The organism is Candidatus Nitrospira salsa, assembly GCF_965152625.1.
The window spans coordinates 202672-258632 of the sequence record NZ_CBCUCO010000004.1 but is presented as its reverse complement, the minus strand read 5'-3'; the positions used below and the strand labels follow the sequence as shown (position 1 = coordinate 258632).

The window sequence follows — 55961 nt, the reverse complement described above, 5'->3', positions numbered from 1 at the left end:
CGACTCAGTCGATAGGCAGCTTGAGGAAGGCATCGATACACAGCAAGTTATTGAGCAGTTGTTTGCAAGTCAATTTTTCGCTTAGCCAATGATTCGTGGCAACTGTTGGGATTCGGGTTCTGCTCGCTCTGCAATTGTCGTCGTCAGCAAAAGATCATCTTCTTGAAAGAGTTCATGGTGTTTGTGCCCCATTGCTGAAGAGATACCTGCATAGACGGTATGTGCTGCTTTAGACCATTTCGGATCACATGGTAATCCCTGGAAGGCTGCTTCTGCCGCTTTTTTTTCATCATAGGTTAAGGGTCGGTTGTGTTGTTGCATCACATGCCTCCTTTTGTTCTTAACCATTGAATGGCGATGACTTCATAAAAAGCTCTCAAATTTCTGAAGCCATCTTTGTTTGTCCTTGCTTTATTAGATAGAGCAACCTTAATGCCATTTACACACGCGTCCTGGTTTTTTCAACTCACAATTCCGAACTAATTGATTTATTGAAAGAAACAGGATGATCGTGAGTGAAAAACAATCGAATGCTCATCGGGACTGATGTCGCAAGGTGTATCAAAATGTCTAAAGAGTGTCTAAAAAATGACGAGCATCGTTTGAATGACGATACAGAATATCAACAAGGATCGACGAGTGATTGGGAAGGGGCCATTGCGATTTAATGGCCCCCAAAGTTCCTCGTGCTTCCCTAATAAGAAGTCAGCACGTTTCTGGAACTTGTGGGCTTCGTCTAGGTGAAGCCCACAATCTCATTCCAGGAATGTCTCTCAGTTCTTTTTCCCCTTCTTTTTCTGTTCTTGTTTGCTGGCTTTCTGTTTTTCGCTTTTTGCTTTATCCTTTTTTCCGCCTTTGTCTCCCATGCTCTACCTCCTTTCTGTGTGACGTTTACTAAAATTTCGCAAAAGGACGGGTGCCCTCGATTATTTCTGTGACTTTCTGCCTCCTATTCTAGGACAGTGGGTAAGCTTACCATGTCATTGAGTGTTGAGGATGAAATATTTTTTGTTCATGACCGAGGATCGTCTTATGGTAATGTATAACTTCATCAGCATGCTTCGCATGCATTGTTCTTGAATGAATAATTCAGCTACGACCCATTCTTTAGGGATTTATATGAAAACCCTTTATCTCGTTCGTCATGCCGAAGCTTCTGCTCAGAGCTTGAGCCGTGCGGATCTTAGTCGTCAATTAAGTCAACATGGTGAAGAAGAGGCGTCTCTCATGGGTCAGCGTCTGAGCCAACGTCTCAAACCTGAAATGATGATTTCGAGCCATGCTCAACGGGCAAAGACGACGGCGAAAATTCTCGCGTCGCTACTTACTTATCGAGAGGCAGATATTCTCTTTGAAGAACGTATCTACGAAGCTGAGCCGGATGATTTGCTGTCAGTGATTAATGCGGTGGACAATAAGATCGCTTGCCTGATGCTTGTTGGCCACAATCCTGCCCTGACTCGACTCGTGAAGACTTTCGCGCAAGGCGACATTCCGAATATGCCACCCTGTAGTATTGCGGTTCTGCAATCCACAACAGGTGCATGGCATGACTTGACTTGTGGTAACACAGAACTGCTGGATTTTGATTATCCGAAAAAGAACGAATGAAAACGGAAGGCCGTCTTTTGGGAGTTAACGAATGCTTAAAAGCTTTCGGTTTTTGTCGTAGTAGGGCGGTTACTTGAAGCACTCAACGGTCTGCTCATTCTTCTAGTGAGACTTCTCAAGGCAATCGTCAATAAAGGTAATCAGTTCGGCGATGTTGCCTTCATCGGCTTCTTTCATTGCAGTGATGTAACGTTTTCGAACCTCGTTTCCATCTGTCACCAATTGTATCTGCGGCCATTGCGGCAAACGATGCTGACGAGCATAGAAGAAAATGTCGGTGATGAGCCTAGCATGTCGGCCGTTGCCATTTATGAACGGATGTATGTGAGTCAGCCGGTGTTGGAGGCGCGCTGCAACCTCTACGATGGGCATGGTTGAAGTGCTGTCATCCCAGGAAAGAAAATCTCCAGTTAGGAGTCTAATCTGCTCTCGAATGGCTTGTGGTTCGACGCCGATATTCAATCTCGTCTTGCGGTATGTGCCTCCACACTCCCAGATTGCTCCGAACATGCCGAAATGCACTTTGCGGATAAAGTCGTCTGTGAGCCACTCTGCTCCGCGCTTCTTTCGTCGTGCGCGAAAAATATATTTATCATAGGCTCGACTGATCGCTTCGGCTTCTGCCGCGTTACGCGCGGCTGAGGTTGTGAGATGTATGAGGATGAGACCCGAAGTATCCCCGCCTGGCGTTGCGCTAATCGGTTGTGAGTCATTCATCGTCACTCTTGCGCCAGAGACGTTCTCGTGGATCCCCGAGTATGTCGTCCGTTCTTTTTTCGAGGAGCGTCTTAAAGGTTTCTTTATCTGGGGCTTGTTCCTCAAGTGCCATCGTTCCCATTGTTTTTTTCAGTCTTTGAAGTGCGATCGTACGGGCTCGTCCGCGGAGAAGTTCCTTTAGCGGTTTTTTCGGATGTGGGTCGATATGAAGATGACAGGATAACCCTTCATAAATACGACGAAGTGTACTCACTCGTGGATCGGCTTTTCCTGACTCAATGGCAATGAGGTTGGCTTGGGTAATGTTGGCTCGTTTTGCGAGTTCAGCTTGAGTCATTCGAAGATGCGTACGAACGAGTCGTATCCAATCGCTGTGGGTAAAGCCTGGACCGTCGGTCGACGAATCGACCTGAAGTTTTGATAAGGCCATATCGTCGACAATCGTGATAATTTTTTTCCCCATCTATCGAGCATATATTGTAAACAATAGTAAGTAAATATAAATAATTATTGTTAACAATATAATTTATACATATATTACTATTGTATACAATTAAATTTAAAATGTAACTCATTAGATTATAAATGATTTTCTGTATATTTTTGATAATTATCCACTCAATAGAGTGAACAGTGAAGATGTGAAAACCAGAACAAGTTATCGAGAATGAGGGATGAAACTTAAACCTATAGCCGTTTCAATTATAGCGTACCCGTATAACTCTAAGCCGAATAGGTATCACGTACATAGCGCAACCACACATGTCGTACAAGCAAAAGGTAAAAGGAACGGCTATAACTTCCGCGTGTTTGAAGTGAATAATCTCGCGGGGTTAGTTGATAAGCCTCAGCTGGACTTGGACACTTCTAAAGCAAACCTCAGCAGGGTTATTTAAACGCTCTCGTTTGAGACATGTCAAAAAACTCGTGGTTTTCCGGGCATACCTGCTTCTCATGATTTGGATTCGCTATAGTGACTTTTAAAGAAGGTTATGTCGGGGCAAAAGTGTTAGAGAGTAGTTCGGTGGGATGACGTTGTTCAGTTGATCGCAGACGAATTTTAAAGACCACGCGGCGGCTCTTCTGACTGTTCACTTTGTTCTGGCGATCGTAGATGAGATCTTGTCTGCCGCGACCGGCGGCAACAGTCATTTCTTGGAAGCATTGGTAAGCTAATGGCTCTTGACGCTGGATCACCTCCAACCCCTTCACCATCACGGCGAGTGACCGTTCTTGACTCAACTGCAAATTATAGACATCGTCGCCTCGATCATCGGTGTGTCCTTGAATGGCGAGCGAGTCGATTTTATCGCGCAATGTTCCGCACACGGCTGCAGCATAATATGGGATCGCCTCTTCCAAAAATCTATCCGCGTCGGGTGTGAGGGTGCTCTCTCCAAATTCAAATGTGAGTAAATTTTCTGGAACGACGATCATGAGCGTGAGCGGATCACGAGGGTCAGCCTCCAGTGACAGTCCCAAGCGTTTAAGGTGATCACGCAAGGCAATGCCCACGTTTTCTTTGTTTTCTTGTAATTCCGATTGGGCCTCTGATGTTGTTTGGGTGATCAGGGCTGCAAAGAGGAGAATGAAAATCATAGCGAGCGAAGTCATGAGATCGGTGATGCCGACGGTCGTATTGGAATTGGTTGTGCCGTGTCCCATCCTGTGTTTCATCCGGTAGGCTTTAATTTTGAGAAATCTGGCCATTTTAGCCAGAACCGTGTTTTCTTCGGAGGAACGGTCTGAGGATGAGAAGACGAGAGATCAGATGGGACTTTCCATAAGAGAGGACGGCGGTCAAACATGAGTTCTGGTGGTAAGAGGGATTTTTTCCGTATGTGAGGTTGCTGTTCAAGCTCAGGTTCAGGTTCTACAGGCGTGAGGGATCTGGGGGTACGGTGGGTACGCATAGCTTCTATTGGTGTGGGAGGGGTGTTTGTGTGCTTCAGCGTCTTGTTAAGATCATGGATGGTATCCGTGAGTTCGCGAAGCGGGTCCTGAAGCTCTTGTCGTATCATGCGGGGAACGTCTGATAGGAGGCGTTGTGTTTCCCGATGCTCATCTTCTTGTAGTTTTTTCAAAGATTGAATGCTCGAGGTGAGGTTGGCCGTGGGCCCAGCCAGCCCGTTGGCTCGCAATCCACTGTGTGTTTCTTGATGTTCAGGATTTGCCGTCGAGCGTGTTCCCTGTCGTTCGCCATGAATTGACGTAAGCTGTTCGAGCATCTGTTCCATGGTTTTGCGGGGAAAGAGTTGGTCCATGAGTCCAAGAAACGTGTGATGGGCGTAGATGAGCTGCGACACCATGGGCTTTTCAAAGAACGTAAACAGGTTGGCCACGATGAGTCCGACGATGGAAGTCAAGAATTTTCCGGCCAATCCATTAATGAGTCCCTGAATCCCGAGAATCTGACTCCCGTCCGCGTGGAGTTTTCCTAGTCCAATAAATAATGCGATAAAGGTTAAGAGAAGACCCATGCCCGTGACCAGTGAAGGAAATTGGCTATAAAAAGGCAGATTGATTCGGTTTGCCATAAGACTGTCTTGCGTAAATACCTGTTCAGCGCGTGTTGTGCTAAATATGCGGGGTTCCATAAACCACGGCACCTGTTCCAGAATCAGGGTCATGCGGTATTGTGACCAGAGCCCACGAAACATTGGAACTTTTTCCATTTCGGCATCAAGTGTATCCAGATCGTGACAATCGATACGCTGATGCGAATGTTGATTCGGGTTACGCGAAGACGAGCCAGTTTGAACCTGAGTAAATCGTTCTCGATCGACATCTCCGCGCTCTTTGATTAGGGCTCTCAGCACAGGGTGTATGCGTTCAAACCCCTGTCGAACGGAGGTGACCTCTCTTTTAAATTGACGGACGTGCCACAGAAAAAATAGCAAGATCCCCAAGGAGCCCAGCCAACTAAGCAGGGGACTGTACGGTCCTCCAAAGAAGGCCACATCACGGCTTAAGAATTCCCATATTCCGGAAGCGTTGGTCATCGCATCATCATTTATCTAGAGCCAATTCAATATGTGTCTCATGTTTGAAGTCAGTCATGACGCTGGGTGAACGTGGGTACCTGTCAGCGAGCGATCGAGAGGTCTTTACGATCTTCCTTATAAGGAACTCTTTTATGGATCTCCTTCCTAAAAAATGATCGTGCTCAAGGCTGCTGGTACGACAGGAATTCATTGAGCTTCGCTATCCTTTCTCAAACTTTTCTCAAGTATTGTGCCGTAACTTCAGTATCTATAGAATCAATAAAAATAGTCTAAATACGGCGATAATCGTGCGATGAGCTGCGTCTCGCTGGGCAAAGAATACCACGTGTGGTGGGCACAATAGTCCTTGGAGTCCGTTGTCGAGCGATAGGTAAAAAAGCCTTTTTTCTGACGAGACCTTTTCTACTTACTTCGAGTGCGATCATGGGATTTGATCATGTCTGATAGAGGTGCTGAATTTTAACCACACATCATCTATTCTACCGTCCTATTATCCAAGGAGGCTGCCATGCTTGTTCGTGATGTGATGTCCACTGGGGTTGTCACTGCGCGTACCACTGATTCGGTTCGGTCTGCTATTATTAAAATGCTGAGCCGTCATTGTGGGGCCATTCCGGTCATTGACGATGAGCAGAACTTAATCGGACTGGTTGCGCTTCGAGATGTCATGATTCCCCTGTTTCCCAACTTTGGCGATTACATTCATGACAGTGTGCACAGCCGAGATTTTTTGGAAATGGAAGAAGGCTATCCAGAGGTGTTACGTCGAAATATTGAATCGGTGATGAGTCGCAACCCGCTGACCGTCACACCGAGCACGACGATTTTAGAGGCGGCTTCCTATATGGGATTAAAGAATTTTCGGCGTATTCCAGTGACGGAGAATGGAAAGCTTGAGGGAATGGTCAGCCTCGGGGATATCAATCGTGGGTTATTTTTCGACAAAGGGTTCATCAACGTTTAACCGGAACAAAAGAATGCTTCGTGTTTGAGTCATGGTTTAATGGATAGATTTAGATGGTTGCTTCACGCGTGAAGCGTTCTCATAGAACATGACTCTCTATTCACCGCTCATGCCAATGATTGTGTCTCAGACTGCAAAAACCCAGATGACGTCTCTGAAATGGACAGTTTTCTGGCCGAAACGTTGGGAAAGAATTGGAGCTTCGGTCTCCGCTATCCTCTGTCTCGCTATACCCATGAATGACTTCGTTTTGGCAGAAGATCAGTCAGCAATGCCAGTAGAAGTCATCACCCGACAGGCGAAAGATGCGTGGGTAGGCGGGAGTAGCACGGTTGCCCTGGAAATTCTGACTCAGGGAATTCGAGAACATCCGAACACCATGAATTTGCAAAAACTCCTTGGAGATATTCTTGTCACCACACGACAGGATCAGGAGGCGGTTGAGGCGTATGATGCAGTTCTCCAGAGAACACCTGAAGCCCTGGATGTTCGCTGGGCTAAATGGGTCGTTCTCTATCGCTCCGGAAGGGATGAGGAGGCGATCAACGAGTTTCAACGTATTGCTGAGCTGGATTCAGATAACCCGCTCGTGCCTTTGCGGATGGCCCATGATCTTCGAACACTCGATCGTCTCGAAGAATCGCTTGAGTGGTATCAAAAGGCCGTGGCGTTAGCTCCGAATTTTCCTGGATGGTGGTTGGCGATGGCGCGAGCACGCTTTGATGTTCTCGATGGTCGCGGGGCGCGTGACGATGTCAAACATGTCCTCACTATGGTCGCTCCCGATTCCCCGGAGGAGGCTGCTGCCCGTAGTTTGTTATCTGTCGTCTATGGTGCAACAAAAGAACGGGGCCGGCGTTTTCAACCCATCTTCAGTCCTGGGAAGACGGCTGCAGATCAAAAGGAATGGGCCTCTATTCGTGCAGAAGGCTGGAGGCTCTATAGTGCTGGTCGTTACCAGGAAGCGGAACCCATCTTACAGAGAATTCTTGTTCTCAATCCCGGCGACTATACCGCGACTCATCATCTTGGAATCACGCTGATGGAACTGGAGCGGTATGAAGAGGCTATTCCCGTTTTAGAAAAAGTGCTGACGCTCACGCTCAAAGAAGAAGTGCTGGCTGATACATTTTTTCGGTTAGGACAATCCAAGGCGGCCTTGGAACGCTGGGCTGAGGCGTTAGATCATTTTCAAATATTGTACGAGACGGCCGTTGAGTTTGAGGAAAGCAACAAAGACGTCGCGATCAAGCCGGGCACACGAGTGCTGAGTAAGGAAAAATTGGCGAGTTGGATAGAAAAAGTCCGCCCATATGTTCCCGAGGCCGAACGTCCACAGGCTCAAGAACCCACCCAAGCCATTTCTCCTTCGGAGCCATCGGTTCTGAATGAGGAAGAGGTGTATGAGAAAGTGGCGACTGAGAAACTCAAGCCCCAAGATCCTTTGCATCGGAGGGCACTGCTGATGGGCAGGGATGCAGATTTCGGTACATTCCGTTATGTAATTCCTGCCAAGGAAGTCTTGCGGGATAATCTGCCCATTGGCAATCATGAATTTATCCCCATTGATCCAGGAGACACGTTCCCTTCGACCCAGCCAGAGATTTTCTTGGTATTTGAACTCCTCTCAGCTTCTTTTGATGAAATGCCGCTCATTGCAGAGTGCTTTCTGGAAACGGCTCATATGACAAATTCACAACATGCTGTTGCCCAGGATCAGGTGATGATATCGATGAATGAGCAGTCTGGGTATTTTGTCTTAACCAAGCCAGAAGCTGATTGGACTCCCGGTTTGTACCGTTGTGGTCTGTATGTGGGAGAGGAGATATCCGCCTACACCCAGACCGATGAAGTGAGGTTTCGCATTACTGCGCCAACCCTGTCGTCGTAACCTGCTAGCAATCTATTTCGTCAGACGTATGCTCTTTCGGCATTTCGTCGAGGGTCAAGGATTTCTATGAGGAAATCAGTGTGTAGGGATTGGTGATGATTGTTTTTAACTATCTATGAAATCTAAGAACGCACCGAAAAAACCGCTCGATACGCTCGTTAAGCTTGGCCTCGGTGTGTTTATTGGTGGGTTTCTGATGATCGGCATTGGGATGTTCATCTCCCGCCCCGATCGGACGATTCCACCCTATAGCGTTGGTGCCCAGGAAGGATCAATCGTGTCCATTCATACACCACCGTGGACCAGTGATCCTGAAATTCGAACATTGCTTGAGCGGTTTCGATCTGTGGGGCAAGCCACCAGGAATTTCAGCTCGCTAAAAATTCGACCTACCACACCGGATGACCCACAGGGTCGCTATCAACTGATAACGATCTATGTATTTTCTGACCATGAGTGGGCTGAGCCAGAGAAACTTCATCGGTATCTCACAGAGTCAGACGACAGCGAAGAGCGTGTATTTAAAGAAACATTTGAGTCCATGGTGCGAGGCGGGATGGTGTTTGATCTCAAGCAGGTCACCGGCTGGCTGGGACCAGTAGGTGGGCAACGGATTGGGCAATCGAATAGTGAAGTCGACTGGCTGTTTCAGGAAAAAGCACAGCTGACGCACGAGTTGCTTTCAGACTAAGGTTGGGCCCATGGGGGGGGTGGAGTTGTCTGGGTCTCTAACGTGAGGCATTTGGCGATCACGGTTGAGAGAATGGCTCGCAGGTCTGGTTCTTTAATGTCGGCGGTCCATGAATTCGCTAATTCTATCGCTGGTCCCGTTGGATTGACTAAATGGTTTGAGGGTGGCGATCCCTCTCCCTGTGGGAGTGTAGAAGAGTGAACGTCGCCAATGCGCAAGACAATATCTGTGACCTGAGCCTCTTTGGCAAAGGTGTTGAGTTTTTCTAAGATCATGGGTTTTAAAAAAACTAATTGTTGAAGCCAGGCAGAATTTTCAGCCAAGAGAAATAGCTTTCGAAACTTGATTGAATCTGGTCGAGTATGTGAGGCTAGGCTTTCGCCCACGATCTGAGCCCAGTTTGTTTGTAGGCGAGCCTCTAAAACTTTAATATCGAATCCATAGGATTTCGCAAAATGAGGAATCAGGGATTTTGTCGAAGTAAATGAACTCATGGTTCTACTATAGCGAAATCTCTCCTGACCAGTCGAATCGGCATATCATTCCAGGAGATACGGGGAGAGGGAATTCCAGCAAACGATGACAAAAGCAACACCAGATCATGTGATCGGAACAAATCGTAAAGCATTGTATGACTATGCGATTGAACAAAAACTTGAAGCCGGCATCGTGTTGGTTGGCACAGAAGTCAAATCGCTCCGTGAAGGGAAAGTGAATTTACGAGAGAGTTATGCGTCTGTTGACTCCGGACAAGTTATTCTTCATCAGTGTCACATCGGGGGTTATAGCCATGGAAACCAAATGAATCATGAACCCATACGGCCGCGGAAGCTCTTACTCCATCAAAAAGAGATTCAGAAAATCCATGGCAAAGTGCAGCAAGCCGGTCTTACGCTCATTCCGCTTCGTATGTATTTTAATTCACGTGGGCTTGCCAAAGTCGAGTTGGCGTTGGCTCGAGGTAAAAAACACTATGATCGACGCGAGACCGTAAAAAAACGTGAGGCCAATCGTGAAATCCAACGAGCCATGAAGTCATCGAAGAGTTGAGGTCTAGTATTTCGTTGCTCGTGCCAGCGCGCTGTGCCGACTCCGCCATAGTAGTCTCGTGGCTACGACGGCCGGGAGCGCTTCGGCGCGCAAGCGTGAAGCGTATCTCGTACGAGAAAGAATGCTGTTTTCGCAACATCAACGAATAGCAGGTTTTTCACGTCTGCGTTTTGATCGGCATCTGCTTATGAAAATTCGATCGGCTGAGTTTGTCACAAGTTGCCTGACGGCAGAACAATATCCCAAGGAACGATTACGTGAAGTGGCGTTGTTAGGGCGTTCAAATGTCGGGAAGTCATCAGCGTTGAATTCCTTACTGAATCGGAAAGGTTTGGCGAAGGTTGGAAAAATTCCCGGGAAAACCCAAATGATTAACTTTTTTCGCGTCACGTTGTCGGACTCCAAGGTCGAGCAATTTCACATGGTCGATCTTCCAGGGTATGGCTATGCCAAGGTTCCGGAATCGGTTCGTAGACACTGGGGTCCGATGGTGGACACGTATTTGACGTCACGAGATACGTTGTGCGGAGTCGTCATTTTTATTGATATCAGACGGGTTGAGCGTTCAGATGTCGAACTCATTCAATGGTTGAAGACCTTGAAGCATCCCATGATTGTGGTGGCCACCAAAGTTGATAAAGTGACATCTGGAAAGCGTCATGCTCATCTCAGGCAACTTCGAGAAGGCTTATCACTCCCAGAGAGTACAGATCTTCTTCCTTACTCCTCGTATACGCATGAGGGGAGACCGGAGGTTATTCGAGCGGTGCAGAATCTGTTAGTGGGGAATATTTGATCTCAATAAACGCTTTTTGCTTGAGATCAGCGAGCCAGTCTTGGAAGACTTGTTCTGACCGTTCTTTAAAGAGACGAGCTTTGATTTGCGCTTCCACCTCCTCGAAGGGCTTAGGGGATTGCGGTGTGGTTTCATCTAACGCAATGATATGAAATCCGAGTGTCGTTTCAATTGGAGTACTGATCTCTCCGGGTTTCATCGAGAGTAGTGCTTCTGCAATAGGAGCGAGAAGTTCGCTATGGTGCACCAGCCCGAGTTCCCCGCCATCTCCCGCTTCGGGTCCTGCTGAATACTGTAAGGCCAGTTCCCGAAAACTTTCACCTGTTTGAAGACGCCGAGAGACTGAGCGAGATTGCGATTGTTTGTGTATACGCTCTTCCTCGGAATCGGCGACGAACAGTATTTGGCGTAAACGGTAGATTCGGGAAACCATGAACTGCTGTTGATGCTCTTTGTAATATTGAGAGATTTCGGCATCGGAGATGGTCACAATCCGTTGGACTTCGAATCCGCGTATTTTCTCCAGAAGCATTCGTTTTTCTATCTGTTTCGTGAGACTGGCTTCAGCCGATAGATCACCTTGAGCTTGGGGATTGGTCTGTTGAATCGCTTTGTGTATTTCCTCCTCGGTGACCGTAAAGCCTTTGGCTCGAGCTTCTTGGAGTTGCAGGCGGTCTTCAATCATCGAATTTAAGACAGCAAATTCTTTATTGGCCATTCGTTGTCTGAGTTGTTCTCCCGTGTATCGAGCCTTCATTCGGATGTGCTCGTCACGAACCTCATTCTTTAACTCAGACAAGGTGATGACTTCCTTGTTGACAATAGCCGCAATTCGATCGTGATAGGACATGAGCCGGGAAGGACCGGTCACGATGAGTACGCTAGAGAGTAGTATGACCGTCAAAAGCACGCGGAAAGGCATGATGCGAAAGTCCTCTGAATAACGCTTATACTAGAATTACAGGATTACTCTGAATATTTTCAAGCTATCTGTTCTTCTACCTGAGTCTGACTGTAGCGATTGAGACCTTGTAAGATTGTATTGAGTTCTGGGTACAGAATCTCCCAATCGTCAGACGGCATGTCTCGTTGAAAGGCGAGCGGTGAAAGAAATTGAATGGCGCCCTGACACCGTTGCAATAGCCATTGAATGCCTTCCTCTGGAAGTTTGGCCACCTCATGAAAGGCAACAATGATGCTGTTTCCTTGAATGTCGACCGATTCGAGCTTTAACGCCTTGGCCAGGAGTTTAATTTGCATGACTTCATAGAGCCGTTCAACGGGGGCAGGGAGCGGACCATAGCGATCCTGGGTTTCTCCATGCAGCAAAGCCAGATCTCCAATCTGCTCGCTGCCAGACAGCCGTTTGTATAAACTTAATCGTTGGTGCGTATCTTCAACGTAGTCTTCCGGAATAAACGCAGATACATGGAGGTGAAGTGTGGGGTCCGGGACCTCCTCGACGACTTGTCCTCTAAGTTGCTGAACGGCCTGTTCGACCATGTGTAAATACAGGTCAAGTCCGATGACGGCGATATTGCCTGACTGTTGTTTTCCTAGCAGATTGCCAGCGCCCCGAATTTCCATGTCAGCCGCCGCAATGCGAAATCCCGACCCCAGTTCCGTAAATTCTTGAATCGCATTCAACCGTTTTTGAGCATCTGTGCTCAGGGTTTCTTCATTGGGGACAAAGAAATAGGCATGCGCCTGCTGTCCCCCGCGTCCGACTCGACCGCGAAGTTGATACAGCTGCGCTAAGCCAAACAAGTCAGCACGATCAATGAGGATCGTATTGGCATTGGGAATATCGAGGCCGGACTGAATGATGGCCGTGGCGATCAAGACATCGGCTTCATGGTGAAAGAATTTGAGCATCACGCTTTCAAGTAGCCGTTCGTCCATTTGCCCATGCGCAATCACAATTCGTGCCTCAGGAATCAGTTGCTGTAGCCATGTGCCTGTGCGTTCCATGGTTTCAATACGATTATGAAGATAAAAGACCTGCCCCCCTCGTCCAAGTTCGCGGTGTATTGCCTCTCGAATGACCGTCCCGTCAAACCGGAGGACTTGTGTTTGAATGGCTAAACGGCCGGAGGGCGGACTTTCAATGACCGAAAGATCTCGAACACCCGAAAGGGCCATTTGTAGTGTTCGGGGAATGGGGGTAGCTGAGAGCGTCAAGACATCGACTTGAGTGCGAAGTTGCTTCAGTCGTTCTTTGTGCCGGACGCCAAACCACTGCTCTTCATCAGTGATGACGATTCCCAGATGTTTAAAGTTCACATCTTTTGTCAACAAACGATGGGTTCCAATAATGATATCCAAGGTGCCCGCAGCAATATCTCGGAGAACCACTTTGCATTCAGCGGGACTTTGAAACCGGGTCAGCATACCCACTCGAACGGGAAATGGGGCAAACCGTAACGAGAATGTCTCAAAATGTTGTTGGGCGAGCAGCGTTGTGGGCACTAAGACCGCGACCTGCCGATTATTCTGAACGGCTTTGAACGCGGCCCGCATGGCCACTTCGGTCTTCCCGTATCCCACATCTCCACAGACGAGCCGGTCCATGGGTTTCGGCGATTCCATATCTCGATAAATATCTTCGATCGCTTTGAGTTGACCTGGAGTTTCCTCGTAGTCGAACGCCGCTTCGAATTCGTGAGTTAACATGGTATCCGGGGTATAGGCCGTTCTTCGGGCTATTTCGCGGTTGGCATACAGCGCGACGAGTTCTTCAGCCATATCTTCTATGCTCTTTTTGACCTTGGCTTTCGTTCTGGCCCAACTGGTTCCTCCCAGCTTGTCGAGCTTCGGAGTTCGCTGATCGACTCCATGGTAGGGCTGAATTTCCGAGAGTCGCTCAAGCGGAACATAGAGTGTGTCGGTTCCAGCAAAGTGCAGTAAAAGGTAATCACTTTCAGAATCTTGGACTGTGAGACGGCGAAGCCCCTCATAGCGACTAATGCCATGATGGACATGAACGACCAGGTCGCCTTCTTGCAGGTCATCTAATGAAGAAAGAAATTTAGCCGTGTGCGTTTTTGGTTGTGGACGATGGCGAATTCCTTTACCGAAGAGTTCCTCTTCCGTGATAAAGGCTAAGCGTCCTTCATGAGTGATGAGGCCAGAGGAGAGTTCTCCTTGGACGCAATAAAATGGGAATCGCTCTTCTGCCTTCCGGGAGGTGTTCAGAGAAGGGTCCCAAGATGAGGCCGGATAACCTTGTTCGGAAAGTAATCCTAAAAGACGTTCGACTTGACCGGTGCTGCGAGCGATTAAAAAAACAGGTCCTTGGCTGCGCAGTTGTTCCAGTTTAGCCAAGTTGTCTTTGAGCGGAACCCCTCGGAGCCCAAGGCCAAAACTCGAAGCAGAAAGCGCAGGAAACGGGACAACATGTTGCCAATCTTCTGATTGGGCTGGCGCAATGGTATCCAGGCCTATGGTTGGCCAAGATTGAATTTGGGCCAAAATGTCGTCATAGAGATGGTATAAACGGTCGGGCTCGGGATAGGGGGGCTTTTCCGTGGTTGAATCGGATGAATCATGTTGATCCCAAACATCTAATATTTCATTCCAGCATGTTGAGGCAACATGGTGTAGATCCATCGGGTGATGAAGCACAACATTTGGGGGAGATTGAAAGTAATCGGCGATCGATTCCATGGTGCCATAGAGGTTGGGAGCATACCATTCTGCATCGGATGACAGAGGCTGTTCGGCGTGTTCATGATAATCTTCAGAGATAAGATACTCCCGAACCGGGAGAACCCATGCCTCAGAAAGTTTTTGAATCGATTCCTGAGTTGACGGATCAAAGACACGAAGTGATTCAATTGTATCCCCTAAAAATTCGACTCGAAGTGGATGATGAAATGCGGTAGAAAAAACATCCATAATTCCTCCCCGCACACTGAATTCTCCGGGAATTTCCACGATTGATACTCGCCGATACCCCAGTCGTAAGAGCTTTTTGATGAGTGGCTCATGTTCACAGACGTTGCCGAGTTCAAGAGAAAAACATGCATCAAAGAAGGCGTCTTGAGGCAGAATTTTTTGCAAGATGGCTAAGATGGACGTGACAAGGATGGTCGGTTTTCCGGTTGTGAGCCGATGTAGCGCACCGGCTCGTTCTGCGATGACGTCAGCAGGGGGAAGCGAGGATTGATAGGGTAAGCTGGCCCATTGCGGAAAGTGGACCAAGTGTTCCTGAGGCAGCCCAAACACTGAAGAGTAAAATTGCAGATCTTGAAAGAGTTGGGTTGCATTCAGTTCTGACTCGGTGATGATGAGCCAGGACTGGTCGACCTGCTGGTCTTGTTTCGATGTTGCTGAAGATTTCGCTCGCCAGACGCCTTGACTTTGACATAACCCTAAGAGTGCAAGAGCATGCGAAGAGGGAACAGAACTCGTGATGCAGGTTTTTGTATGAAACTGATTGGATGAGTCAGAAATAGAGGAGAATATTTCCCCAAGTGACGTAAGAAAAGACGATGCGTGCTTCATATCGTTTGAGATTTTCCCTGCGAGTCTGCTGAACGAAGGCATGAAAGATCTATGTCGCGTTCGGTGATCTCTACGGTTGTGCTGATAGCCTCTACGTGAAATGGTTCTTTCGCTATAACTCGCTGTTTTGTCGAGTATAGATGGATATTCTACTATTTCTCGGAAGACGTATGATAAAGACGAATCACGAGAGACCGTGTTGGTCAGACTGAGTAAGTTTGCTGAGCGATTGCGGCGGATACTTGGTTGTTGTCAGCGTGAGACGAAGACCGAAGGTCCCTGACGGTCACCACTATTCAAGAACATTCTCCTGGGATGATTGTGGCTCAGGGGTCTCACCACTCGAGCTGTTTGTTGTTGCTGTCGAATGAATCGTGCGGATTCGTTCGACGATGTGTGTTGTCGAAATATTGGGAACCAAAGGAATCGAGACGACTGTCCCGCCGTGATTCTCCACAATCTCGCGACCAATGATCTGCTCAGGCAACCAGTCTCCTCCCTTGACTAAGACCTGCGGAACAAGCGATTGAATGATCGTGAGTGGGGTTGCCTCATCGAATATGGTGACAAAGTCCACACAGGCTAGGGCCGCAAGGACTTCGGCCCGTTCCTGTTCATTCATAATCGGGCGGCCCGCGCCTTTCCCCAAACTTTTTACGGAGTGATCACTGTTTAATCCGATCACAAGGAAGTCACCTAACTGTCTCGCTTGGTCCAAGTAACGAACATGTCCAACATGCAAGAGGTCAAAGCATCCATTGGTAAAAACCAATTGCTTTCCTGTGTATCTCTGAGATTGGATAATGTCGACTAGCTTATCCAATGATTGAATTTTTGGATGCATCATTCTCCAAATTATGCGATAACCCTATGATACCTGCTAATTTTGTGAAATCCTAGGAGGAAAGATGGAGTACTCTCGAAAGGCTCAAATTGGCCTTCTGGTCGGCCCAGTTGTGGCTATACTCTTCTATTTTTTCCTCCCGCCTTCATTGAGTCCCTCAGCCCGTACCTTAGCCGCGATTTTGAGTTGGGTGGTGGCCTATTGGATTACTGAACCCATTCCTCTGCCCGTCACCGCCTTACTTGGAACGAGTCTGTGTGTAGTAATGGGGCTCGGATCCATGAAGGCCATATTTTCAGCGTATGCTCACCCGATTATCTTTCTCTTTATCGGAAGCTTTTTTCTCGCAGAAGCTCTTGTCGTCCACGGACTTGATAAACGGTTTGGCCTCTGGTTCCTCTCGCAGAAATGGGTCGGCGCTCATCCTATTCGCGTCTTTGTGGTGATGGGTATCACCGTTGCGATCCTTTCCATGTGGATTAGCAATACGGCTGCAACGGCATTGATGTTGCCGATTGCATTAGGCGTCCTGACCACTATGCATGGAACGGAAAAGAAACCGGGTGGCTATGAAACGGGATTTCTACTTTTTGTGGCCTATGGAGCAGGAGTGGGCGGAGTCGCGACGATTATCGGGACACCTCCAAATTTAATAGGTGTCGGTCTGCTTGCCGAACAAGCTCATCTTTCCATTTCTTTTCTGACATGGTTTGCCATTGGGCTTCCATTAACCATCGTAATGTTAGCCGTGACCAGTGTGGTGTTACTCAAGCTGCATCCGCCCCCTCCCGTCCTCCCGAATTTTCTTGACTCCTTAACCGCGCAGCGTGCCAGTCTTGGACGGTGGTCAATTGGTGAACGTCACGCCTGTATGGCGTTTGGGATTGCTGTGTGTTTGTGGATTGTCCCTGGACTACTTTCCGCCTGGTTGGGAGAAGAGCATAGCATTGTGACCTGGTTTGCTCGTCATTTGCCCAAAGAACTTGTTCCGATTGTTGTAGCCGGTCTCCTGTTTTTTCTTCCCATCAATTTTTCTCAAGGAATGTTCACTCTATCATGGAAACAAGCGGTCAATATTAACTGGGGAACTATTTTGTTATTTGGCGGAGGCATTGCGTTTGGTCATTTGATGGTCGAGACACAACTGGCGCATGTTATCGGTGAAGGGCTTGTTGGGATCTTTGGTGTTCAATCCGTATGGGGTTTAACGGCGATGTCGATTATGACGGCGATTGTGTTGACTGAACTGGCCTCGAATACGGCGGCGGCCAGCATGCTGGTCCCGGTGGTGATTGCTATTGCTCAGGCGGCTGACATGTCTCCAATTCCTCCAACCTTGGGCGCATGTATGGGAGCAAGTCTGGCCTTTGTCTTGCCTGTGTCGACGCCGCCGAATGCGATTGTGTATGGGACTGGTCTTGTCCCGGTCACAAGTATGGTAAGAGCTGGACTGGTCCTCGATATCTTAGGTGGAGTCTTGATCTTCATCATGTTGAAAGTGTTTTGTCCAATACTTGGATTACTCTAGGTATTCCGCATACGGGATACTCTAATTTTTATATGAAACCGTGAATTGACATTTAAAAATCGCATACGAGATAATCGTTCTCTTTTTCATTTTCTGTTTCATTCACCTTCTTTCATTCTTTTTCATGGCCAGTCGCCCATCACAGGTTCGAGTTGTCGTCTTGACCGACGATTCCAAAATCGCTACCCAGGTCAAGTCGGGGGGGCACGAGGATACGATTACGCTTGTGAAAGACTACCCAGCGCTTCATAAAGCCATGTCCTCAGATGAATATAAGGGGGTCTATCTTGAATGTAACGGATCTAAACAAGAAAAACTTCAAGATCTGAGTGAGTCCATTGATTTCTCGAAGACATTTATTTTAGCTGGACCGCTGCCTTCCATTGAATTTCTGAATCAGTTTGTCCAATGGGTGGGATCCGGACAAGGCAAATCGTCAAAGCCGGCTAAAGCCAAGTTGAGCTTTGTTGATTATGTCGAGGCTCAATTTGGTGAGTTTGTTCGTGCGATGAAGCTTGGATCTGCCCAAGATCTCTATCCCACGTTTATCCGAGCTGTCGAACGGCCATTAATTGAACTGGCGCTCCAAGAAACCAACGGCAATCAAATGCAGGCTGCTCGTTTATTAGGAGTGAACCGGAATACGTTACGCAAGAAAATTGGAGAGTTCAATATTTCGGTTGAAGTCTGTAAGAGCCAGCGTGCGAAAAACCCCCAACTCATCTAAAACGGCCCAACGACAGTGTGGCATGCGGGTTATCGTCAATGTGGCGTACGTGAACGTGGCTTCTTGACAACCTCTGAGTGGTCGACTAGCATGAGTCGAAGGTTCATAGGCGCGTAGCTCAGGGGGAGAGCGCTACCTTGACACGGTAGAGGTCGGCGGTTCAATACCGCCCGCGCCTACCACTTCTTCTTTGTAAGACACCGTAAGCCCGAGCTGTGGTGTCTTTTTTATTTATTCCTATGGATTTCTGTTCCTACACCTCAGCCAATACGGCGATTCATTGACATGTCCGCTACCCAATCCTCAATTCAATTGTCATTGCCAGATGGGACGAGTCAAGAGTTTCCCGCCGGTGTGACGGCAGGAGAAGTTCTTGAACAATCGAATGGGAAATGGCTTGAAGGAACCATTGCTGTAAAAATCGATGGTGTCCCAAAAGATTTGAAAACCGTTCTCCAACAGAATAGTACCCTGGAGCCGCTGACGTTCTCTTCCGATGAAGGCAAAGAAGTGTATCGCCACAGTAGCACCCATATCATGGCGCAGGCCGTGAAAGAATGTTTTCCTGCTGCTCAAGTGACGATTGGGCCGGCGATTGAGGAAGGCTTTTTCTACGACTTTGCCTTTGAACGGCCATTTACACCAGAAGATTTGGAACTCATTGAAGCACGGGCTCATGAAATTATTAAGCGTGACCTGATAATTACGAGGCAAGAGTTTACCAAGCAAGATGCCATCGATTTCTTTAAAGCGCGCGGTGAAGCCTACAAAGTTGAAATTATCGAAGGATTCCAGGATGATGAACCGGTTTCTGCCTATACCCAAGGCGAGTTTATCGATCTATGCCGTGGTCCGCATATCCCTTCTACGGGACATATTAAAGCCTTTAAGCTGTTGACGAGTGCGGGTGCCTATTGGCGTGGGGACGAGCGTAATCCCATGCTTCAACGGATTTATGGGACATCTTTTCCTACCCAGGAAGCCCTGGAAAAGCATATCGCGAATTTAGAAGAGATTAAAAAGCGAGATCATCGAAAGTTGGGGAAAGAACTCGATCTCTTTAGTATTCAGGATGAAACCGGACCCGGGTTAATTTTGTGGCATCCTAAAGGAGCACTGATTCGGTTGCTCATTGAAAACTTCTGGCGAGAGCAACATATCAAACATGGCTATGATCTTGTGTACTCTCCCCATGTGGCGCGCTTAGATCTATGGAAAACCAGTGGGCATGTCGATTATTACCGGGAAAATATGTACGCCTCCATGCCGGTTGAGTCCAGCGAGTACCAACTCAAGCCGATGAATTGCCCGTTCCACATTATGGTGTATAAATCGCACCTCCGGAGTTACCGAGAATTACCGCTTCGATATGGGGAATTGGGAACAGTGTATCGCTATGAACGATCTGGTGTTCTCCATGGTTTGATGCGGGTTCGAGGTTTTACGCAAGATGATGCCCATTTGTTTTGTCGACCGGATCAATTGGCGGCAGAAGTCAGCAAAGTGTTGGAGTTTACAATTTTTGTCCTCCAAACATTTGGCTTTACAGAATGCGAAATGTACCTTTCGACACGTCCGGAAAAATCGGTTGGTTCCACAGAACAGTGGGACCAAGCCACACAGGCATTGGAAAAAGCTTTGAACGATGGACAATTCGATTACAAGCTCGATCCAGGCGAAGGGGTCTTTTATGGCCCAAAGATCGATGTCAAAATCAAAGATGCTTTAGGACGGTCATGGCAATGTTCGACGGTTCAGGTGGACTTTAATAATCCCAACCGATTTGGGCTCACCTATATTGCTGAAGATGGAAAATCTCATCAGCCGATTATGATTCATCGAGCGTTGATGGGTTCGATTGAACGGTTTTTTGGAATATTATTGGAACATTATGGGGGGGCTTTTCCCACGTGGCTGGCTCCCGTACAGGCCCAAGTCCTCCCAATTTCAGATAAACAGCAAGAATATGGGACTTCTGTGCTGAATAATTTGCGTAAAGAGGGCTGTCGGGCCGAATTAGACTTGCGCAATGAGAAAATAGGTCTTAAAATCCGTGAAGCTGAAAAAGCGAAGATTCCGTACATGCTGGTCGTTGGTGATCGCGAAAGCCAAAGCGGAACTGTTTCAGTGAGAAAACGAAATGGGAAGAGTTTAGGAACAATGTCGGTAGAGGAGGTTCTTACGATTATTCGAAACGAAATCCCGTCTGTACTGTCCTGTGATTCCTCTCGTCCAGTATGAGCCGACCTCAAGTCGTCAAACAGCGTATTAATCATCTTATCCGTGTCCCTGAAGTTCGTGTGATCGGAGCGGAAGGGGAACAACTTGGGGTGATGAAAACACCGGATGCCGTTCGGCAAGCGAAGGAGTCTGGCTACGACTTGGTGGAAGTGGCACCAACAGCCGAGCCACCGGTTTGCCGGATTATGGATTTTGGGAAATTTAAATACGAACAAAGTAAAAAACAGCACCGAACCAAGCAACATCAAAAGTCAACGCAGGTCAAAGAAATCAAGTTGCGACCTCGTACAGATAAACATGACCTTGAAACAAAAGTTCGGCAAATACGAGGGTTTCTTGAAGAAGGAAATAAGACCAAGGTGACGGTGATGTTTCGAGGACGTGAAATGGCCAACAAAGAATTTGGCTTTACGGCGATCCATAAGGTCATTGAACAGCTTGGTGAAGTGGGGATAATTGAAAGTTCGCCTCGGCTAGAGGGGCGTAATTTATTTATGATTGTGTCGCCAAAGTAATACGCCGATCGTATAGCCTGTGAAATCGATAAACGGGGCCTAGGAGGAGAATATGGCAGGGCAAAAGTTAAAAAATCATTCTGGTGCCAGTAAACGGTTCAAACGAACTGGAAGCGGGAAGTGGATGCGACGACGAGCCAAGATGCGGCATATTCTCACATCAAAAGCTCCACGACAAAAACGTCGTTTGACTGGAGCGGCTGTGGTGCGAGATGTTGATTCACGGGCAATTGATCGTTTACTTCCCTACTGTTAGTTTAAACGGCTAGTTTGATATGAAGAAGGAGAATAAGTCATGCCACGGGTAAAAGGTGGGCCACAGACACGACGCAGAAGAAAAAAGAGACTGAAGCTTGCCAAGGGTCAGTATGGCGGGAAGAGTCGGCTCTTTCGAACAGCGACAGAATCAGTTGATAAAGGCGAAGTCTATGCATACATCGGTCGTCGACAACGAAAACGGGACTTCAGGCGGCTTTGGATTACACGAATCAATGCCGCGATACGGGCCCATGAATATACCTACAGTCAATTTATGAATGCGCTCAAAAAAGCTGATATTCTAATCGATCGCAAGATGCTTTCGGAGATGGCGATTCATGATCCTGAAGGGTTTACCAACTTGGTCAACAGTCTTAAGATGCAAACATCAAAAGCAGCTGCGTAGGCAAGTCTTTTCAGGTTTTATACTGTAATCTGAAATTCGAATGCCGCAATCGGCATATTAATTTGCCAAGCTTCAAGTACTTCAGGGTGAAGCTCTCCGATAAATCCTATCTCCTGTTTCCCACAAATAATCTTCCCGACGCGCCCATCTAAAAATGATTGGTGGGTGCTCGGTTCTAGTCGGTAATCCCGAACCAGATAGTACATCAGAAGGTCAAGATAAGAGTGAATTTCTGAGAAACTCGCCCCTGACTGCGCGATGATGGCCGAGACGGTCACGATCGTTCTTGACCCCAAATCGACGCCCATATCAGGAATCGCGACTTCTCCAATTTCAAACAAGAGATGGGGATAAAATGACCGAGGTGAGGCGGCTTCGACCCTTAAGAGAAAAGGAAGAATTGAGGAACGAAGACACGCGTAACTTTCTGACATGGCATTATCTACTTCGACGACATGACCATGTGGCGTGCCTGCCAATCGCATTCGATCCACTAGTTCCATGCGTGACGCTAAAATATTTGAAAACATTTCTTGAAAGCCAAATCCAATCATTAAGTCTCGAATTTGATCAGAGAGATACTCAAGGGAAGAAAGCGTCCCAACGGTAAAATGTCCTGGCATGATGGGCGTAAAGGAGTCATACCCTCGACTAATTGCGACATCTTCAGCCACATCCATGACGTGCATGAGATCATGCCGGTACGCAGGCATTGTGACGGAGATACTGTGTTGTGTGGATTTAACTTGGTATCCATAGTCTGAAAGAGCTTGCTGAATGACTTCAGATCCAAGCGGAGTGCCAAGGGCATGTTCAATGGCCTTGAGTGAAATCCGTTGAGACTTCGACATATCAATGGGTGTTTTCACCGTTTTACCAAAAGCTGTGGTATGCGGATATACGATATCAATAGGATCAATGGCGGCACCCCGATCTGCAAGGTTGACGGAAAAAATGTTTAACGTCAGGAGCACCATTGGCAAGTCGGTTCCAGTGACCTCAATGAGCAGAGCTTTATCCCCAATCTGAACTTCACCAACTTCTCGGCTATTAATAATGGGTGGAAAAGAAAGGACTTGCCCATCTTTGTCCCATAAGAGTGGAACCTGATCGGCATTGGCCAGTTGCGCTCCGTATTCCAAGCCTTTCGGATGCACAGTCAAAATTTCTTGAGGGGTCATCTTTTCGGTGAAGCCAAGCGGGGTGAAGCGCGTTTTTTCAGATTTCACAAGGCCGTAGGTGATCGGAAAAGAAATCGTAGCCAAACGATAGACGCCAATTGATACCGTTTGACGTTTTCTCCCAAAAATATCAGCCAACTTTTCCTGTGTTTGTATGATCTGATTTAATCCTTCTTCTGTGACTTCATAGCCGGTGGCGGCGCATGCTGCGATAAACGGCCTCACCGTCTCAATGCCTGGAAGTACCATTAACCGACGTTTGGATTGGTTTTTACTTGCGAGAAAGGGATACTCAATCGGTTTCGCGTCAAGAACCAGACGAATTTGGCGAGCAATCCCTTCCACGCACCAGAGATCGGGCCGATTGCTGTCTTGGAGCTCAATGCGCAGTTCACCATTTGCTGGGTTATGATCCTTGAGTTCCCCTTTCACCAGCTGAAGCCAGGCTTCGACTTGGCTGATTTCGGCATTTCGGCCTACGAGTTGTTCAAAGTCGTGATGGAAAATAGAAATAGTTGGCATGATGGGTCAAAATTTTCGTCGCATATTGCGAACAGCCTCAAGATCAGAAGTAAATAAGTCGCGAATATCATGAATGCCAAGGGCGACCATCGCCATACGGTCAAGCCCCAACCCCCAAGCAATCACGGGAACGTTGACGCCTAATGGAATCGTGACTTCGGGGCGAAACAGTCCTGCTCCTCCAAGTTCCATCCAACCAAGATGCGGATGGCGAACATGCAACTCGACAGATGGTTCGGTAAACGGAAAATAGGCTGGCAAAAATCGAATCTCTTTCGCTTGAGCCATTTCCGACGCAAATAGGTTGAGGAGTCCGAGCAATGTCCGAAAGTTAATATCGTGACCTAACACGATACCTTCAACTTGAAAAAAGTCCGTAGCATGGGTGGCGTCAACCTGGTCATATCGAAAGCACCGGGCGATCGAAAAGTATTTCCCCGGTACATCTGGCTTATTCGCTAAGGTTTTAGCTGAAACGGCTGTGCCTTGGCTTCGAAGAATGAGTCGTCTCGCTCGGTCACGGTCATACGGATATTGCCAACCTTTCGAGCCTGTGGTCCCGCCATTTTCGTGGGCATCGGCTACTTCCGAGAGGTATGGTTCAGCAATAGATTTGGCCTGGGTGGGATTTTTGACGAAGTAGACATCGTGAATGGCACGAGCGGGATGGAACTGCGGCATATAGAGGGCGTCCATATCCCAAAATTCAGTTTCGACCAATTCACCGCGCATTTCCTGAAAGCCCATACTCACCAGTTTGTGTTTGACAGAGTCTAAAAATTCTCTATAGGGATGTCGACGTCCAATGGCTAGTCGAGGCGGACGAAGGCTGATGGAGTATTTTCGAAATGAGTAATTTCGCCAGGATCCATCTTTGAGCATGTCCGGGGTCAATTGTGAAATTTCTTTGGAAGACTCTGATGAGGTCAGTTGACTGATGGTCTGTCCTTCCGGCGTTAAGGCGTAGGTTCGCAGGATATCGTCTTCAATACGAAAAGGTTCCTGGGCACTTCCGCGTTTAATCGCATATTGTCGAATCAGGGCCTGATCGGGACTTGAAAATGTTGTGAGCGGATGAGAATCTGCTGACAATGTCGTCAGCAAGTTTCGTAGAGTCTCTGTCGTTGGACTTGTCGTGTCTGTTATTTCAAGTGCACCTCCGGAAACTAATCGAATGGCTTGATCTTTTTTGAGAAGGCCGATCGCACGACTAAGCTCGGTCGGCTGAAATTGCCCTTGAGCTTGGAGGTCTTTCACCGTTATCTGTTCACCGCGAGCCTGATGCGCTTGAATAGATTCAAGAATCCATTCCGAAGGAGAACTGGTCTGACTGTAGGCTTTTCCCGTCTCACTTAACGAAACGACAGGGGTAATGTTTTCTGTGGCCAAGACGATCAATTTTTTCGTCAGCAACCATCCAACTGCCATGCTGACCTGCGAGGGGTCGAGTTCGGTCGCGTGCGCGAGCTCCGCATCAGACAGCGCACCTTCTGCGTTCTTTAAAATTGTGAGAACTTTGGTCTCGAGTGGATGAAGACTATCGAGTAGAGCGGTGGTATCCATGAAAGACGTTAGACGTTGATGGTCTGTCCTGCTGCTCGCATTTGTTGGATGGTCGTGGAAAAATTTTCACTTCCAAATATCGCTGATCCAGAAACTAAAACATCGGCACCCGCCTTGATAATGGATCCGGCATTCTGAAGGTTGACTCCTCCATCGACTTCCAAAAGACCTGGGCTTGTTCCTGCATTGAGTGAATGTCGAATTCGAGATATTTTCTCAAGGCAGGAAGTGATAAAGGTTTGTCCGCCGAATCCTGGACTGACTGACATGACAAGGATGAGGTCTACCTCATGGATCACTTCCTCGAGTGTGCTGACGGACGTTGCCGGATTCAAGGTCACGCCGGCTTTAACGCTGCGTTCTTTAATCGATTGAAGAGTCCGGTGTAGATGAGGACAGGCTTCGACATGAACGGTCAAATAATCAGCGCCAGCATCTGCAAATTCTCCGATAAATGTATCAGGGTTGGTCATCATCAGATGGACATCCAAAGGCAGCCTCGTGACCTTGCGAACCGCTTCTACAATAGGTGGGCCGACCGTCAGGTTAGGGACAAAATGGCCATCCATGACATCAATATGAATCCAGTCAGCTCCAGCAGCCTCTACTTGACTGACGGCTTCTGCAAGACGACCGAAGTCAGCCGAAAGGATAGAAGGCGCAATGAGCGGAGTTGAAGACATGATCATCTGTTCCCTTTTATTAAGCGAGCCGCGAAGAATCCATCCATCGACACCGTATTGAAGGAAGTCATTAAATTTCCTGACTCATCGATTAGCGTCTGGGCGGTCTGAGGGAGCCACGGCTTGATGGAATCCTGATAAAACTCCTGATGTCGATCGAGAAAAGTCTCGACAACGTGACTCGTTTCCTCTTTTTCAGTCGAGCAGGCACTATAGACTAACACTCCATCGGGTCTCAAGAGTGCACTGACATGCTCAAGAATTTTCCCTTGTAGGATTCGGATTTGATCAATCAGGTCTGCTCCCTTAACCCACTTCCCTTCCGGATGACGACGTAGCACTCCCAGTCCTGAGCAGGGCACATCAAGCAGTATGCGGTCAAAGCCTTGCCTGAATGTTGCGGCCAAGGAACGCTGTTGAGTGTTGGTTGTAGTGGCAAAAGATGTTGTTGAAATATCTTTTCCCATGTCAGCGCAGAGAGTCGTAATGTTCGTCAATCCAAGTCGCTGGTAGTTGGACGTCAGAAGGTTTAACCGTTGTGGATCTCGATCAACAGCAATAATTTGGCCTTGGTTGCCCATGAGCTGGCTCACATGGGTCGTTTTTCCGCCTGGAGCCGCACAGACATCTAAGACTTGATGGTCAGGCTTGATATCCAATAATAGCGGAATGAGTTGCGCCGCTTCATCCTCAATATAGCACCACCCGTCTTTCAATGGACCAAGATCACTGAGTTTTCCACATTTTTCCAATATTAATCCGAGTGAACTGACTGTGGTCTTTTGTGCCTCATATCCATCTGATTGCAGTCGGCTGAGTAGTCGATCTCGCGAACAGTGAATGGTATTGGTGCGTAAGGTGAGAGGAGGAATCTGGAGTGTCGCCTCGCACAGTGTTTGTGTCCTGTGAGTTCCCCAGGCCGACAACCATCGTTTGACGAGCCAAGAAGGGCAGGAGTACCGAATAGAGAACGCTAAAACTGGATCTTCAGATGGATCAGGCCATGGCGGCGCAGGATGACGCATGATATTACGAAGAATGGCGTTCATCATGCCGCTCCAATTGCGGCCTCCAACGGTCTTGGCTAACTTTACGGATTCATTTACGGCCGCAGAAGGTGGAATTTTATCAAGGTACAGCAGTTGATAGGCTCCCAGCCGAAAAATCATGGCAACGGTCAGGGGCAGCCGTGACATCGGACGATCAGCGAATTGATTCAATCGCCAATCCAACGTCTCGCGATGTCGTAAGACGCCATACACGAGTTCAAAGGTCAGACCTCGATCCAGTTCACGAATTTTTGCTGTTTCCAATATCGCGTCGACCACGTCGTCCGCGAACGGTTGTTGGCGGTGAACTTTTAACAGAATGGTCAATGCCGCGGAGCGGGCTCCTGAATATTTTGCCGATTGTTTATGCTTAGAGGGTAAATGCATGGTCTCAGGGTTTAGTTGTGACGACGAACCGTCAGATGATCAGAAACATGAGGGAATCAAAAAAGAGTGTGTTAAATCAGCGCTTGTCAGTTGAGAGTTGAGCGGCCAAGGCCATGGCTTCTATGAGACTCGTTGGATCAGCCTTCCCTTTTCCAACAATGTCATAGGCGGTTCCATGATCCACGGATGTACGAATGAATGGGAGGCCAACCGTGATATTGACACAATGTCCAAATGCCACAGTTTTTAAGGCCACCAGTCCTTGATCATGGTACATGGCCACGACTCCATCAAATTCTCCAGAAACCGCCTTTCCGAAAAGGGTATCGGCGGGGAAAGGCCCCGTACAGCGAATACCTGTAACACGTGCCCGTTTTACAGCAGGTGCAATGGCCTGCTCTTCCTCATCGCCAAAGAGACCGCCTTCCCCAGCATGGGGATTCAGTCCAGCGACCCCGATACGGGGTCGTGTGATGTGAAACGATCGACGGAGTCCGGACTCTGCCAATCGAATCGCGCGAAGGACATTGCTAGTCGTAATCGATTGTGAAAGGTCTCGAATCGCGACATGTGTGGTAACAAACATAATTTTTAGCGGCCCACCGAGAATCATCATGCCGGACTCTTTTGTTTGAGTCAGGGCTGCTAGCATTTCTGTATGACCGGGATAGTGATGGCCGGCAAGATGGATCGCTTTCTTGTTGATAGGTGCGGTCACGATGCCGTGAACAGTCCCAGCCTGTGCTAAATGGACGGCTTTTTGAATATAGCGTACCGATGCGTCTCCAGATACGGCGCTGGCCTGGCCTTTACGAAAGCGTCCCAATGGCCTTTCAAGGGGGTCGAGTACTGGAAGTTGACCCCGGCGAAAGATGTTCTGTCCATTCTGTGGAGGATATTCTGGTACCGAGACAATCTTCATAGGAATTTGAAGGGCCTGAGCCGTTCGTTCCAGAATTGGGGGAGAGCCGATCACAAGCGGAGCGCACCATTTCCATATCTTTGCGTGAACGAATGTCTTGACGATAATTTCCGGACCGATACCGGCAGGGTCTCCCATAGTAATAACCAATGTCGGGCGATGGTTCTTGTTTGAAGTAGTCTTCATATCGAGACGTCGCTGGTAGAAATTGGGCTGTACTTTGGTGAATGGCGAGAAGGTCTATGAAACGCAGGCCAATTACGTGGAGCGTGAAGTCCTTCGCACCGTCTTTTTCGTCTTGTAAAACGTTTGAAAGGCCTGTTCAATAATTTCTCGGACAGGTTTCCCTGTTTTCGTAGCCAGGCGCTGACAATCTCGATACTCAGGCATCACTTTTTGCTGACCATTTCCTAGGTCTGCGATTTTGATTTGGACCGTCCCTTCGCGTAATAGAATTGTTTCCATTCTCCGAGGAAGGACAAATCGGCTGACGTGGTTAACTCGTATACCAAGAGTTGTCGTTTCCTGAAAGAGTGTTCGGATCACATCTTCTCGAATATTTTTGGGGGCTAGAATAGTGATAATGATTCCTGGGCGACTGCGTTTCATAATGACCGGTGTTAACGTCACATCTAAGGCCCCGACCTTGAATAGCTTGTCCATTACAAACTCATAGGTTTGAGGGTTGAGATCATCGATGGTTGTCTGGATTTCGAGGATAGGTTCTGTGTTTTGAATATCCTGAGACGCATCAGAACACAAAAATACGCGAAGAACATTTGCCCAGTCAGGAGGCTCTGCTGTACCAGCGCCATACCCGATACCGGCAGGATTCATGGGGGGAAGGGCGCGAAAGTCTTGAGTGAGCGTTGTCAAAAGCGCCATCCCGGTCGGAGTGGTTAGTTCAAGAGCTGGTCCTGATGCAAAGATCGGAACATCTAACGCCAGCTGAGCCACAGCAGGTCCGGGAACGGGCAAGACCCCATGAGCTGTGTGAATCGTGCCGGATCCAACATTGATGGAAGAAGCTGAAATTGATGTGATATCGAGATAGTGAAGGCCAAGCAAGGTTCCAACAATATCAACTAATGAATCAACGACGCCGACTTCGTGGAAATGGACTTTAGCTTGTGGAACTCCATGGACTGTTCCTTCAGCCTCCGCCAAACGTTGAAAGACTTCCTTCGAACGGGATTTGACGTTTGAGGGGAGTGGACTTTGGCTTAGGATGCGTCGAATCTTAGGGAGCGACAGCGGTTTGTTGAATCCTTCGCGAATATTGACGTCAACTTTGGTCGCATGGACTGTGCCTCGATGGACTTTCTTGGCTTTGAGCTGATAGCCACCGGCCGTCAGTTGTTGTAAGCCTTTTTTAAGAGTAGTGAACGGGACCCCGGCATCGACCAATGCTCCGAGACACATATCGCCGCTGATACCTGAGAAACAGTCAAAATGAAGATGCGACACGATGTTCCTTCATACCAAGTAGGGAATGTAGCCCATCATAACAGATCCTGATGGCTCACACATTCTCAACATCGAGAGCCGCGACTTATAGCCGATTCAGTTATACCGAAACGATAAAGCGCCAAACTTGGACAATGTTGAGATCCAATACGTGAGATAAAACGTCAATCATTGTCAGTTATAGCCGATTCAATGATTTTTCGTACTCTTGACACATGGGATATCGCGTTGAAAGTCCTCATGGTTGAGCTGGAACGTATTTGTATTCGCTATAACCCAAGCGGGTATAACCTTCCAAATTTTGAAGTAAGTAATCGCGCGGAGTTAGTTGATATGCCTCAGCTGGACCTGGACACATGTCATTAATACATCAGGTCGATGGCTGAGTCACGCAGTTGAATGCCATACAAGACTGCACCTTCTTGCATGGTATCGTGTCCAGGCATTCCAACTGTTGGATTCGCTATAATTTGACTGATGGGAGAGGCTATGGTATTCGACCAATAGACAAGGAATATTGACATTATCCCCATGTGACGAAGGGGCTCCGTATTGAAAATGATCAGAAATCATAGGCAGCGGATTGTTCAAATTAGTCTGTATGTTTTCGGAATAGTCTATGTCGCCGGTTTGTTGTTTGGAACAGATGCCGATGCGAAAAAAAGGCGAAGAGTTTCTGCTGGAGCCTTTCAAATTTCTCAAGTCACGACCTCGCCGACACCCTTTGAAGTGGGAAATGGAGAGCTTACGTTTTCCACGATCGTGAAAGTTCCAACAAACTTGAATGGGCTGGCTGTTCTGGAAGTATCAGCCCTCATCACCTCTCCGACTCAACGATCAATGCGGTTTCTTACGCAACGAGTGCCGTTAGGTTCGAAAGCCCCGGCTCAAAGAGGTCCGCATATCTCAGCAGCCCTTGTGTGGGATGGGACAGATCAATCGCACACCTTGGTTGACCCGGGAACCTATCAGTATGAAGTTCGGGCGAAACTCATGGCCGAAAAAGGGGCTGGCATAGAAGTGCGAATGGTCTCCCGAACTTCCCGTGGAGCCGTCAAAGTCATCAAGTATCATGCTCCTCCCCCGCCTGTCGAAAACCTTCAGTCAAATTCAGAGATTGGGCCTGACGATTCATCAGCAGAAGACGAAAATTCTGAGGAAGAATCGGCTGAGACGGTCGTTGATGAAGTTGAAATGCTCACCGATGAATCAACTAGCCATCCATTACCAGAACCGGGAGATTCGGAAGTGGAGATTATCGAAGAGGAAGAGATGTTGGTCATTCCCCAAGAAGGTTAATCCGATGAGCCAGACATCCGGCACCAAACCCGTTGTCAATGTTCATAACTCCAATCCCGCCTGAACAGGCATTCAACATTGTGAGCAGAGCCGCGAGTCCACCAAAGCTTGCTCCATATCCCTGACTGGTTGGAACGGCAACAATCGGTCGGTCGACGAGCCCACCTATGACACTCGGTAAGACGCCATCCATGCCTGCCACCACAATGATTACACGAGCTTGATGTAAAATTTTCTGCCGATCCAAAAGACGGTGGAGTCCAGCTACTCCAACATCAAACAGTGTTTGGACACGGCTCCCCATGATCTCTGCAGTGATGCGGGCTTCTTCGGCAACCGGAATATCCGAGGTACCAGCAGTCACAATCACGATATTTCCACGTTTTACGTGTTTAGAAGATTGCACGGAAACAATTCTCGCATCCTTGTGGTAGGTGGCTTTGGGAATCGCCCGTGTTAAAGCGCGTGCCATGTCTGGTTGAGCCCGTGTCGCCAGTAACGCATTGCCTTTTTTTAGTAGTTTTCGAGCTATGGCGGTAACTTGAGCTTTTGTCTTCCCTTCACAGAGGATCACCTCGGGAAAACCCTGCCGTACTGCGCGATGATGGTCAATTGAAGCGAACCCAACGTCCTCATACGGGAGGGTGCGCAACTGCTGAAGAGCATCTTGAACCGATAGAGATTCAGATCTCACTTGTTCAAGTAGTTTTTTTAGGTGAGCCGTGTCCATCTTAGTGCTTGCAGAGGTTAGCGTTGAGGTGTTGATGAATAGAGAGCTCGATCGGTTTCGACCTTTGCGGCCCGATTCATGAGGTTTGCGACAGCCTGACGAGGATCCATACCTTCAAATAGGACTTGATGCACCCCGTCAACAATCGGCATCTCAATTTGATGTCGTTGTGCTAACCCAGATGCCGCACGAGTGGTGCGAATGCCTTCAGCAACCGTTGATGTGTGTGAGAGGATCTCCTCAAGAGTTGAACCTTGTCCAAGTTTTAACCCAACCGTATAATTTCGGCTCAATGACCCTGTGCAGGTTAACACCAGATCCCCTAATCCAGATAACCCGTACAAGGTGGAGACGTCAGCGCCCATCGCGACGCCTAAGCGAATCATTTCGGCGAGGCCTCTCGTAATCAAGGCGGCCCTGGTATTGAATCCCAATTCCAAACCGTCCACAATACCAGATGCAATGGCCATGACGTTTTTTAACGCACCGCCAATTTGTGCGCCAATCATGTCATGCCCGGCATAGACGCGAAACTGTGGCGTCAAAAATACGTGTTGGAGTTGTGTCACCAAATCGGATGTGTGCCCGGCTAGTAGAATCGTCGTGGGCTTTTCTTGGCAGACTTCGCGAGCGAAACTCGGTCCTGAAAGAATTGTCACAAAGGGATGCCAGGGTTGAGGGAGCAGAGATTCAACAATATTCGACATGAGGTGAAACGAATTCTCCTCAATGCCTTTCGTGGCAATCGTGATAGGTAAGGGATCGGCCAGATGCGGTCTCAGTTGTTCTAGAATCGCATGCATGGCATGGGAGGGAACAGCTAACAGGAGGAGATCTGTTCCGTGAACCACTTCGGCAAGTGATCCCATGGCCGACAATGAATCGGGCAAAGGAAAATCTGGAAGATACATTTCATTTCGCCGAGTAGACCGAATCGATTCCACCACATCTAGTTCATGGGCCCAAAGGCGAATAGTATACCCCTTGCAGGCTAACAAGCGAGCCAAGGCCGTTCCCCATGACCCGGCTCCAATCACGGAGACGGTCTTGATAGGTCGAGCAATCATGAAAGTGTTAAGGGGGAAAGGAACGTTTTCGCGGAAGAAAATCTACATCTTTAGACTTGCGCGGGATTATAGAAACGAGAAGAAATACTGTCAACTTGCCGACCTATAATCGACATATCATGAGGGTGAGAACTGGAACTGTAATTCACACATTCATTGGCCACACTGACACTCAATTATCGTCGGCAAGCCGACCTATAATCGACATATCATGAGGGTGAGAACTGGAACTGTAATTCACACATTCATTGGCCACACTGACACTCAATTATCGTCGGCAAGGCCACCTATGATCGACCTAGCAATAGGAATGGCGTCATCAATGTAAAATGGGTTGATGGTGAGCCGTAGCCATACACAACAATCGTGGTCTAGGCCACCTGTATCGACATATCATAAGGGTGAGAACTGGACCGTAAGTTACACATTCATTGGCCGCACTGGCATTCAACTATCGTCGGCACCTAGGCACCGATAATCTCATGTTAATGTACGCAATGTATTTCAAGAAAAGGATGGATGTACTGAGCCGCTGGCCTATTGAACCATCGCGCCTAGGCCTCCACATTCCATTGCATCCACGATGAATTAATTTTATTTTGAGGTTAGCTCATGAGTGATCGACAGGTATGTTCTTCTTGTGGTTTTGGAATTCCACGTGAAGGACGCTATTGTCTCAAATGTGGAACAAAAGTTACTGAAGACAAGCAAAAGGCACGAGCCAAAGAGTCACTAAACCTCCGTATCCTGTATATCATGGTTGGTTTATTGATCGTTGCAATACTTTTTCCGCCATGGGAAGCTGCACCAGGGGAACCTCCACAATTTCTCGGGTTGAACTTTATTCTCTCTCCACCTCGAGAGGGCGCAATAGTGAGCCGGATGTTACAAACGATACAACTTGTCACGATTGGGGTGGGAGGGATGTATGCTTCTTGGCTGTTTCGATCAAAATAACCGTTGTTCACCCACGTATCTGAAAAGATATGTTGTTGGGTCGAAAAGATTATTTAGCTTGGTCATTATAGTTTGCCTACGGAATATTATTGTTGCGTAAACACTGTTCAATTGCTGTCAGCTCAGAAGATTGAATATGTTCATCTTGTTCAAGATTTTCAAGATAATTGACCATTTGCTCAAGGTCTGTTGTGCTGAGTGTGTTTTGATAGTATGAGTAAGGGAGAGTATTTTTGGCATATATCGCTTTGTCGGTAACGATGTGAACATCGTGATGAAGAATAGATTCAATAATGTACTCTCTTGGTGACGTGGCCTTCCCTTGGTAGGCGTGGTCGTTCAGATGTGCTGATGCGTTGGTTTTCATGTACAACGGCGGCCCGAGTGTTCCGGTCGCCGCGTGGATCGTGGGAATAATGTGACAGCCGGCGCATGCATGCTGGAGAAATAATTGCTTTTCTGAACGTTCTGCATCACGTCTCACGTGTAAATCACGATTGATATAGCTCCATTCTTCTTGCGAAAGAAGATTTCGGTAGGTTGTGCGTATGTCGTGTGGCGAAGGAGGACGTTCGCCTTCGTGAACATAGAGCCATGTATCAATGGCCACAAGTTCGTCGAGTGTGAGGTTGATTGGTGGGAGATGCGCTTTCGGCATAGGTGATTCGCAGTCTCGACTCCCCTTCATGCCCCACCCTGCCACCACATAACAACTCGGACAGACATGGGATTCAGCAAGGTATTCGAGCGAGGTGGGTTTGGTACGTTTCCGTGCAGTAATTCCCCATAAATTCGGGCCCCGTTCACTCATTGGCCTAGGGTGAAACGCATGACAGACCGGGCACTGAGCTTTCCCAACATGACGACCGTCACGATTTTTTCCCTGAGCACCGAAAATGAGGATCTCGCCTTCGTCTGCTAGCTGCTGTGTCGTTATGTTATCGATGGTTGTGTTTTTCGATTCCGGTAATCCTTGGGGTTCTGCGTGATGGTTCCAATTCCCACAACCTGAGGCAAGGCCGAGAAAGAAGATAACGACACAGCAGCTGTTACGTAGTCTCATTGCGAAGGATGAAATCCATGCGGCTCTTGGAGAATGTGACCGATTGTATAGACTCGGTAATTCGGTTATTCCACTACTTGTAAGATCTTTTGAATTTCCTGCGCTTTGCGTTGCTGCAAGTTGACGAAGACATCCGGTCCGTCGATGAGACGGTACTGAACGTCTTCAGTTTCGACATTCGCACAAATTCCCTTACCTTCTTGGTAGGCTGAAAACCGTGTGACCGTATTACTCCGACGATGCATCCGTAAAATGCTGATCGTACAGGCTTCACCGTCATAGGGTTCACTCACTAACTGTTCATCGTCCCACTCCTTGATGGCATAGACATGAGTGGCGACCTCCAACATCGGGGCATGTTCGACGAGTAACACGGCAGTCGATTCAATGCATTGCTTTTGCTTTCGAAAACAGTACAACTTTGTGGTTTGCACCGCATCAGAGGTCGGGCCGGCTTCGCTGGCCCAGGTTCCTTCCACTTCAATAGCCTTGTCCCATTGATCACCATGGAAGACATATTTCGGCAGATAGGGTAAGGGGCGATCAAGCACTTTGTTATCATCAGTCAGGTGTGTGAGCGTTTGATAGTCGAGTTCTCCAGTTACCAGTAGGCCGGTATGGGTTTGATATTTCTTTAGGGCGGATTTGGTCTGTTCATCAAATTTTCCGGTATAAGGTCCAGTGCCATATCCAAATCGACCCAGAAAAATCTGCACTCCCATAACAAGCACTTTATATTCTTTTGGTTTTCCTTTGAGCGAATCGAGCTCTAGCTGTCCTCTTTGAGCCTTACGCGAAAGTGTCGGTGGAGGGCTGTTTTGGCTTTGCTCGCTTTTTTCTGCCGCCTTGAGGCTGCTGTCTGAGCTTTCTGCCTGTATGGCATTCTGATTATCCAATGAATCATCATGCTTCTGATGACTCTGTTCTGCCAAAGCTGGTGTGATCAACGTGAACGAAAGCAATACGGTCGTGAACCATGTTCGTACCATTGTGACAAAGGCCTCCTTTTGAAGAAAAACGTGATCGTGATGCGTTAAAAAGGTTTCTCATCATCACAAGCGGGACTTGGGGGAGTCAAGAGAGATTCGCAATGACCGGAAAACGATGAAAGAGGTTAGAACCGTCTTAATAATTAACTGGAAATTAATTGGATTCGCTATAAACACATGAAGGAGTGAATCTTTAATGAAGGAAGTTGCCGTCTTGGACGTTTCGTGGAAATACGGCAAGGAAATTTTTGTACAATTTAGGAATAATTGGACTAAACGGACTTGGAAAGGGAAGGAAGGTCGATGGGATTCGTCAAGAATAGATGTCGATGCCACCATGATATTTTCACAATGGCATAAAAAAACGTCGGGTGGAGCATTTACCCCACCCGACGTTTATAGAAACCCACAAAGAAAGACTACTTCTTTTTAGTTGCAGTCTTCCTTTTGGCTGTGGTTTTCTTCTTGGCAGCTGGCTTCTTCTTAGCCGCAGGCTTCTTGGCTGCCGGTTTCTTCTTGGCAGCTGGCTTCTTCTTAGCCGCAGGCTTCTTGGCTGCCGGTTTCTTCTTGGCAGCTGGCTTCTTCTTAGCCGCAGGCTTCTTAGCTGCCGGTTTTCTGGCTGGCGCCTTTTTCTTAGCTGTTGCCAACGCTCTCACCCCCTTTCTAATCTGGAGCTACCCGAAGGCAACTCCCACCGTTCATATTTTTCAATGAACGGGTTAAGTCTATATTCACCGTCGCGATTTTCTTCCCGCTGGGTCATTGCTGTTTCTTCGGTTATCTTTTTGGAAAGATAAAGAATTCATGAAATATTTTTTTGGAAAATTATCGTGCGAGGAGTGCGTGTGAGGAAGCAAATAATATTTTTCATGACATCGTTAAATATATACTACAACGTTCGAATGCATTTTGCCAGAAAAAAATTCATTTTTTTCTTGACGGTGTTTTTTTGTCGTCAGCAAAAAATTTTCAAAGATTGAATGATCGAGAAAAATTTTTACAACAAGAAGAAGAGAAGGGAAGGTTTTGAATGAGAGAAGTGTTTCATAATCACATCATCAAAAAATGATTGTACGTGTCTCTTGGGATTCATCATGTTTGGGAGTCGCAAGAAAAGTTACCCGTCCAATGATTCGTCCATCTTCAGTTTCCACATCGACACGCCACTCGCCAGGATCAAGACGCTGTTTGACCGTATAGCTGCGGTAGCCACGCTCACGTCCTCCTGAAATGGAAATCGGAATACGGTCTGTTGAGGAAAATTTGGTTTTCGTCTTGTCCTGTCGGTATTGCCAATGATGATAGACCGTGGTTTGGAGTGTGATGGGAGCAAAGACGCTCGTGAAGCAATAGACCGGTTGATCCGTGAAGACCTGATCCTCTGATTGTTTGAAGACTTGGTACCATGACCCGTCATGAAATGTGAGGTGATAGTCATTTTTGGACTTTTCAACATGCTGGTAGACTCCGCCAAATTTCAAAGAGAGTGGGACTGGTGGGATCCAATTCAGAAAATATAATCCGCTGAGACTGGCAATCAGTCCCAAGGCTGGGAGAAAGGTCAAGAATGGATCCCATGAAGATTGAGACTCAATCCCTTCAAAGATCAATTTGACCACCTTCCAGATGACGATGGCACTCAGGCTTGCTCCGAGGAGAAAGATCCATGTATTCATCCAGCCAGTGAGCACAGGAAGAAAGAACGTGAAAAAACTAAAGACCACCATCGTATAGAGGCAGACGAGGAGTTTGATGCTTGAGAGACGATGACGAAACCATTCGTTTGCGATCAGCAGCAGAATGATGATGGCTAAAAAAATAGAAGATGTGGTGAGTGACGAGCTTTGGAAGTAAAAAATCGTATACGCGCTAAAGAGCCCTCCGAGGAAAAATTGAAGCGCTTTTGTCAGATGCGGACGGGCCCACTCGATACAATGAAGGGCACTCCATCCTGATTCTTGGGGTGGAGAGGGTATCATGCCGAATTGGAGTCGGCCGGTTAGTACGACCAGAGTTCCCAGAATACTCAAGTATAAGAGTAAAATAAGATTATCGAAGAGGCGGTCGATACGACTCAGTGTCAGTGTGTCATAGGTGACCCCCGCCAGGAAAAACACGATGGGGATAAAAGGATTGGCGAGATGGGTATTGAGATGATTGAGAGGGGACCGAACGATGGGGGCAATAGTTGAAATGAGTTGAGATTTTAAGGAGGTTCCCAGCAAGGCTTGCCCACCGTTCTCAGAGATATCAATGTTCTTCCTCTTTCCACTCTTGTTGTAATGCCTCGGCACGCTGACGTTGTTTCTTGAATACATAGAAGGCCAATCCGAGGATTCCGAGCCAAAGAGCGACGGAGCTGGTGAAAACAGGAATCCAGTTCGTCCAAAGAGATTGCTCATCCCAGAAATCAGCTTGGGCATGCTCAAGCGACTGAGCCGTTGTGCGTACGAAGGCTTCTTGAAATGACGCTCCGTGTTTTAATGATGCGAGCAGTTGCTTCGGCCATGCATCGCCAAATTGCTGAATGCCATAACGAACGAAGGCATGTGAAAGAACATAGGCTTCATGAGCAGAGGCTCGATCTTGATGGAAGTGTTGTTCCAGGTCGTTCAAGGTCGTGGGGTTTCCCATCATTATGGCCCACGCGAGTCTGGCTCGGTCTTCGATATCCCATGAATGTGCCGCAACCATCGCCAGTCCTTCATCGAACCAGCGAGGAACGGATTGACCTCCTGCGGCTTGTCCAATCACAATATGGGCGATCTCATGGGCGAATAAGCTTTCAAGTGAATCGTACGGGTAGCCCACGACTCGTTCTGGAAGGACGACAATCAGGTGTTGTTGGGAAATGGCATATCCTGAAACCCATGTTGGTACCGGTTGAGCCCAATCCGATTGTTCAGGTGCCACAATGACCCGAATAGGTTCTCTGAGATGATTGATTCCCACAAGATTCATGATGGATTGAATACGAGAGGTATCAAATTGTTGTAAACGATCCGTTATGGAGGATAAGGCCGGAGGTCCTTCAACGATAAGACGTGGGGCTTCGGTACTGTGGGCTGGTAGAGATAACGAAAAAAGCAATACGACTGTATAGAAGTGGAAATGGTGTTTCATGTATCAAGGTCACAGGATGATTGAGAGCCTCAGAACTGCGAGTTTGGTTGTTCTTGCAAAAACTATAGCAAGGCACATTGAACGGTCATGGCCAATGTGACTTTACCCAAATCAACGTTACTTGTTGGCGTTCAGTTTGTCTGTATTGGAATCATTGTACTGACAGGACCCATCATTGTCTCAATGAGTTGGCCGCTGGGCCTTGAGCTTGCGGGGGTCATCATCGGTCTGTGGGCGTTTCAAGCCATGTCGATCAGAAACCTGCATATCTTTCCTGAAGTTCACGAAAAGAGTGTCTTGGTGACACATGGCCCCTATCACTTCATCCGACACCCGATGTATACGGCTTTGCTTCTCTGTACCTTGGCGATGGTCGTGGATGAGTATTCCACCATTCGGCTAGTTGTTTGGGTGTTCTTAGTGATCGATTTGATTGTGAAGCTTACCTATGAAGAAACGTTGTTAGTTCAACGTTTTCAAGAGTATACGAACTATCAGCGACAAACATCCCGCCTGATTCCGTATGTCTTCTAAATAGGAATCACAAGAGTTCGAGGTTTTCCGCTATGAGGTTGATCTCTTCCGTTTCTGTTGGATCTCCATCAACACGTCATTTAAATTATTGGGCTGTTCCGTTGGTATTTCCATCACAAACGGTTGTTCAGTTGGAGAGAATGGCTCATCTTGAGATAACTGTTGCTCTAAGACTGTAATGTCTGCTTCTGACGCATCACGCCCAGCCTTCAGTCGACTGATCACACGTTGTCGAAGAATGGCTTCCGGCGCATGAATATCAAGGATGACAAACGGAACCTGTAATTCTTTCGCCAGCTTGGCAAAGGTGTCTCGATGTGCCCGTTTCAAAAACGTGGCATCCACTATGACAGGCAACCCGGATTGAAGAATATTGCGGGCTAACATCGCAAGCTGAGTGTAGGTGGCTTGAGTCGAATCTTTAGAATAGACCTTGGAGGTGTGTTGCTTGTCCGTTTTTCTTGTTTCTGGAATTCCAAGTAGGCGTTTTCGCTCAATGTCTGAACGTATTCGAATGGCGCCGAGGGATTCGAGTAGTGCTTGTGAGACGGTTGTTTTACCAGATCCAGATAGGCCATGCGTGATGAGGAGAACGGGATGAGGTGATTTGGTGAACGATCCGGCTAACGCGACATACTTCTTGAGTTCTTCGGTAAGTTTAGAGACTTCAGCACTCTCTTTTTCATCTTGTGAAAGGCGAATGCCTGTGACTTTTGCTCGAACCATGGCTCGGTAAGTCAGGTAATATCGAAAGGTGCGAAGTCCCTCATAGTCTCCAGTTTGTTCCAAATACGTGTTCAATAATCTCCACGCAAGCTGAGAAGCGCCACGATCGATCAGATCCATGACAACGAATGCCACTTCGTTTATGACATCAATCCATCGAAACTCCTCATTAAATTCAATACAGTCGAAAATTACGATGGTATTTTCAACAAGCGCGATGTTTCCGAGATGGAGATCTCCATGGCATTCACGAATATATCCTCTCGATTTTCTGTTCTTGAAGTGCTCCACGCATCTGGCGTGTTCTGCTTCGGTCCACTGCTTCAATTGTTCCACGTCTTGTGTGGAAATAACGTTGCAGGGGGTAGTGACTAGATGTTCGAAATTGCTCATAGCAGGACGACGCAGCAGATTTGGTGTCCCGAACGTTGAAGAAGAATCCGCAACTGTCGTATGCGTATGAAATCTCGCAATGCTTTTGGCTAATTCATCAATGTGTGAAGAAGTAACGTTACTCTCTAGAATTTGTTGAGAAAGAAGGGCTTTCGGAGGAAACTGCTTCATTTTGACGGCATATTCTATTGGTTCTCCGGAACCGTTGAGGGTTGGAGATTCCGGTGTGCCAAAGATCGAGACCAGTTCGAGGTAAAAATCTGGCGCAAGACGTCGATTGAGCCGAAGTTCTTCTCTACAAAAAAAGCGCCGTTGTTCGAGCGTAGAGAAGTCTAGAAAGCCTAAGTTGACAGGTTTTTTGAATTTATATGCGTACGGACCCGTCAGGAGGACCCACGAAATATGGGTTTCCAGCAATTCAAATTGTGAAATGTCGTGATCATACAGTGCAGAGTTCTGGAGCGATTGAATGAGCGTATCGATATTGGGAGAGGTTGGGGGATTCATGGAAAAAAGTCGTGTAGAAAGTACGAACGATTCTTAGGTTCTGCGTTTTTGAGCCAATAGCTCATGAATGTGTTCACTCGTCTCTTTTACGAAGATACCCATTTTCGAATGACTCGGCTCTATATCGATGGGCAAATCATAGTGTTTGAGCCGTTCACTCGTGATTTCACCAATCGAAGCGACGAGCACTCTTTTCAATGCCATTCGAAACTCATCGATTTCCCGGGTTTCTTCTAGGACTTTCATCACATGTTCAATTTGCACGGCATTGGTGACGAGGAGCGCATCAACCTGACCTTCAATAATATGTTTCAATAATCGACGAAGTGGTTCGATGTCATCTGGCAAGGCCCATCGATAAACCGGAACCGGTGTGACAAGTGCGCCTAACTGTCGTAAGGCGTCCAATAGTTCTTCATTACTTACCCCATATTCCTGAACGGCAATACGAAGCCCTTTCATGCCGTCCGGCTTCAAAGTCTTGATGGCTTCCAGCACATCTCTCCACGTATTGGGCTCAGGAACAACAACCTTGGGAACGACATTGTTCTCTTTTAACGCCACCACAGATTTTGGTCCTCTAGCCACCAGGATGGTATTGCCAAGGGCTTCCTGGATCAGTTCCAGTGAAAACTTTGTTTGGATGGCCTGGACAAGGCTTCTAGTGCCGACTCCGGTGAGGAAGATCACCATATCATACTGTGCATTCAGAAGGTTTTCGCCAAAAGCGAGTGCTTGAGGGTTGTTTTCAATGGGGATTTCTTGCATGGACGGCGCAACCAACGGTTTTCCGCCATGACGTTCGATCAACCGTGTCATTTCGGCGGCCATCCGACTTTCAAATGCCGCAATCGTTAGTCCGTTGAATCCTTTTTTTGTGCTCATTGTCAGTGAAATCTTTCCGGTGGAATAATGAGACTGACAGTTTTCAGGTCGTCTCGATTACACGCCATACGTTGAGATACCTTTACGTGAAAGATATTATTTAAGATCATTCTAACGATAACATACAGCAAACGTCTAAGGTCGTGGCAACGACGAAAGAGAAATCAAGACAGATTGGACAAAGGAAATTCAAGAATGAGTGAACGATCCTACAACATCATCAAAACAGAGACTGGCGTGCCGATTAAGGCCTGGACGAAGGGTGTGCCGCTTGAAGGGCAGGCGGAGCAACAGCTTCGCAATGTTGCAGCGTTGCCATTTATTCATAAGTGGATTGCCGCGATGCCTGATGTACATTGGGGGATGGGTGCGACAATTGGCAGTGTGATTCCTACAAAGAAAGCGATTATTCCCGCCGCGGTGGGTGTCGATATCGGATGTGGCATGATGGCGGTGCAGACGACCTTGAATGCCCGACAATTACCGGACAATCTCAAATCAATTCGAGCGACGATTGAGAAGACGGTCCCCCATGGCCGTACGAATCATGGAAAGAGGGGCGACCGAGGGGCTTGGCATGATATTCCCACACATCATTTGACAGAATGGGAAAGACTCCGCCCTGCCTATGATCAAATCCGAGGGAAGCACCGATCGTTGGACCGTGGCAATGATTTCAATCATTTAGGCACGCTTGGCACTGGGAATCACTTTATTGAAGTCTGTTTAGATACGGATAACGCCGTGTGGTTCATGCTTCATAGTGGCTCGCGAGGAGTGGGGAATCGGATCGGCAGTTATTTTATCGAATTAGCCAAAAATGATATGAGAAAGCATCTAGCGAACCTTCCCGATAAAAACCTCGCCTATTTTTCTGAAGGAACTGACCATTTTGACGATTATGTCCAAGCCGTTCACTGGGCACAAGATTTTGCTCAAACGAATCGCCGACTCATGATGGAGAACCTTATCCGGGCTCTGAAAAAAACTGGGGAGCTTCCCGAATTTCAAGAAACTCAAGAAGTGGTGAATTGCCACCATAACTATGTGGCCGTCGAGCATCACTATGGCGAAGATGTCTTTGTGACGCGTAAAGGAGCGGTCCGGGCCAGAAAAGGTGATATGGGGATTATCCCAGGGAGCATGGGGGCACAATCCTTTATTGTTCGTGGCTTAGGCAATGAAGAAAGTTTCCATAGTTGCAGTCATGGGGCTGGCCGAGCCATGTCTCGAACTGAAGCCAAACGTCGATTTACGATCGCCGATCATGAAAAGGCCACGGCAAGTGTCGAGTGTCGTAAAGATGCTGACGTCATCGACGAGACTCCGCAAGCGTATAAACCCATCACTGATGTGATGAACGCTCAACGAGATTTAGTTAAGATTGCCTATACCCTTCGACAAGTGGTCTGTGTGAAGGGCTAGATTAATCTCTTACCTTACGGGGCCAAATAACGATAGGTGAGGAAAACACTGACATTCATAGCGTAAGTTCGCAAATAGAGTACACCCTATTTGAGAGGGTTAAAAGGGATATTTATGACCCACGCGATCAAGGAGCAAAAACAACAAAAAGGCGGTGCAGCGCTCATCTCGATGACACGGCATGAATTATTGAGTGTGTGTTCAATCGCCAAAGGCAATGAATTTCTATACGCCATCCCACTATCAAAGATCGTTGATATGGTGCTGGAGCATTCGATTGGAATGGTCGAGACATGGGAGTTTGTGGATCTTTCTATCGAGAATTCCGGAGTGAATCAATTCAGATTCGATGATTGGTTTAACTATCCTGACTCGGGATTTGAGGAAATGACTCTGTCGCTCCGGTTCAAAAACCTCGAACACGGCAGGATAGACTCATTGGAAGTCGATATGATTCAGGTTATTCGCAACGAACTCCAGGCGATAAGCTCAAAACTGTATATTGGCGGTGCTGAAATCAGTGAGGGTAAGAAAAAGCTGGTGTTCAATGGTAGGGAAATTTCTTTGAAAGACGGAGAGGTACGCGTGTTGATCACGACCCACAAGCCGCAGTATTGAATACTTTTTTCATCCATTTAGGCTTACGCATTTTATAGCGACGGGGCTTTTGCAGCGCGGCAGGAATTTCGGATTGGTAAAGATCGAGCCATGACGCCGGGGGGAACGGTCGCAGCTTTAAAATGTCCGTGATATTCATACGAATAATTGAGAAGATAAAAAAATGAAAGGCGATTTATTAGGTATAGATTTACAGGAAGAACTGACAGCGATTCGAGCGCATAAAGCGGGCCGCAAGAAGCACAAAACGAAAAAAATGAAACCGCCATCCAGTCCTGACGTGATCCGGCATCGTCTAGGGCTGACACAAGATGCGTTTGCCGGATTAATCGGCGTATCTGTATAGCCATTGTGGAATTGGGAGCAAGGCACACGGGAACCTCGTGGGCCTGCCTTGGCGTTACTAAGGATTGTGGAGAAAAATCCGGAAGTGCTATTTAACTAAAGACTTGGAGTGGTTACAGGCAATAAAGATTGCCTCACGCAGGGATTTAGAAAAGTTTTCCCGTATGACCATAGATAGTGGTACCGTTTACCTTCATAAAAGCGCGGCATTATTAAAAATATGAAATGCTATGAACGTAAAGCTTGAAGGGTGTTTCGGCTATTAAGGTATTATATTGAGACTACAAAAGTTCACTTGCTACATCAGGGTGAGCAATAATCTCTGTTTTTTTTCTAAGCTTTTTAACTTTAGGATCATAGTTCGCACGAATATCTGCAAGCTGTTTATCAATCCACTTTTTGATAAGTGTTTCTTCAGCTTCGATACGGTCATATAACGCTTCTGAAAAATGGAAAAAGGGGACATTCTCATTTTTTGAGATTGTAAGCTTCCCCGTCAAGTGGATAATTGGCATGTAGAGTTTTCGAGAGAAGATCAAAGGAGGTCAATAGAAAGGAAGTTGATCGACAATACAGAAATGACAATAGAGATACTGTGGCTTGGCAAGCCGTATTTGACATGCTCTCATTCATGCACTACAATGTAGTACATGATGAAAACATCTGTCTATAGCTGGCGTATCGACCCTGATTTGAAGCGTGGACTTGAGCAGGCGGCGAAGACTGAACAGACTAGTGTGGCCCAACTTCTCGATCGAATTGTCAAAGACTGGCTTCACCAGAAGGACTCATCGGAGGACGAAGACATGCAGCGGCGCTTGCATGAAGCGGCTTCCCAAACCTTCGGGGCATTCGGGAGTGGTGATCCTTATGGTTCGGAGCAGGTGCGAGAACGAATTCGCGCCAAGCTAAGGAAAAAGCGTGCAACCCAAAGGCCTGATTGATACAGGCCCCTTCGTCGCCCTGTTAGATCGGGATGATCACTGGCACGCATCCTGTGTTGAAGCATTTTCCAAACTGCAGTTGCCGTTGGCTACGACAACAGCGGTACTTGCAGAGCTTTTCCATTTTCTCGATGATCACCCACAACGTATTGCCGATGCATGGCGAATGGTACGCTCAGGTGCCATCACTGTTTTGCCGATGACGAATGACGATATGCCAGCACTTGAACGACTGATGAAACAATATGCAGACCGGCCGATGGATTTTGCCGATGCGACGTTGGTCCATCTAGCTAAACGAGAATCGCTCTCAACGATATTCACTATTGATCACAATGACTTCGAAACCTACCGGATCAACGGTAAACGAAAATTTCAAATCGTCCCTACGCGCTAAAACTTCTATTTATTTGCCTTTGGTCTCACTCTTTCTCAGTATCCTTCGCACAGCGAAACCCTGTTGAGTGATTCCGGTCTAGTGGTTTACTTTTAATTCTGGTAAAGACCCGGGCTTGTGGGGTTTCTCCTTGCCAGCCTGAGCTGCGGAGGACTTTAAAGCCTCCAGTTTGAGGACCTTTGGGGTTTCGGTCTGGACTCTTTGCGTAATACCCTGCGTCATACCAATCGGCAACCCATTCCCACACATTGCCTGACATGTCATAGGCGCCGTAGGGGCTCTTACCGGCTTCATAAATACCGACTGGCACGAGCGTCGCTTCTCCACGCCAGGTTGTCTGATTATAGTTCAAGTGTTTATCGGTCGGTTCGACGTCTCCCCATGGAAAACGCCATTCATTCGGCCCTTTTGCGGCCTTTTCCCATTCTGCTTCGGTCGGAAGACGTTTCCCAGCCCACTTGCAGTAGGCATCGGCATCGTACCAATCGACGTTGATGACTGGAAGATCAATGACCGATTCCGGCATCGTATTTTCTTGCCAGAGGTTTTTTGTGGAATCCGTTGGATGGTGCGGGGAACGGTGCCCAGTGTCTGTGATGAACTGCAAGTACCGTCCGTTGGTGACTTCATATTTGTCGATATAGAAGGTATCAAGAAAGACCTCATGATTCGGCCGTTCATCAACACCCCCATCACGTGCTCCACTGGGGACACCCATGGGGAAATTGCCTTCTGGGACGAGCACCATCGGCGCACCATCCTTTCCCGTAATTTCGGTTGGAGAAGAAGCGGCATTGGCCGGTAGAATTCCTGTCCCCCAGAAGAGCAGTGTCATGAGGGTACATCGTAGGATTGACTCGTTCATTCTCTCGTTCCTCCTAATCAATTTTCACTAACCGTATACGTATTCATTCAAGAGTATAGGGTAACCATACCATAAACACTCCCTGTCACATGAAGGGGTTGCCCCTGCATCGAGCCCTGGGTATGATGGCCATCCAATGAGCCGAGAACGTTGTCGTTTCATTCATTCAATGAGGACAAAGTGAGAGCGTGATGAGTCAAACAGGCATATTAGGTCTTCGACATCTGGCGTTAAATGTGAAGGACATTGAGGTGTCGCAAAAGTTCTATGAACAGGTGTTTGACATGAAGGTGGTTTGGCAGCCTGACTCTCATAATGTGTATCTGAGTTCCGGAACAGATAATTTAGCTCTCCACCAAATACCCGATAAGAACCTTGTGGCTTTTTCTGGTCAAACAGGTCAATTTTTAGACCATTTGGGGTTCTTGATTGATGCTCCAGCCAATGTTGATGCGATTTTTCAGCGTGTTCAGGCCGATGGTGTTTCCATTGTGAAGCCGCTCAAACAGCATCGCGATGGCAGTTATTCGTTTTATCTGGCCGACCCGGATGGAAATGTCGTGCAAGTGCTTTATGAGCCAACAGTCAGCAAGCGTGGAGCGTGATTTGTGAAGCGTGAAGCGAAAGATGGAAAATGAGAGAGGTAAAAGCCTTACATGTTTTAGTTTCTCTGTAACGAGATCCGTTTCACGCTTCACGAACGACGAGCATCGAACGACGAAATACGAGATTACGAATGAGTACGTGGGATATTTATCAAGCAAGTCACTACGTTGGGCTTCACCCATGGGTATGGGTCCAACTAGAAAGTTCGGAACCTCCCGGCCCTCTTCCGTTTCTTGGAGGAGTGGATCCGCAGGTGGTGGCCAGCTTGCACCAGGTCCACAGTATTTTATTGAGTTCTGTGGAGACCGCCATCAGCGATATTCTCGCTCATCGTGCCCCGTTGGATGATCCTGCTGTATCTCGACGGTTAGAAGACGCGTATGCCGAGGTGGTGGCGTCACGTCCTCAATTAAAAGCCCATATTCAATGCGGCCGGCAGCCAGACGGCACGTTTCAATGGACGTATCCTTCTGATGCGAGATTATCAGCCACGATGTCCTATGCTGGTTTACGCATTTTTAACGCGGCGACCCGTAATGCGGTTCCTTTTATGTTTGAACGGCCAATTGCTCCGATGATTGGGAAGTTTTTAGGGTTTTTGGATGGCACGCGAACGGTGGCGGAAATCCAAACAGTGGCAACGGCATCAGGGCGAGAGACGGAACGACATTTAACGAAATTTTTCGAATTGTTGCGGGACAGTGAGTGTTTGGCCGTGACTCCGACGAGTTCAGTCAGAGAGCAGTGGCTGCGTCATACCCAGGATCAAGATGTCATTCATCTTGGCCATGCGGCTCTCATGTATCGACAGCGTGATCAGTTTTTCTGGGTGGACCCTTGGTTGATGCCATGGTTTGCCGAGTCTCCCACTCCATCACTGTGGATGAATCTTCTACCGCGTCCAGCGGCTATCTTTTTGACTCATGATCATGATGATCATGTTGATCCACGCACCCTTTTCCATTTGCCGAAGGACATTCCGATTTTTGTCCCCAGTCGCAAGAATCGGCAAACATTGTATTACGATTATGTCTCACTTCTACGGGAGTTGGGATTCACGGATGTGAAGGAACTGGCGCATGGTGATACATGGAAATTTAATGGAGGAGAAGTTGTCTCAGTCCCCTTCTATGGCGAAGACCCCTGCGATTTGGCATTGCCGCGAAATTGTTATTTGATTGCTGACCGTGGACATAATACGTTGGTCCATGCGGATAGCGGGCCAACCAATGCAGGGCAGTCTCCATTACAGGATGGAATTATTACGGATCTTGTTTCGCGTTATGGTCCTCTTTCCACCGTGTTGGCCTCACAGCAGCAACTCAAAGAAGTCCGTAGCTACACAGCCCATGCCTGTTTATCGCACCCAGGGACCTGGCTCGAAGTTGGAGAAAATGGCTATCTCACGAACCAATATTTAGCTGAACTGTGTGCGAGTGCCAACGCGAAGTTGTTTGTCTCATATGCGACGGGGGGAGCTGATTGGTACCCTGATCACCTGTCATTTATGTTTAGCCACCGAAATCCGGCAAGAACGTCGCTCATTACCGCACATTGGGATCAGCCGGATTCCTTGAGGAAATCTCTTAACCCTCTGGGGTGCGCATACCATTATGCTCAAGCACTCGACATATTTCGTCCCGGTGAGAAGGGGGGCATCCACGTTTTGTCATCCGCTGATTCTTTGTCGCCTTTCCAACTGTTTCAACACGATCATTCACTTCCCTCATTTTTAAGTCGGTCCAGACAATCGTGAGTCTGTGACGTCCTACTTGAGGTGATATCTTTTCAAGCTATTGATTTAATTGTAATTGTTTGGCTTGGACTCCATTAGAAACTTAGGTATGATAGGGGCCTCAATCCTGAAGGTTGGCTCATAATTATGAATGAGGATGATTCTCATGATAGATCAAGACCAAGATGAAGTTGTCGATGGCCAAACTGTAGCTGTTGTTGGGGTGAAAGTCCGAGATACGGGGGAAGTCAAAAAAACTCGCACGAGTGACCACACCCTGCGGATAGGTGATTATGTCATTCTGGCTCTGGACAATGATCAAACCTATGGCAAGGTGTATTCCGAAGCACAATTTCTGCCCTTTACCCCTCCCATGCGTGTGATGCGGTCCACGCTGCGAAAAGCCACAGAGGAAGATACACGGACAATTGAACGTCATGAAAAGTTAGTTGAAGAAGGTCGGGAGTATTGTCTGGAACTCATGGCATCCCTTGGCCTCGACATGAAATTGGTGGAAGTCTACAGTGCCTTTCAACGCCGGACCTTAACCTTTACCTATACTGCTGAAGGTCGTGTAGATTTTCGGCAATTAGTCAAAGACTTAGCGCGGCGATTTGGCTGCAGAATCGAGATGAGACAAATTTCAAGTCGTGAAGAAGCCGGGCGACTCAGTGGAGTTGATACGTGCGGACTTGTCTTGTGCTGCGCCAGTTTTCTCACAGATTTTAAGCCGATTAATCCTAACAAGAATGGACGTCCTGAAGGGCAATGGTCCGGAGGGGATAGCCACCGTATTGGTGTCTGCGGACGGTTGAAGTGTTGTTTGATGTTTGAAGAAGACAACTGGTCCCTGACACGACGGCAATCGCAACCATTGATTCAACCTTCCCGTCGGTAACGTGTCATCTATCAGATTGTTGTGTATGCTCCACTACCTAGTGGGTAGGATAGAGGTCTTTTCCATTTCAGATACTTGTTTCACGAGGTTAAGGCATTCAGTAACAATAGAAGAGCCTTGTTTGGCTAACAAATATTTTCAAAGCTTTTGTTGATGAATGCGTCATTTGCTAGCCTGTATTTGTTGCAGAATAAGAGGGTATGTTGAGCCCAAAGCCACGGTTTATTATCTTTGCTCACAACGCGACGTACGACAAACTTCATCAGGTTGCGACGTTGGGGTTGACGGCAGCGGCGATGGATAAAGATGTGACTGTGGTATTGCTTTTCTGGACGATCAAAAAGTTATCCGAAGGTCGTCTCAATGAATTGGACTTCCCTCCTGAATACGAAAGTCAGGCTGCTGAAGTCGCAAAGCTGATCAAGGAACGAAATGTTCCTCTGATTACGGACATGTTGGACGAGGCCAAAAAGGTTGGACAGTTTCGAGTTGTGGCGTGTAGTGCGGGGTTGGAGTATATGGGGGTCGACGCTGATGTTGTCGCCAAACACGTGGATGAAGTCATGGGGCTTCCGGCGATTCTTTTGCTAACGGCCGGGGCGGAAACAACACTTTTTATCTGAATACATGCCGTTGATGGTTATTTTGTCGTTTTGACTAGGTCGTAGATTTTTTCTTCTGATCAAAGTTTTTCACTAACGTATCAATTTGAGAGAGAAATTCCTGGAAATCTTTCGGGTTTAACGCCGTAATGTAATCGCTGTTTGCCACGCATTCTTTCGACTCTCCAGACTTTGTCCCAAAATACAAATCTTCATGCCGGACTGACGCTACCGGCTGGCCTTCACGCGGCTCAGACCAAATCAATCCACGGTATTCAAACCAGGGCCCCGGAGTGACACGACGCATCAGACGTCGATATGTGGAGATCTGGTCCTTAAGAAACTTCACGTCAACATGACGCTGTCTTGATTCCTTTGCCATAGGGGGGGCTCCTTTACAAAACAAAGGTGTTACTCAAGTTTGGTCTGTAAGGAGCCTCTACCATTATTTGGAGAAAGTCCGTTCGTTACGATCGGCCTTGCTCAAAAAGTCTTGGGCTTCTCACAAATTTTCTTGAGATAGATATGGACTTTCGTGATTTTGACGAGCGGACGCATAGGTTCGTCGTCGATCGAACAAAACCCCGAAATTCATTCATCTAGAATTTTTAAATGTCGGTGGCTGATAATAATGTTATACACGAAGGTGAAAGAGAAAGGGAAGGATGGCACCTACTCATTGTACAGGAGCATTTCACTTGTGCCGTGTGTAGGTGTGGAATTTTTGGGTATGGACTTATATTTACAGTAAAGGTGATCTAATGTGCCGAGGGCGTGAGCGGGAGCTTTGTCCAAGTGTCGCCTCCATCCTCTGATCGGTACAAACCGCCTCCGTTGGTTCCGATGTAGAGGGAGTTTGAGTCTTGGGGGTTGAGTTGAATGCTTCGAATACTGGTCGCGTCAATACCTGAGCTTTGTAGACTCCAAGTTTCTCCAGCATCGGTACTTTTTTTCACACCTTGACTTGTTGCGAGGTAGATAGTGGAAGGGTTCGACGGGTCCAGTTGAATGGCACTGACATACCCATCCCCAAGAGCTTTTCCAATTTTTGCCCAATTATTTCCTCGATTTGTACTTTTGAAGAGACCTTGGGTTGTTCCGGCATAAATGGTGCGGGTGCTGCGAGGATCAATGGCGAGGCTATTGACTCCCATGGCCATGGAAGCCATTTTGGCATCAAAGGCGACCATGCCTTCCGTCACTTTGACCCAACCCTTCGCTCCGTTTTTGGAACGATAGACCCCTCCGGTCGTTCCTGCATAGAGAATATCTGGGTTGAGAGGATCGATGGCGAGGGAGACGACAAAATTAATTTCGGTCATGCCCGACATACGCTCCGACCACGTGCGACCGCCGTCTGTACTTCGAAATACCCCTACCGTCGTTGCGGCATACAGGGTTTGACTACCATGGGGGTGAAACGCCACTTGATTGACGATTGCTGAAATGGTGCCTTTTTGTAGGCCTTGGTTAAACTGATGCCAGATTCGTCCCCCATCTGGACTGATATACGTCCCATCTCCATTCGTGCCGGCCACGATCGTGGCTGGAAGCTCAGGGTCAATAGCTAGACTAATCACGCGTGTTCGTGAGAGTTCCCCTTCAAAGCGTTCCCAACTTTTTCCGGTATCACGTGACTTATATACGGCTTCATCTGTTGCCACGTAGACAATGTTGGGCTTAGTCGGATGAAGAGCAATCGACACAATCGTGCTACTTCGTTCACCACACCCGATGAGTAACCCAATCAACACAATGGTCAGCCACCAAGCATTTCTAGGATGATAATGAGCTTTTTCTTCGTTCACGACGAGTATCCCAAGGGACGGTTTTTACAATGAGAAATGAATGGTAGACATAATAGATGCTCGGTTTGGCACCATACGCATAATACTTGGTATCCGGCAATAACGCGTCGGTTAATAGTTTTTGTCATAACCCGTTAATTCCACGTATCCCATTCCTTTGACCGGCTTCTGTTTAAATGTCCCAGACGTATCAACGGCCCCTTCCCAATATGTCACTTGAGTACTTCGATCCGTGCGTAATTCTTGATCGTTTATGCGAGGGGTAATGCGTAATCGAATATGAGGAGATTGAATGGCTAAGGTCCACTGACTGGGATATCGTGCCCCGCTTTTTGGACTTTCCCAGTGATCGAGTATGGTGATGGCGAGATTTTCACGCGTCAAGTGTTGTGAGGATCCGTCTGGAAAAATCAACGTCCCACTGGAGACAGGGGAAAACGTTCCATCTTCTTGACGGAGCCAGTAAGTCATAATGTCATGTCCGGAATCGAGTTGAAGGCTAAACCAATCCCACCCCACGAGTCCGTCTTCTAATTCTGAAGAGGCAAATTCATGGTCCATCCAACTTGTGCCGGTGACTGTAAATTCCTTGCCATCTAATTGAAGAGTTCCTGTGGTGTTCAATCGAGTCAGGGAGTAGTAATGTGAGGCGTGTTTGGCGCGAGTCCCCTTTCGGCTAATCCCGTTGAGGCCATGAATGACTGGTGATTTGGAAGAATGTGTAATCAAATCAATAGAAAAATTGTCTACTTCGGCTTGTAAATGAAATTCTTGATGGTCCTGATCGCTAGCGATTACAGACCACTGATCGATCCAGGTATGTAATCCTCCCTGTGTTGCGCCGGCTTTCCCCAGGGCTTCACGGCTGATCTTTTCAGCAAATCGAAAGTCCTCGTTTTGTTCATCAGTTAAAGCAAAATGTGCGAGATAAAGTTGGCGTATGGCCCATTGAGAGGGATTGGACCAGACACGTTCATCATCAATGGCTCGACGAAAAAAGGTTAACTCATAGCCAAATCGTCGATCATCTGGAGTGAATAAATGCCCGGTAAAGTACCACCATTCCGTCAAAAAACTTTCATGGGCTCCGTGGTCGTACGGGAAGGTGTACGTGTATCCTGCACGTGCATCTTGGAAGGCTGGTTTGGCTTGATGTCCGGTATTACCGGCAACGGCCATGCGGGAGTTTCCCCCCATCAATTCAACAACGCAGATAAAGGCGAGGAAGAAGGCTCTCTGAGATAATGAGTCGACGAAGCCAAAAGAGAAAAATGTGTGCATGGAATCTTGGCCGGGCTTATAGCATGGAGCTCAGGTGAGCGCAAATCCCTTGATTTAAGAAGTGTTTCGACTGTTCACTAGACGATCACTCTTGAAGGCATCGTTGACATTGGAGAAAACCCTCGGCTATCGTAGCCCATGTTTTCAGACGCGCATTCGACTCCATCAGAGGCGTTTTCGATCCCTGATGTCATTCCTTTTTTCCCGTTGCCGAATGTTGTCTTTTTCCCGCATACCTACTTACCACTCCATATTTTTGAGCCGCGATATCGAGAGATGATAGAGGATACGGTAGAAAGGGGCGATTGTATAGGCATGGCATTACTGAAAGATGGATGGGAAAATCAGTATTATCAAGCCCCCCCCATTCACGATTTGGGTTGTGTAGGACGGATTGTGAGTGCCAAGAAACTGTCTGATGGTCGATATAATATTGTCTTGAAAGGACTGTGCCGTGTTAGGTATGACGAACAATCGGTTGTCACACCGTATCGGCAAGCGAAAATCCAATTAATTCCGGATACACAGGAATCTCTGACGCTTGAATCAGTCATTCGAACCAAACTTGTTGAGATGGCCGTATCGTATTTAGATTTGAAAAAAGCCAAGGATCTCAGTGAGCTTCTAACCTCCGAGAACCTCGATGATGGGGTGTTAGTGAATAGTTTATCCGCTGGTCTGGATCTCACGCCATTAGAAAAGCAGTTTTTGCTCGAAGCTGAGCATCTTGTTCAACGGGCACGCCGCTTAACAGATCTTTTGAAATTTAAGCTTGCCGATCTTCAATCTTCCGCTCAAGGGTAATTTCTGTGGCCACCTCATCAGTTGCCATTGAAGTGACCGGATTGTGTAAGACGTACGATAGTCTTACCGCGGTTCAGGATTTATCGTTAACTATCCAAACCGGTGAAATCTTTGGTCTTCTCGGTCCAAACGGGGCTGGGAAAAGCACCACCCTGCGAATTCTGATTACCACCTTAAAACCCACGAGCGGCCGAGCAACCATTTTTGGTCATGATGTGGTGGCTGAAGCCGATACGGTTCGGCAATTGATCGGGTATGTTCCACAGGAACGAGCCATTGATCGGTTCCTGACGGGTAGAGAGCATTTGTTGCTTCTGGGTGACCTCTATCATTTACCAAAGGAAGAAGCCGTTCGACGGATTCAGGAACTGCTCAAGCTCGTGGACTTGGAAGACCACGCTGATCGAGTCGCCAAGACCTACTCAGGTGGTATGAAGCGAAAACTTGATATTGCTTGCGGACTTTTGCCCAATCCCAAAGTTCTTTTTTTGGACGAACCTACGTTAGGGCTCGATGTCCAAAGTCGGCTGAATGTGTGGGATTACGTGCGTCGACTCCGTGATCAAGGCATGACTATTGTGATGACGACCAATTACTTGGATGAAGCTGATCAGTTGTGTGATCGCATTGCCATAATTGATGGTGGAACGATTCGAGCAACGGGTTCACCCAAGGAATTAAAGGCTGGGCTAGGCGGAGACGGCGTGTCTCTGACATTGGGCGATGCTGACCCTGTTTTACGTGAGAAATTGGCGGAAGAAATCAAAAATCTGTCGTTTGTCCGGTCAATTCGATCGCATGAACAGGGATTAGATATTCGAGTTGATGCGCCTGAAAAGGCATTACCCGCACTGTTTGAGGCAACGAGTCGTATTGGGTGTCGCTTAGACGGCATTGAATATCATCGGCCACGCTTGGATGATGTGTTCATTAACTATACGGGCCGTTCCATGGCGGACGCGTCTTCAACTTCAGACTCCGAAGCTGCAGGATAACTCCTCTCCCCTGTCCGTTGATTATCGTTCAGGACCTTGATCGTGTGAGATCCTGTTGATAGTCAAGAATTGTGAATGGAGATAGCCTCGTAGACTCATAGGCCTGGATACGGAATTAAGGAATACCTATGCAGAATCAAATCCAAGAAGTGCTGGCACTCACAAACCGATGGGTCAAGCGACTGAGTCGAGAAAAGTTTAGTATGCTGTTTACCTTGGTTCAGCCGATGCTCTTTTGGCTTATTTTCTTTGGGAGTCTTTTTCAACGGGCAGCCGACGTCAATGTTGTTCAAGCTCCGAATTATATTAGTTTTCTTGCTGCCGGTGTGGTGGTGATGACGGTGTTGAACAATGGTCTTGCCGGCGGGGTCGATTTGTTATTCGATAAAGAGAATGGATTTTTGGAACGATTAATGGCCACTCCGATTCGTCGCTCATCAGTCATTCTCAGTCGATTTCTCTTCGTAATGGCCATTACGGCGATGCAAATTTTAGTGATTCTTGGTGTGGCCTTCTTTTTTGATGTCCGTCCAGAAACTGGTCTATTAGGTATTGCCTTGATCCTCTTTATCGGAATGTTATTCGGTGTCGGATTAACGGCTATTTCGATGGCTATGGCGTTTTCTGTAAAAAGTCATGGAGATTTCTTTTCAGTGCTGGGGTTTTTATCACTCCCCATGATTTTCCTCAGTTCGGCATTAGTGCCTCTTTCCGCCATGCCTGGGTGGATGCAGGCCTTAGCCGCGCTCAATCCGATGACGTGGGTCATAGATGCGGTTCGTCCTTTAATTTTGACTGGGTGGGAGGCTGCGATTCCACAAGTGATGATTGCACTGGGGGT

57 protein-coding genes, 1 tRNA gene and 1 pseudogene (1 of these 59 running past the window's edge) are annotated in these 55961 nt (G+C 47.6%); 29 read left to right on the top strand and 30 right to left on the bottom strand.

The genetic code is table 11. The features are described from left to right. Positions 1–81: 81 nt before the first annotated feature. Entirely contained in the window at positions 82–321 is a 240-nt protein-coding gene (locus tag ACWQXP_RS15190) for a hypothetical protein (RefSeq protein ID WP_454063724.1), read from the bottom strand. 798 nt (positions 322–1119) lie between these two features. Here ACWQXP_RS15190 and ACWQXP_RS15185 point away from each other — a divergent pair. After that, on the top strand, positions 1120–1611 hold the full coding sequence (locus ACWQXP_RS15185; RefSeq protein ID WP_454063723.1) for a SixA phosphatase family protein: 492 nt from the start codon (positions 1120–1122) through the stop codon (positions 1609–1611). 102 nt (positions 1612–1713) lie between these two features. On the opposite strand, the gene ACWQXP_RS15180 is transcribed toward ACWQXP_RS15185, so the two are convergent. The 4 genes from ACWQXP_RS15180 to ACWQXP_RS15165 all read right to left on the bottom strand — a co-directional run bounded on the left by ACWQXP_RS15180 (position 1714) and on the right by ACWQXP_RS15165 (position 5330). Then, positions 1714–2328, bottom strand: coding sequence for a mobile mystery protein B (locus ACWQXP_RS15180; RefSeq protein ID WP_454063722.1), 615 nt, complete (start codon positions 2326–2328; stop codon positions 1714–1716). Beyond that, positions 2321–2791, bottom strand: coding sequence for a helix-turn-helix domain-containing protein (locus tag ACWQXP_RS15175; protein WP_454063721.1), 471 nt, complete (start codon positions 2789–2791; stop codon positions 2321–2323). Before ACWQXP_RS15175 ends, ACWQXP_RS15180 begins: the two co-directional genes overlap by 8 nt. A 527-nt stretch (positions 2792–3318) precedes the next feature. Beyond that, positions 3319–3993, bottom strand: a complete 675-nt coding sequence (locus ACWQXP_RS15170) for an OmpA family protein (RefSeq protein ID WP_454063720.1) — start codon at positions 3991–3993, stop codon at positions 3319–3321. A gap of 8 nt (positions 3994–4001) precedes the next feature. Then, on the bottom strand, positions 4002–5330 hold the full coding sequence (locus tag ACWQXP_RS15165; protein WP_454063719.1) for a hypothetical protein: 1329 nt from the start codon (positions 5328–5330) through the stop codon (positions 4002–4004). Positions 5331–5841: 511 nt separating this feature from the next. On the opposite strand from ACWQXP_RS15165, the gene ACWQXP_RS15160 reads away from it, so the two are divergent. The 3 genes from ACWQXP_RS15160 to ACWQXP_RS15150 all read left to right on the top strand — a co-directional run bounded on the left by ACWQXP_RS15160 (position 5842) and on the right by ACWQXP_RS15150 (position 8879). After that, on the top strand, positions 5842–6297 hold the full coding sequence (locus tag ACWQXP_RS15160) for a CBS domain-containing protein (RefSeq protein WP_454063718.1): 456 nt from the start codon (positions 5842–5844) through the stop codon (positions 6295–6297). Between the two features lie 88 nt (positions 6298–6385). Beyond that, positions 6386–8188: a tetratricopeptide repeat protein gene (locus ACWQXP_RS15155; RefSeq protein ID WP_454063717.1), complete on the top strand. Its 1803-nt coding sequence runs from the start codon at positions 6386–6388 to the stop codon at positions 8186–8188. A 115-nt stretch (positions 8189–8303) separates the two neighbouring features. Beyond that, a complete protein-coding gene (locus ACWQXP_RS15150) occupies positions 8304–8879 on the top strand; it encodes a hypothetical protein (RefSeq protein ID WP_454063716.1) in 576 nt (191 codons plus the stop codon). Here ACWQXP_RS15150 and ACWQXP_RS15145 read toward each other — a convergent pair. Beyond that, on the bottom strand, positions 8876–9373 hold the full coding sequence (locus ACWQXP_RS15145; protein WP_454063715.1) for a DUF721 domain-containing protein: 498 nt from the start codon (positions 9371–9373) through the stop codon (positions 8876–8878). The genes ACWQXP_RS15150 and ACWQXP_RS15145 overlap by 4 nt on opposite strands. Positions 9374–9458: 85 nt before the next feature. Between ACWQXP_RS15145 and smpB the strand changes: the two genes are divergently transcribed. Then, positions 9459–9929 (top strand): SsrA-binding protein SmpB, encoded by a 471-nt coding sequence (gene smpB, locus ACWQXP_RS15140; RefSeq protein WP_454063714.1) that lies wholly within the window; start codon positions 9459–9461, stop codon positions 9927–9929. A 58-nt stretch (positions 9930–9987) separates the two neighbouring features. Continuing rightward, the gene (yihA, locus tag ACWQXP_RS15135; RefSeq protein ID WP_454063713.1) at positions 9988–10725 is read left to right on the top strand and encodes a ribosome biogenesis GTP-binding protein YihA/YsxC; all 738 of its coding nucleotides are present in this window, start codon (positions 9988–9990) and stop codon (positions 10723–10725) included. Here the strand turns inward: yihA and ACWQXP_RS15130 are convergent. From ACWQXP_RS15130 to rfaE2, 3 genes and pseudogenes are all read right to left on the bottom strand, one after another. Then, positions 10685–11647, bottom strand: a complete 963-nt coding sequence (locus ACWQXP_RS15130) for a peptidylprolyl isomerase (protein ID WP_454063712.1) — start codon at positions 11645–11647, stop codon at positions 10685–10687. The genes yihA and ACWQXP_RS15130 overlap by 41 nt on opposite strands. A 59-nt stretch (positions 11648–11706) precedes the next feature. After that, positions 11707–15231: a transcription-repair coupling factor gene (gene mfd / locus ACWQXP_RS15125; protein ID WP_454063711.1), complete on the bottom strand. Its 3525-nt coding sequence runs from the start codon at positions 15229–15231 to the stop codon at positions 11707–11709. Between the two features lie 373 nt (positions 15232–15604). Beyond that, positions 15605–16066, bottom strand: a pseudogene (rfaE2, locus tag ACWQXP_RS15120) (D-glycero-beta-D-manno-heptose 1-phosphate adenylyltransferase); the annotation flags it as partial. Between the two features lie 73 nt (positions 16067–16139). On the opposite strand from rfaE2, the gene ACWQXP_RS15115 reads away from it, so the two are divergent. From ACWQXP_RS15115 to rplT, 7 genes are all read left to right on the top strand, one after another. Then, the gene (locus tag ACWQXP_RS15115; protein WP_454063710.1) at positions 16140–17603 is read left to right on the top strand and encodes an SLC13 family permease; all 1464 of its coding nucleotides are present in this window, start codon (positions 16140–16142) and stop codon (positions 17601–17603) included. Positions 17604–17727: 124 nt separating this feature from the next. Beyond that, on the top strand, positions 17728–18330 hold the full coding sequence (locus tag ACWQXP_RS15110) for a helix-turn-helix domain-containing protein (protein WP_454063709.1): 603 nt from the start codon (positions 17728–17730) through the stop codon (positions 18328–18330). A 107-nt stretch (positions 18331–18437) separates the two neighbouring features. Further along, positions 18438–18512, top strand: a tRNA-Val gene (locus ACWQXP_RS15105). Between the two features lie 103 nt (positions 18513–18615). Next, positions 18616–20571, top strand: a complete 1956-nt coding sequence (gene thrS, locus ACWQXP_RS15100) for a threonine--tRNA ligase (RefSeq protein WP_454063708.1) — start codon at positions 18616–18618, stop codon at positions 20569–20571. Continuing rightward, positions 20568–21086, top strand: coding sequence for a translation initiation factor IF-3 (infC, locus tag ACWQXP_RS15095; RefSeq protein WP_454063707.1), 519 nt, complete (start codon positions 20568–20570; stop codon positions 21084–21086). The genes thrS and infC overlap by 4 nt, the downstream gene beginning before the upstream one ends. 52 nt (positions 21087–21138) lie before the next feature. Continuing rightward, positions 21139–21342: a 50S ribosomal protein L35 gene (gene rpmI / locus ACWQXP_RS15090; RefSeq protein ID WP_454063706.1), complete on the top strand. Its 204-nt coding sequence runs from the start codon at positions 21139–21141 to the stop codon at positions 21340–21342. Positions 21343–21381: 39 nt separating this feature from the next. Next, positions 21382–21750, top strand: a complete 369-nt coding sequence (gene rplT / locus ACWQXP_RS15085) for a 50S ribosomal protein L20 (RefSeq protein WP_454063705.1) — start codon at positions 21382–21384, stop codon at positions 21748–21750. A gap of 17 nt (positions 21751–21767) precedes the next feature. Here the strand turns inward: rplT and pheT are convergent, their stop codons facing one another. The 6 genes from pheT to larC all read right to left on the bottom strand — a co-directional run bounded on the left by pheT (position 21768) and on the right by larC (position 29524). Further along, on the bottom strand, positions 21768–23453 hold the full coding sequence (pheT, locus tag ACWQXP_RS15080; protein WP_454063704.1) for a phenylalanine--tRNA ligase subunit beta: 1686 nt from the start codon (positions 23451–23453) through the stop codon (positions 21768–21770). A 6-nt stretch (positions 23454–23459) separates the two neighbouring features. Beyond that, positions 23460–25016 carry a phenylalanine--tRNA ligase subunit alpha gene (gene pheS / locus ACWQXP_RS15075; RefSeq protein WP_454063703.1) on the bottom strand — a complete coding sequence of 519 codons (1557 nt, stop codon included), beginning with the start codon at positions 25014–25016 and terminating at the stop codon, positions 23460–23462. Positions 25017–25024: 8 nt separating this feature from the next. Continuing rightward, positions 25025–25699 carry a ribulose-phosphate 3-epimerase gene (gene rpe, locus ACWQXP_RS15070; RefSeq protein WP_454063702.1) on the bottom strand — a complete coding sequence of 225 codons (675 nt, stop codon included), beginning with the start codon at positions 25697–25699 and terminating at the stop codon, positions 25025–25027. A gap of 2 nt (positions 25700–25701) precedes the next feature. Continuing rightward, positions 25702–27135, bottom strand: a complete 1434-nt coding sequence (gene rsmB / locus ACWQXP_RS15065) for a 16S rRNA (cytosine(967)-C(5))-methyltransferase RsmB (RefSeq protein WP_454063701.1) — start codon at positions 27133–27135, stop codon at positions 25702–25704. 76 nt (positions 27136–27211) lie between these two features. Further along, complete coding sequence (gene pdxA, locus ACWQXP_RS15060; protein ID WP_454063700.1) at positions 27212–28243, bottom strand: 4-hydroxythreonine-4-phosphate dehydrogenase PdxA; 1032 nt, start codon at positions 28241–28243, stop codon at positions 27212–27214. A 72-nt stretch (positions 28244–28315) separates the two neighbouring features. Then, on the bottom strand, positions 28316–29524 hold the full coding sequence (gene larC / locus ACWQXP_RS15055; protein WP_454063699.1) for a nickel pincer cofactor biosynthesis protein LarC: 1209 nt from the start codon (positions 29522–29524) through the stop codon (positions 28316–28318). 192 nt (positions 29525–29716) lie between these two features. Here larC and ACWQXP_RS15050 point away from each other — a divergent pair, with 192 nt between their 5' ends. Beyond that, positions 29717–29890, top strand: coding sequence for a hypothetical protein (locus ACWQXP_RS15050; RefSeq protein ID WP_454063698.1), 174 nt, complete (start codon positions 29717–29719; stop codon positions 29888–29890). Here ACWQXP_RS15050 and ACWQXP_RS15045 read toward each other — a convergent pair. Then, a complete protein-coding gene (locus ACWQXP_RS15045) occupies positions 29887–30057 on the bottom strand; it encodes a hypothetical protein (RefSeq protein ID WP_454063697.1) in 171 nt (56 codons plus the stop codon). The genes ACWQXP_RS15050 and ACWQXP_RS15045 overlap by 4 nt on opposite strands. 25 nt (positions 30058–30082) lie before the next feature. On the opposite strand from ACWQXP_RS15045, the gene ACWQXP_RS15040 reads away from it, so the two are divergent. Further along, positions 30083–30823, top strand: coding sequence for a hypothetical protein (locus tag ACWQXP_RS15040; protein WP_454063696.1), 741 nt, complete (start codon positions 30083–30085; stop codon positions 30821–30823). Here the strand turns inward: ACWQXP_RS15040 and larB are convergent. Beyond that, positions 30804–31553 carry a nickel pincer cofactor biosynthesis protein LarB gene (gene larB, locus ACWQXP_RS15035; protein ID WP_454063695.1) on the bottom strand — a complete coding sequence of 250 codons (750 nt, stop codon included), beginning with the start codon at positions 31551–31553 and terminating at the stop codon, positions 30804–30806. The two genes, ACWQXP_RS15040 and larB, sit on opposite strands and share 20 nt — an antisense overlap. 17 nt (positions 31554–31570) lie before the next feature. After that, complete coding sequence (locus tag ACWQXP_RS15030) at positions 31571–32620, bottom strand: NAD(P)H-dependent glycerol-3-phosphate dehydrogenase (protein WP_454063694.1); 1050 nt, start codon at positions 32618–32620, stop codon at positions 31571–31573. Positions 32621–33232: 612 nt separating this feature from the next. Between ACWQXP_RS15030 and ACWQXP_RS15025 the strand changes: the two genes are divergently transcribed. Beyond that, the gene (locus ACWQXP_RS15025) at positions 33233–33577 is read left to right on the top strand and encodes a hypothetical protein (protein WP_454063693.1); all 345 of its coding nucleotides are present in this window, start codon (positions 33233–33235) and stop codon (positions 33575–33577) included. 76 nt (positions 33578–33653) lie between these two features. Here ACWQXP_RS15025 and ACWQXP_RS15020 read toward each other — a convergent pair whose 3' ends face one another. The 5 genes from ACWQXP_RS15020 to ACWQXP_RS15000 form a co-directional block, all read right to left on the bottom strand. Continuing rightward, positions 33654–34640: a hypothetical protein gene (locus tag ACWQXP_RS15020; RefSeq protein ID WP_454063692.1), complete on the bottom strand. Its 987-nt coding sequence runs from the start codon at positions 34638–34640 to the stop codon at positions 33654–33656. A gap of 65 nt (positions 34641–34705) precedes the next feature. After that, a complete protein-coding gene (locus ACWQXP_RS15015) occupies positions 34706–35629 on the bottom strand; it encodes a peptidoglycan-binding domain-containing protein (protein WP_454063691.1) in 924 nt (307 codons plus the stop codon). A 419-nt stretch (positions 35630–36048) separates the two neighbouring features. After that, a complete protein-coding gene (locus ACWQXP_RS15010; protein ID WP_454063690.1) occupies positions 36049–36276 on the bottom strand; it encodes a hypothetical protein in 228 nt (75 codons plus the stop codon). 411 nt (positions 36277–36687) lie between these two features. After that, the gene (locus ACWQXP_RS15005; protein ID WP_454063689.1) at positions 36688–37923 is read right to left on the bottom strand and encodes a DUF2914 domain-containing protein; all 1236 of its coding nucleotides are present in this window, start codon (positions 37921–37923) and stop codon (positions 36688–36690) included. Continuing rightward, positions 37880–38752, bottom strand: coding sequence for a peptidase MA family metallohydrolase (locus ACWQXP_RS15000; protein WP_454063688.1), 873 nt, complete (start codon positions 38750–38752; stop codon positions 37880–37882). The genes ACWQXP_RS15005 and ACWQXP_RS15000 overlap by 44 nt, the downstream gene beginning before the upstream one ends. A gap of 87 nt (positions 38753–38839) precedes the next feature. Between ACWQXP_RS15000 and ACWQXP_RS14995 the strand changes: the two genes are divergently transcribed. Beyond that, positions 38840–39286, top strand: a complete 447-nt coding sequence (locus tag ACWQXP_RS14995; RefSeq protein ID WP_454063687.1) for a methyltransferase family protein — start codon at positions 38840–38842, stop codon at positions 39284–39286. Positions 39287–39316: 30 nt separating this feature from the next. Here ACWQXP_RS14995 and ACWQXP_RS14990 read toward each other — a convergent pair whose 3' ends face one another. Continuing rightward, positions 39317–40912, bottom strand: coding sequence for a bifunctional aminoglycoside phosphotransferase/ATP-binding protein (locus tag ACWQXP_RS14990; protein WP_454063686.1), 1596 nt, complete (start codon positions 40910–40912; stop codon positions 39317–39319). 33 nt (positions 40913–40945) lie between these two features. Continuing rightward, positions 40946–41797 (bottom strand): uroporphyrinogen-III synthase, encoded by an 852-nt coding sequence (locus ACWQXP_RS14985; RefSeq protein WP_454063685.1) that lies wholly within the window; start codon positions 41795–41797, stop codon positions 40946–40948. A 195-nt stretch (positions 41798–41992) separates the two neighbouring features. Here ACWQXP_RS14985 and ACWQXP_RS14980 point away from each other — a divergent pair, with 195 nt between their 5' ends. The 3 genes from ACWQXP_RS14980 (at position 41993) to ACWQXP_RS14970 (ending at position 44186) form a co-directional block, all read left to right on the top strand. Beyond that, on the top strand, positions 41993–43222 hold the full coding sequence (locus ACWQXP_RS14980; protein WP_454063684.1) for an RtcB family protein: 1230 nt from the start codon (positions 41993–41995) through the stop codon (positions 43220–43222). A gap of 114 nt (positions 43223–43336) precedes the next feature. Beyond that, positions 43337–43840: a hypothetical protein gene (locus ACWQXP_RS14975; protein WP_454063683.1), complete on the top strand. Its 504-nt coding sequence runs from the start codon at positions 43337–43339 to the stop codon at positions 43838–43840. Positions 43841–44003: 163 nt separating this feature from the next. Then, the gene (locus ACWQXP_RS14970; RefSeq protein ID WP_454063682.1) at positions 44004–44186 is read left to right on the top strand and encodes a hypothetical protein; all 183 of its coding nucleotides are present in this window, start codon (positions 44004–44006) and stop codon (positions 44184–44186) included. A gap of 280 nt (positions 44187–44466) precedes the next feature. Here ACWQXP_RS14970 and ACWQXP_RS14965 read toward each other — a convergent pair whose 3' ends face one another. After that, positions 44467–44700 (bottom strand): hypothetical protein, encoded by a 234-nt coding sequence (locus tag ACWQXP_RS14965; protein WP_454063681.1) that lies wholly within the window; start codon positions 44698–44700, stop codon positions 44467–44469. Positions 44701–44835: 135 nt separating this feature from the next. Here ACWQXP_RS14965 and ACWQXP_RS14960 point away from each other — a divergent pair, with 135 nt between their 5' ends. Both ACWQXP_RS14960 and ACWQXP_RS14955 read left to right on the top strand, forming a co-directional pair. Continuing rightward, positions 44836–45129, top strand: a complete 294-nt coding sequence (locus tag ACWQXP_RS14960) for a hypothetical protein (protein WP_454063680.1) — start codon at positions 44836–44838, stop codon at positions 45127–45129. Further along, a complete protein-coding gene (locus ACWQXP_RS14955) occupies positions 45107–45526 on the top strand; it encodes a type II toxin-antitoxin system VapC family toxin (protein WP_454063679.1) in 420 nt (139 codons plus the stop codon). The genes ACWQXP_RS14960 and ACWQXP_RS14955 overlap by 23 nt, the downstream gene beginning before the upstream one ends. 25 nt (positions 45527–45551) lie before the next feature. On the opposite strand, the gene ACWQXP_RS14950 is transcribed toward ACWQXP_RS14955, so the two are convergent. Beyond that, entirely contained in the window at positions 45552–46391 is an 840-nt protein-coding gene (locus ACWQXP_RS14950; protein ID WP_454063678.1) for a formylglycine-generating enzyme family protein, read from the bottom strand. A gap of 191 nt (positions 46392–46582) precedes the next feature. Between ACWQXP_RS14950 and ACWQXP_RS14945 the strand changes: the two genes are divergently transcribed. From ACWQXP_RS14945 to ACWQXP_RS14930, 4 genes are all read left to right on the top strand, one after another. Further along, on the top strand, positions 46583–46996 hold the full coding sequence (locus tag ACWQXP_RS14945) for a VOC family protein (protein WP_454063677.1): 414 nt from the start codon (positions 46583–46585) through the stop codon (positions 46994–46996). 131 nt (positions 46997–47127) lie between these two features. Further along, positions 47128–48753: an MBL fold metallo-hydrolase gene (locus ACWQXP_RS14940; protein WP_454063676.1), complete on the top strand. Its 1626-nt coding sequence runs from the start codon at positions 47128–47130 to the stop codon at positions 48751–48753. A gap of 145 nt (positions 48754–48898) precedes the next feature. Continuing rightward, positions 48899–49630, top strand: a complete 732-nt coding sequence (ricT, locus tag ACWQXP_RS14935) for a regulatory iron-sulfur-containing complex subunit RicT (protein WP_454063675.1) — start codon at positions 48899–48901, stop codon at positions 49628–49630. 200 nt (positions 49631–49830) lie between these two features. Next, positions 49831–50253, top strand: a complete 423-nt coding sequence (locus tag ACWQXP_RS14930) for a hypothetical protein (protein WP_454063674.1) — start codon at positions 49831–49833, stop codon at positions 50251–50253. A gap of 34 nt (positions 50254–50287) precedes the next feature. Here the strand turns inward: ACWQXP_RS14930 and ACWQXP_RS14925 are convergent, their stop codons facing one another. The 3 genes from ACWQXP_RS14925 to ACWQXP_RS14915 all read right to left on the bottom strand — a co-directional run bounded on the left by ACWQXP_RS14925 (position 50288) and on the right by ACWQXP_RS14915 (position 53219). Beyond that, on the bottom strand, positions 50288–50614 hold the full coding sequence (locus tag ACWQXP_RS14925) for a hypothetical protein (RefSeq protein ID WP_454063673.1): 327 nt from the start codon (positions 50612–50614) through the stop codon (positions 50288–50290). Between the two features lie 376 nt (positions 50615–50990). Beyond that, entirely contained in the window at positions 50991–52040 is a 1050-nt protein-coding gene (locus tag ACWQXP_RS14920) for a WD40/YVTN/BNR-like repeat-containing protein (protein ID WP_454063672.1), read from the bottom strand. A gap of 111 nt (positions 52041–52151) precedes the next feature. Further along, on the bottom strand, positions 52152–53219 hold the full coding sequence (locus ACWQXP_RS14915; RefSeq protein ID WP_454063671.1) for a lipocalin-like domain-containing protein: 1068 nt from the start codon (positions 53217–53219) through the stop codon (positions 52152–52154). A gap of 240 nt (positions 53220–53459) precedes the next feature. Between ACWQXP_RS14915 and ACWQXP_RS14910 the strand changes: the two genes are divergently transcribed. From ACWQXP_RS14910 to ACWQXP_RS14900, 3 genes are all read left to right on the top strand, one after another. Continuing rightward, positions 53460–54125, top strand: coding sequence for an LON peptidase substrate-binding domain-containing protein (locus tag ACWQXP_RS14910; protein ID WP_454063670.1), 666 nt, complete (start codon positions 53460–53462; stop codon positions 54123–54125). Between the two features lie 5 nt (positions 54126–54130). Beyond that, positions 54131–55120, top strand: coding sequence for an ATP-binding cassette domain-containing protein (locus ACWQXP_RS14905; protein WP_454063669.1), 990 nt, complete (start codon positions 54131–54133; stop codon positions 55118–55120). Between the two features lie 128 nt (positions 55121–55248). Further along, positions 55249–55961: the 5' portion of an ABC transporter permease gene (locus ACWQXP_RS14900; RefSeq protein ID WP_454063668.1), read on the top strand. 67 nt of this gene lie beyond the right edge of the window; the window shows 713 of its 780 coding nt (coding positions 1–713); it begins with the start codon at positions 55249–55251; its stop codon lies off the right edge, out of view.

What these genes read in the sequence shown, in the direction of transcription:
- pdxA (WP_454063700.1), bottom strand. Translation starts at nt 28,243, where the DNA reads ATGAAGACTACTTCAAACAAGAACCATCGCCCGACATTGGTTATTACT.
- ACWQXP_RS15025 (WP_454063693.1), top strand. Translation starts at nt 33,233, where the DNA reads ATGAGTGATCGACAGGTATGTTCTTCTTGTGGTTTTGGAATTCCACGT.
- ACWQXP_RS15040 (WP_454063696.1), top strand. Translation starts at nt 30,083, where the DNA reads ATGATCAGAAATCATAGGCAGCGGATTGTTCAAATTAGTCTGTATGTT.
- ACWQXP_RS15020 (WP_454063692.1), bottom strand. Translation starts at nt 34,640, where the DNA reads ATGAGACTACGTAACAGCTGCTGTGTCGTTATCTTCTTTCTCGGCCTT.
- ACWQXP_RS14980 (WP_454063684.1), top strand. Translation starts at nt 41,993, where the DNA reads ATGAGTGAACGATCCTACAACATCATCAAAACAGAGACTGGCGTGCCG.
- ACWQXP_RS14975 (WP_454063683.1), top strand. Translation starts at nt 43,337, where the DNA reads ATGACCCACGCGATCAAGGAGCAAAAACAACAAAAAGGCGGTGCAGCG.
- rpe (WP_454063702.1), bottom strand. Translation starts at nt 25,699, where the DNA reads ATGTCTTCAACTCCGCTCATTGCGCCTTCTATCCTTTCGGCTGACTTC.
- ACWQXP_RS15150 (WP_454063716.1), top strand. Translation starts at nt 8,304, where the DNA reads ATGAAATCTAAGAACGCACCGAAAAAACCGCTCGATACGCTCGTTAAG.
- ACWQXP_RS15160 (WP_454063718.1), top strand. Translation starts at nt 5,842, where the DNA reads ATGCTTGTTCGTGATGTGATGTCCACTGGGGTTGTCACTGCGCGTACC.
- ACWQXP_RS14995 (WP_454063687.1), top strand. Translation starts at nt 38,840, where the DNA reads ATGGCCAATGTGACTTTACCCAAATCAACGTTACTTGTTGGCGTTCAG.
- ACWQXP_RS15155 (WP_454063717.1), top strand. Translation starts at nt 6,386, where the DNA reads ATGACTCTCTATTCACCGCTCATGCCAATGATTGTGTCTCAGACTGCA.
- ACWQXP_RS14990 (WP_454063686.1), bottom strand. Translation starts at nt 40,912, where the DNA reads ATGAATCCCCCAACCTCTCCCAATATCGATACGCTCATTCAATCGCTC.
- mfd (WP_454063711.1), bottom strand. Translation starts at nt 15,231, where the DNA reads ATGAAGCACGCATCGTCTTTTCTTACGTCACTTGGGGAAATATTCTCC.
- ACWQXP_RS14950 (WP_454063678.1), bottom strand. Translation starts at nt 46,391, where the DNA reads ATGAACGAGTCAATCCTACGATGTACCCTCATGACACTGCTCTTCTGG.
- infC (WP_454063707.1), top strand. Translation starts at nt 20,568, where the DNA reads ATGAGCCGACCTCAAGTCGTCAAACAGCGTATTAATCATCTTATCCGT.
- smpB (WP_454063714.1), top strand. Translation starts at nt 9,459, where the DNA reads ATGACAAAAGCAACACCAGATCATGTGATCGGAACAAATCGTAAAGCA.
- pheT (WP_454063704.1), bottom strand. Translation starts at nt 23,453, where the DNA reads ATGCCAACTATTTCTATTTTCCATCACGACTTTGAACAACTCGTAGGC.
- ACWQXP_RS15180 (WP_454063722.1), bottom strand. Translation starts at nt 2,328, where the DNA reads ATGAATGACTCACAACCGATTAGCGCAACGCCAGGCGGGGATACTTCG.
- ACWQXP_RS15030 (WP_454063694.1), bottom strand. Translation starts at nt 32,620, where the DNA reads ATGATTGCTCGACCTATCAAGACCGTCTCCGTGATTGGAGCCGGGTCA.
- rsmB (WP_454063701.1), bottom strand. Translation starts at nt 27,135, where the DNA reads ATGCATTTACCCTCTAAGCATAAACAATCGGCAAAATATTCAGGAGCC.
- larB (WP_454063695.1), bottom strand. Translation starts at nt 31,553, where the DNA reads ATGGACACGGCTCACCTAAAAAAACTACTTGAACAAGTGAGATCTGAA.
- ACWQXP_RS15165 (WP_454063719.1), bottom strand. Translation starts at nt 5,330, where the DNA reads ATGACCAACGCTTCCGGAATATGGGAATTCTTAAGCCGTGATGTGGCC.
- ACWQXP_RS14945 (WP_454063677.1), top strand. Translation starts at nt 46,583, where the DNA reads ATGAGTCAAACAGGCATATTAGGTCTTCGACATCTGGCGTTAAATGTG.
- ACWQXP_RS15000 (WP_454063688.1), bottom strand. Translation starts at nt 38,752, where the DNA reads ATGAAACACCATTTCCACTTCTATACAGTCGTATTGCTTTTTTCGTTA.
- rpmI (WP_454063706.1), top strand. Translation starts at nt 21,139, where the DNA reads ATGGCAGGGCAAAAGTTAAAAAATCATTCTGGTGCCAGTAAACGGTTC.
- ACWQXP_RS15045 (WP_454063697.1), bottom strand. Translation starts at nt 30,057, where the DNA reads ATGGGGATAATGTCAATATTCCTTGTCTATTGGTCGAATACCATAGCC.
- ACWQXP_RS15175 (WP_454063721.1), bottom strand. Translation starts at nt 2,791, where the DNA reads ATGGGGAAAAAAATTATCACGATTGTCGACGATATGGCCTTATCAAAA.
- ACWQXP_RS14915 (WP_454063671.1), bottom strand. Translation starts at nt 53,219, where the DNA reads ATGGCCGTTGCCGGTAATACCGGACATCAAGCCAAACCAGCCTTCCAA.
- pheS (WP_454063703.1), bottom strand. Translation starts at nt 25,016, where the DNA reads ATGGATACCACCGCTCTACTCGATAGTCTTCATCCACTCGAGACCAAA.
- ACWQXP_RS14960 (WP_454063680.1), top strand. Translation starts at nt 44,836, where the DNA reads ATGATGAAAACATCTGTCTATAGCTGGCGTATCGACCCTGATTTGAAG.
- ACWQXP_RS15190 (WP_454063724.1), bottom strand. Translation starts at nt 321, where the DNA reads ATGCAACAACACAACCGACCCTTAACCTATGATGAAAAAAAAGCGGCA.
- ACWQXP_RS15115 (WP_454063710.1), top strand. Translation starts at nt 16,140, where the DNA reads ATGGAGTACTCTCGAAAGGCTCAAATTGGCCTTCTGGTCGGCCCAGTT.
- ricT (WP_454063675.1), top strand. Translation starts at nt 48,899, where the DNA reads ATGATAGATCAAGACCAAGATGAAGTTGTCGATGGCCAAACTGTAGCT.
- ACWQXP_RS15050 (WP_454063698.1), top strand. Translation starts at nt 29,717, where the DNA reads ATGATTTTTCGTACTCTTGACACATGGGATATCGCGTTGAAAGTCCTC.
- ACWQXP_RS15110 (WP_454063709.1), top strand. Translation starts at nt 17,728, where the DNA reads ATGGCCAGTCGCCCATCACAGGTTCGAGTTGTCGTCTTGACCGACGAT.
- ACWQXP_RS15015 (WP_454063691.1), bottom strand. Translation starts at nt 35,629, where the DNA reads ATGGTACGAACATGGTTCACGACCGTATTGCTTTCGTTCACGTTGATC.
- rplT (WP_454063705.1), top strand. Translation starts at nt 21,382, where the DNA reads ATGCCACGGGTAAAAGGTGGGCCACAGACACGACGCAGAAGAAAAAAG.
- ACWQXP_RS14965 (WP_454063681.1), bottom strand. Translation starts at nt 44,700, where the DNA reads ATGCCAATTATCCACTTGACGGGGAAGCTTACAATCTCAAAAAATGAG.
- ACWQXP_RS14930 (WP_454063674.1), top strand. Translation starts at nt 49,831, where the DNA reads ATGTTGAGCCCAAAGCCACGGTTTATTATCTTTGCTCACAACGCGACG.
- thrS (WP_454063708.1), top strand. Translation starts at nt 18,616, where the DNA reads ATGTCCGCTACCCAATCCTCAATTCAATTGTCATTGCCAGATGGGACG.
- ACWQXP_RS14940 (WP_454063676.1), top strand. Translation starts at nt 47,128, where the DNA reads ATGAGTACGTGGGATATTTATCAAGCAAGTCACTACGTTGGGCTTCAC.
- ACWQXP_RS14925 (WP_454063673.1), bottom strand. Translation starts at nt 50,614, where the DNA reads ATGGCAAAGGAATCAAGACAGCGTCATGTTGACGTGAAGTTTCTTAAG.
- ACWQXP_RS15170 (WP_454063720.1), bottom strand. Translation starts at nt 3,993, where the DNA reads ATGGGACACGGCACAACCAATTCCAATACGACCGTCGGCATCACCGAT.
- ACWQXP_RS15145 (WP_454063715.1), bottom strand. Translation starts at nt 9,373, where the DNA reads ATGAGTTCATTTACTTCGACAAAATCCCTGATTCCTCATTTTGCGAAA.
- ACWQXP_RS15185 (WP_454063723.1), top strand. Translation starts at nt 1,120, where the DNA reads ATGAAAACCCTTTATCTCGTTCGTCATGCCGAAGCTTCTGCTCAGAGC.
- ACWQXP_RS14970 (WP_454063682.1), top strand. Translation starts at nt 44,004, where the DNA reads ATGAAAGGCGATTTATTAGGTATAGATTTACAGGAAGAACTGACAGCG.
- ACWQXP_RS14910 (WP_454063670.1), top strand. Translation starts at nt 53,460, where the DNA reads ATGTTTTCAGACGCGCATTCGACTCCATCAGAGGCGTTTTCGATCCCT.
- ACWQXP_RS15130 (WP_454063712.1), bottom strand. Translation starts at nt 11,647, where the DNA reads ATGCCTTTCCGCGTGCTTTTGACGGTCATACTACTCTCTAGCGTACTC.
- ACWQXP_RS14985 (WP_454063685.1), bottom strand. Translation starts at nt 41,797, where the DNA reads ATGAGCACAAAAAAAGGATTCAACGGACTAACGATTGCGGCATTTGAA.